Origin of the sequence: Staphylococcus sp. MI 10-1553, assembly GCF_010365305.1 — a bacterium.
Taxonomy (GTDB): domain Bacteria; phylum Bacillota; class Bacilli; order Staphylococcales; family Staphylococcaceae; genus Staphylococcus.
The window spans coordinates 576,714-634,384 of sequence record NZ_CP048279.1; the positions used below are offsets into that span (position 1 = coordinate 576,714).

Below are 57,671 nucleotides of genomic sequence, written 5' to 3' on the forward strand. Positions count from 1 at the left end.
AGACGTCAAAGAAAAATTATTACTGTTTAGTAAAGCCGCACTCGCAAAAGGGCTTATGCAAGGTAAATCATACTTATCAATCGGTAGTGTATCGATGGGAATTGCAGGTTCGATGGTAGATGAAAGCTTCTTCCAACAGTATTTAGGCATGCGCAATGAATATGTCGATTCAACTGAATTAATTCGTCGTATGGAATTAGGTATCTATGATCACGAAGAGTATGAGCGCGCACTGACTTGGACGAAAGAAAAATGTCACTTTGGTAAAGATAACAACGCGCTAGAAAATCAAATTAGCGATGAAGAAAAAGCAAAGCAAGTTGAATTTATTGTGAAGATGACATTGATCAGTCGTGACTTAATGGTAGGTAATCCGAAATTAGCTGAGCTCGGTTATGAAGAAGAAACGGAAGGTCATTTTGCGATTGCTGCAGGCTTCCAAGGTCAACGTCAATGGACGGATTTTTATCCGAATGGTGACTTTACTGAAACGATTTTGAACACGTCATTTGACTGGGATGGCACACGCACACCATACATTTTAGCGACTGAAAATGACACGCTCAATGGGGTATCGATGTTATTCAACTATTTATTAACGAATACAGCCCAAATTTTTGCAGACGTGCGTACATATTGGAGTCCTGAAGCGGTTGAGCGCGTAACAGGTAAGCCATTAGAAGGTCGTGCGAAAGACGGTATTTTACATCTGATTAACTCAGGTTCAGCGACTTTAGATGGAACAGGCCAACAACGACGTGATGGTCAACCTGTGATGAAACCATATTGGGAAATTACAAATGAAGAAGTGGAAGCATGTTTGAACGTGACGGAATTCAGACCAGCGACACAAGAATATTTCCGTGGAGGCGGCTTCTCGACAAACTTCTTAACAGAGGGCGATATGCCTTTAACGATGGTCCGTTTGAATCTCGTTGCAGGATTAGGTCCAGTGTTACAAATTGCGGAAGGTTATTCAGTGACATTAGATGAAGACATTCACCGTACTTTAGATGACCGTACGGATCCAACTTGGCCAACGACTTGGTTTGCGCCACGTTTAACAGGTCAAGGTGCTTTTAAATCTGTATATGATGTCATGAATCATTGGGGTGCGAATCACGGTGCCATCAGTTACGGTCATATCGGTTGCGAGTTGATTACATTAGCATCTATGTTAAGAATTCCAGTCAGCATGCATAATGTGGACGAATCAGACATTTTCAGACCACGTGTATGGCAACATTTTGGTACGGAATCATTGGAAAGTGCGGATTATCGTGCTTGTGCAACATATGGCCCAGTATATCGCTAGGTGGTGACTTTATGAGCGAAACAAAGCATATTGCGATTGATTTTGGCGCAAGCTCAGGCAGAGTCATCTTAGGGACGTTTGACGGTCACAAAGTACAATTGGAAGAGGTGTACCGTTTTGCGAATACACCTGTTGAGATGAATGGCGTCTTGTATTGGGACTTTCCGAAGTTGTTTCAAGAAATCAAAAATGGATTAAAAGCGGTCAGTCGTATCACTACAGAAGTGGAAAGTTTAGCGATTGATACGTGGGGTGTCGACTTTGGTTATATTGATCGGAACGGTCATCTCTTGTTATTGCCTAAAAACTATCGCAATGAAACGAAATTAAAGTACCAAGAAGCTATCTACAACCGTTTATCAGAATTTGAATTTTATAAAGAAACAGGCGTATTACCGAGTTCGATTAATTCATACGTGCAACTTTATGCAGACCTTCAAGAACATCCTTGGTTGAAAGATATAGTGGCACATGTACTTTTTATGCCGGACTTGTTCAACTATTTCTTAACTCAACAAACGAATGTGAACTATGCGATTGCAAGTACAAGTGGTTTGTTGTCTACTGAACAGACGTGGTCAACCAAAGTATTGGACACACTTGGCATTCCGCAACAGTGGTTTCAGCAAAGTGACATGACATTGCACACGATACTCGGTCCGTTGACACCCACACTTGTGAAAGAGACGGGGTTAAAAGATTTGCAAGTGATTGCCTCAGCAGGCCATGATACGGCGGCGAGTATTTTAACAGTCGCATCAGATGCCATATTTATTTCGTGTGGGACTTGGTCAGTCATCGGAATTCAACTCGAAAGTCCGATTATTTCTGAAGCGGCGTATGAGCATCGGATAACGAATGAAGGAACGAGCGAAGGCTACATCAAATGCCTAAAAAATTTGAATGCGCTTTGGGTGTTACAAGAGCTACAACGCTACTGGTCAGAACAAGGCCATCAACATAGCTACAATGAAATCGTTAAAAGTGCAGTCACATGTAAAATTGATAGTTATATCGATGTAGAAGATTCCATTTTTCTGAAGCATGAAAATATGCATGAACTCATCCGACAACACTTAATCGCGACAGGTCAACGTATTCCTGACCATGTAGGAGAGTGGACACGCGTCGTGATTCAAAGTATTGCATTAAATTATCAACGAACGATTTCAGCAATTGAGAAATTATCTGGTCGACATTACGACAAAGTACATATGGTCGGTGGCGGTATACAAAACCGATTGTTGTGTCAATTGACGGCTGATTTTACGAATAAAGAAGTGATAACAGGGCCTATAGAAGCAAGTGCCATGGGGAATATTTTAAGTCAGTTGCTCACATTAAAACACATTGACAAATCAGCGGTTCAACAAGTGATTGATACATCAGTTGAATTAACCAGCTATCTACCAAACGAATAAGAAGGGGGAGGTCAGATGACTGAAAAAGAACAACAATTACGAGAGTTAATTTGTGACATAGGAAGAAATCTATTTAACAAAGATTACGTCGCAGCAAATGATGGCAATATTTCAGCACGTTTATCAGAAAATGAAATATTAGCTACACCCACTGCGACAAGTAAGGGTTATTTGCGACCTGAAAATATTGTCAAATTGGATTTAGATGGCAATATTTTGGATAGCAAAGAGGGCGTTAAACCGTCTACAGAAGTGAAAATGCACTTGCGTTGTTATCAAAAAATGCCACAATGCCAAGGTGTTGTCCATGCGCATCCACCTTATGCGACAGCGTTTGCGATTAAAGGAGAAGTATTGAATAAGGCGACGATGCCTGAAGTTGTCATTGCAATGCCAGAAATTCCATTGGCGCATTATGGCTGTCCATCAACTGAAGAAGTACCGGATTCAATTGAGCCATACTTCAATCAGAGAGAAGCGGTGTTACTAGAAAGTCACGGCGCAATTACATGGGGCAAAGATTTAATGTCCGCTTACTTGAATATGGAGCGTTTAGAGTATATCGCAAAATTAACGTACATTACGAGACAGCTTGATGGAGAACGTGAATTATCACAAGAAAGAATTGATGAATTAATTAAGTTGAGATCATTTTATGGTATGGATTAAAGGTTTAAAAAAGTGAGGAGATTAGTATGTCAAAACAATCAGGGGCTAATTACAAAGCGTCAGTGAGGGAAAAACTAGCTTACGGTTCAGGGGACGGTGCAACGGCATTTGCTGCTGTAATGGTAGGAAGTTTCTCTATGTATTATTTCACAGATGTCATTGGGATTTCAGCAGCGTTTTTAGGAAGTGTATTGTTTTTCACACGTATTTTTGATGCGATTACGAACATTTTGATGGGTTATGTGGTAGATAAAACGAGTACAAGATGGGGGAAAGCGCGTCCGTGGGTTTTATGGTCAGCAGTACCTTTAGCGATTTCAACAATACTTGTCTTTAGTATGCCGACCGGATGGAGTGATACTGCTCTCAATTGGTATGTTGTCATTATTTTGAACTTGTATTTCTTGATTTACACAACAAGTAACATTCCTTATGGTACGTTAGGTGCGTTAATTACACAAGATTCTAAAGAACGTAACAACTTGAACTTATTCCGTATGATTTCATTCTTTGTAATGATGTTGATTATTTCAAATGTGACTATCCCTGCAGTTAATGCATTCGGTGGTGATGCTCGTGCATGGCAATATGTTGCTATTATTTATGGTGTCTTACTTGTAGCTATCTTCATGTTTACATTTAAGTTTACGAAAGAACGTGTGACGCAAACGAAAAAAGATAGAGACATTAAGTTAATGAAATCATTCAAATTACTGATCACGAATAAATATTGGATTATGATTTTTGGCATTATGTTAATGTCTTGGATATTGCTCGGTATGATGACAGGTACAAATGTTTACTATGCAGACTATATTTTAAAAGATGCAAGTGTAGTCGGTGCAATGTCACTTTTCTTTACTATTCCAATGTTAGCAGGCTTTTTCTGTATGCCATATCTTTTAAAGTTTTTTGACAGAAGACCATTGATTTTAATTGGTTTATTCTTAGTTGTCGTTGGTAGTGCGATGATGTTGATTAAAACAGATAGTTTACCTTTAGTGTATAGCGCTTCAATCTTAAGAGGTTTAGGTTTTGCGCCAATGATGGGTAGTGCTTATGCAATGTTAGCAGATACGATTGAATATGGTGAATGGAAACAAGGTATCCGTAATGAAGGTATGATTTATAGTGGTGGGACATTTAGTACAACATTAGCGGGTGGTCTTTCAGGTGCGATTACAGGTTGGATTTTAGAATTCGGTGGTCATATTAGTGGTAAAGATCATGCACAACAACCAGAAAGTGTGTACACAGTGATTGAATTTATATTCATCCATTTACCAATTATTTTAGCGGTGATCATTTTTATTATTATGTTGTTCTACAAACTCGATAAAATTTACCCACAAATTGTTAAAGATTTAGAGAGTCGTGTACGTAATTAAAAATATAAAAACTGTGGAGGTACAATAAACATGTATTATACACCGAGTTGGGAATCATTAAAGCAACATCCATTACCGAAATGGTTTGATGATGCGAAGTTTGGTATTTTTATCCATTGGGGTCCTTATTCTGTGCCACATTGGGCGAATACAGAGGGCAAATTTGGAGAAATTGACCGTGATATGCATTTTACATTAAATCCTTATTCCGAATGGTATCAAAACACTTTACGTATTGCGGGAAGTCCAACTGCAGAATATCATGCGAAAACGTATGGTGAAGATTTTGAATATGAGCAATTTGCAGATTTATGGAAAGCAGAAAAATGGAATCCTGAAGCATGGGCAACATTGTTCGAAAAAGCAGGTGCGAAATATGTCGTTTTAACTACAATGCATCACGATGGGTTCAACTTATGGCCTAGTCGCTACAATCAAGATTACAGTGTTGCAACTAAAGGGCCGAAACGTGATTTAGTGGGTGAATTGACTGATGCGGTACGTCAAAAAAACTTAAAAATGGGACACTATTATTCAGGTGGTTTGAACTGGCGCTTTACGTTTGAGCCGATTGTAACATTTGAAGATGTCAAATATGTGCGTCCAATTACGTATGATTTTGCAGATTATGCGTATAAACAATTTGCTGAACTGATTGAAAAATACCAACCTGATATTTTATGGAATGACATCGGTTGGCCTGATAAAGGTTTAGAAGATGTGAAGCATTTATTTGCTTATTATTACAACAAAGTGCCTGAAGGTGTCGTAAATGATCGTTGGCATATTGAGAAAAATGCGCCGAACTGGAATCATCCACCAGAAAAGTTTGAAACATGGGAAGACTTTGATACGAAAGAGTATTCCAATAATCATCAAGCTGCTCAAAAGAAATGGGAATATACGCGTGGTATGGGTTATTCTTTTGCTTTCAATAGTAATGAAGGTGAAGAAGAAACGATTTCAGAAGAAGAACTTGTCAGCCTACTCATTGAAGTGGTAAGTAAAAACGGCAACTTATTATTAAATGTCGGTCCGCGTCCAGATGGTACTATTCCTGAAATTCAAGTGGAACGTCTTCATCAACTTGGTGCATGGTTAGAAATGAATGGCGAAGGGATTTACGAGACACGTCCAAGTGCACAACCTTCTATCAAATTAGACGAAGGCACAACAGTGTTCTTTACACAAAAAGAAGATGTGACATTCGCATTTTTAACAGGAGAAGTGACGCAAGAATCGACACTTGAGTTGGACGAATTACAAGAAGTTCATAAAGTAGAAACTTTAAACCCAGGTGATGATATTGAAACGGAAATCCATGGTACAACAGTTACGATTCGATTCAAGCAACAAGCAGATACAGTAGCACACGGTTTTAAATTGATACATTAAAAATGATGTTTGACTAAAGGGAGGTCATTGTATGGTTGAGGTATTAAAAAACTATGTTAATGGTGAATTTTTAGAAGGTCATGCAGATGAAGTGATTGATGTTGTGAATCCGTCGACTGAAGCAGTGATTGCGCAAGTGCCGACTGGTGATGTGGCTCTAGTACGTGAAGCGATTGAACATGCAGATGTGGCACAACAAACTTGGGCGACGTTGCCTGCTGTTCAACGTGGTGTGTATTTACGTGAAATCGCAAAAGGTATTCGTGAACGTGCTGCAGAAATTACGCAAACGATTATTCAAGAAGGCGGTAAAGTACATGCGTTAGCGGAAACTGAAGTGTATTTTACTGCGGATTACTTAGATTATATGGCAGAGTGGGCACGTCGTTATGAAGGTGAAATTATTCAAAGTGATCGCCAAGATGAACATATTTTCTTATATAAGAAGCCGCTTGGTGTTACGACGGGGATTTTACCATGGAACTTTCCATTTTTCCTTATTGCGCGTAAAATGGCCCCTGCTTTATTAACAGGAAATACGATTGTCATTAAGCCGTCTGTGGAAACGCCGATTAACGCTCAAATTTTTGCTGAAATTGTTCATGCATCTGGTTTACCGAAAGGGGTCTTCAACTTAATTAACGGTTCAGGGCGCGTACTCGGGGAAGAGTTAGCGAACAATGACAAAGTTGCGCTCGTGTCGTTAACAGGAAGTGAGCCTGCTGGTAAACAAGTGATGGCTTCTGCAAGCAAAACGTTAACGAAAGTCAATTTAGAGCTTGGCGGTAAAGCGCCTGCTATTGTATTTGAAGATGCAGATTTAGATGCTGCTGTTGAAAATATCGTCGCATCTCGTATCATCAATACAGGTCAAGTGTGTAACTGTGCGGAACGTGTATATGTGCATGAAAATGTGAAAGCGGCATTTACAGAAAAGCTTGTTGAAAAAATGGCGTCTGTACAATACAGTGATCCGAACGTGCATCAAGACAGTGCAATGGGACCATTAATCAGCAAAAAGGCACAAGTGAATGTACATCGTCTCGTCGAAGGTGCGATTGAAGCGGGAGGCAAACTTTTACTCGGTGGTGAATTACCTACAGAAAAAGGTTATTATTATCCACCGACAGTTATTGATCAATGTACGAACGATATGGAGATTGTCCAAGAAGAAATTTTCGGTCCAGTTTTACCATTAATTTCGTTCAAAACATTTGATGAAGTGATTGAAAAATCGAATGATACGAAATACGGTTTAACATCTTCTGTATATACGAAAGATTTACAAACTGCATTTAAAGCAGTTGACCGTCTTGAATTTGGTGAAACGTATATTAACCGTGAAAACTTCGAAGCGATGCAAGGTTTCCACGCTGGGGTGAAACATTCTGGTATTGGTGGCGCTGATGGCAAACACGGTTTAGAAGAATATTTACGTACACATATCGTCTACATGCAATTATAAAAAAGCGAGGGCTGGGCGCATATGAAATGTCCCAGTCCTCTTCCTACGATTTGTCAAGAGTTCAATAAGTGAAATTGACATTACTGAACTAGACCGTCCAATTTTTACTTTTTTGAATAAGGTGTTATGATGTATATGATTATGTGGTTTCGTTAGTGTGGTGCTTTCTGATAATCATATAATTTATCATTGACTATCAAGTAGTGAATGGTCTTTAATAAGCGATTGATACTCGCTATTACGGCAGTCTTGTGGGGTTTCCCATGAGGCTGCTCTCTTAATTTATAATAATAATCCACAATATGGCTTTGATAATGATTTCTTCCCCTAAGCATGTTCATAGTGATTAAATACAATAAACGCCTTGCTTTTTTATTTCCTCTTTTATTAATCGTATCTCGACTCTTTGAAGTTCCTGATTGGTAACGTTTAATATCAATGCCTACAAATGCATTCAGTTGTTTATTTGTTTTGAATTCTCTAATATCTCCAAGTTCCCCAATAAGCAATGTAGCTGTGAGTTCTCCGATGCCAGGAATTGAAATAATATTTTCAAACTCAGTTGTATTTTTAGCTAAATCAATCATTTCCTGATCAAATGCTTTCATTTCTTCTATCCCAATAAGCAGTTTGTCGCATAAGTATTGGACTTTTTGTAGGAGGAAAGAAGACTTGCGCACATTCGGAAAACTATTATTCTTTATTTCAATTAATTTTTTGGCATACTTGTGCGCTTTTTTAATTGAAATGCCTTTATCAGTTGAATGAAGTACTTTTTCCACCAATTCATCATGAGTCAAAATACTTACATAATCAGGATGAGGAAATGCTTTAGCTATATTTAATGCGATTTTTGAATATCTGTTAGTAAATAACTTTTCTAACCCTGGAAATGTTTGATGTAGTGTTTCGACTAACTCAACTTTGAGACAATTTTGGTTGATCTCCATTTCTAAGTGAAAGCGCGCACGTTCTCTCAGTTCAAAGTAGATCTCTTCAGGATGACGTTGTACCTTTGAATCTTTCATTCTAAAGGCAAGAAGTGCGAGTTTATGTGCGTCTGACTTATCTGTTTTCCATGATCTTAACGAATTTGTTTTAAACTTGGCTTCTAGGGGGTTCATTTCTAAGTAATTTATTTTGTGAATTTCACAAAAGTGTTTCATACCTCTTGAATAAACACCTGTTGATTCAAAGAGGATAAACAGGGAATCAAGATGCTTGATATCATTTTTAAGATAACGATAGCCATTTTGATTATTTTGAATGACCAATTCTTTAACCAAAACTTCATCCTTATAATGTGCGACCACACTTTCTGACTTACTGATATCAATACCAAAACAGTTAATAAAAATCATACCTTTCTCTATTGAATTGAGAAGATTTTAACTTTACTTAGCCTTTTTCATTTCATTTTCCTATACACGGTTTCTAAAACCCAACATACTTCAATCGAATTTCAAAAGGAGAGTAAAGCTGATCAGTTTACATTACGGATTCAAAGATCCAAGGGACTGCGCGATCTACTTCTCTCTACAACTATAAAAAATAGCTGTGAAGAAATCTATCGTCATAAATTTCTTCACAGCTAATCTTAGTATGTTTAATGTTGAAGGGGTTTAAGGTGTGGAGGGTATGACTGTCCGAGAAAGCCGCTCACAATGCTTCTATGTCACTTTTAATCTTAACGTTATCTCGTCGAATTGAGGCATTGGAATTAATCGGCTCATTCGTCTCGTTACTAAGTTGTCATGGTTAAGTCAAGCGATTATACGCCAACTTCTTCCCATGCTGATTCTACTTGGCTCGCTACTTCGTCACCATATAAGTCTAGTGCTGAACGAACTAATGACGCTTTCGCATCTGCAAAGTTTGAAGTAGAAGTTAAGTAAGTTGTTAATGCTCTATAATAAATTTGTTCAGCTTGTTGTTGACCGATTTTATCAACAGTAAGGTAAGCTGCTCTATTCGGGATACCTGAGTTCGTATGTACACCACCATGGTCACTTGATGTGTTGACATAGTCTCTCATATGGCCGGGTTGGTTAAATTGTTCTGGATTTGACATGCTTCGTAATGCATCACCTGGGCGTCCTGGTGTATACACATCTTCACCGATTAAAGTATCGTCTGGATCCATAAAGTAAGCAAATGTGTCAGATATACTTTCGTTCAAAGCACCTGGTTGGCCACGATAAACAAGTCCAGCTGTTTGTTGCGTCACACCGTGTGTAATTTCGTGGGCAACGACGTCATCTGCACCAGATAAAGCTGTAAATGTAGTGCCATCGCCATCACCGTAAATCATTTTGTCACCAATCCAAGCGGCATTGTTACGGTTATCTTCACCTTGAAAGTTATTGACATGCACAATTGACATAATATCACTGTCTCTGTCGTCATAAGAATGGCGATCAAATTTCGATAAGTAGTAGTCATATACTTTTTTAGCGTAATAGTTTGCATCAACACCTGCACGTTGGTAATCATCTGTAAAGTTTGTGTCTCTGTCCGTGATTAAGTCTGCAGAACCCGTTGAAGGTTTATAAGTGTAAGCCGCCATCACTGCAGGACTTGTTACGTCTTCAAGGGAGTAGCCATCATTGATTGAATTGATGTTAATGCTTTTTGTGTCACCAAGTACACCACGACCAGTACCAGTTGCTGCTACATGTTCAACTAAGTCTGTTTTTTCTACAACTTCTCCTGTCTCAGCATCAATTTTAAGATCCCAGTGTGAAACATCTGGTTCCATTGTTACTAATTCAAGATGATAAACGTATTTGTTTTCTTCACCATCGATTTCGACATCATTGACTTTAACGACATCTTCATCTAAGTTTGATGCTTCAGATTGCTTTATATCAACAGCTTTGAAGGCAGTTGAAAGGGCATCTTCTTTAGAAATACTTACGCTGTTTGTTGGATCTACTTTCTCTGATTGAATTGCTCCGTTAATAAGGACGACTTTTCCTTCTTTGTCAACGTGAACTTTCACTTCTTGATCTTTCGCATGGATACCATCGACAACAGGTTGAAGTGTGTAGTGTGTATAACCAAGGTCGTCAGTGAGTGCATTGACTACATCGTAATCTTTATAATTGTCTTTCACATCACTTGGCAATTCTTTTAAGGCTTTGTTTGCATCTGCTTTCGATTTGACTGTGGTTTTAAAGTTTTTCTCTAGTGGCTTGTCCGACGACGATTCAGCATATACATTTGGAGATAAAGATAATACTGATAAACATAAAGTACCAAATAAAACCTTTTTTGACAATTTAAACATTTAAACAACTCCTTAACTTTTAGTATGTTTAAATTTTAATAAATTTATAAATTGTAAAGTATATTTTTGCCTAAGTGTTATCATTTTATTCCTAAGTGTAAAATAACTTCTTTTTAGGCACGATTTTCGACAGTTAGGGTATGTCTTTTCGTTAGAATTTGCAATTAAAAAGAGTGTCATTTAAATAATGATGCTATAAATAAAAAATTGTGTATGTAAAAGGTGTCGAAAAGAGAGGTTTTAAATCTAGGTTTAGACTTTGAATATAAGAGAATGATTAATAGGAAGTGTACGAAATTTTATATGACGTGTTCAAAATGAATGTTTTTTCGAGGGAATAGCGAGAATTTTAACAGTAAACTATTGAAAAGGAGTTTTAAGATGACTCAAGACAATCCGACAAACCGCTTTTACTAGGACATTGTTTAAAATGACATCTTAACTCTTTTTTGATTGAGATGTATAGCGATTTTTTAAGAATGCATACTAGAGAGGGATTAAAATGTGATACATACCTTTTTAAAAGAGGGAATACGACACATCTTTTTACGAAAATAGTTGATTCGTACGTCCAAGTCCTTTATTATAAATCGTAATAATTACTATTTGGAAAGAGTGAATCCTATGACATACGAATGGGTTATTATCGGTGGGGGTGTGCATGCGACGACAATTGCATTACAACTCCGACAACTTGGATTACCCGTGGAACAATTGAGAATGATTGATCCACATCCTCATTTATTAGATCAATTTGATAGACAAACGGAGCGTATCGGGATGACATATTTGCGTTCGCCATTAGTGCATCATTGTCATCCTGAACCTTTTGATTTGAAAAAATTCGCGAGACAAGAAGGCTATACGCAACCAATGATAGGTCCGTATCAACGCCCGAGATTAGATATGTTTTTCGACCATACACGTCATTGGATACGTCATTACGGTTTAGAGACATGTCATATTTGTCAAAAGGCAGTACATATATGTCGTTGCTGTGAAGATTGGGAAATTACGTTAGACAGTCAGCAACAAATTCGAACACAACACGTCGTTTTAGCTATGGGCACGCACCATACGCCTTTCATTCCACCTGCATTTCAAGGTCAACCGCACGTGCAACATATTCATAGTCGTGACCTCGATACAACGATGAAAGGTTCGCATGTTGTCGGAAGTGGAATTTCAGCAGGGCATCTCGTTATTAAATTGTTAACAGAAAGTCAAGATAAAACCGTTCATTTATGGATGAAGAAGCCTTTTGATGTCCATCATTTCGATGCGGATCCAGCGTGGTTAGGTCCGAAAAATATGAAACCATTTGAAGCGATGCCGTTAGCCGAAAGAATTCACGTTAACAAACAAGAACGTCATAAAGGGTCCATGCCGAGAGATATGTACATGACATTGAAAAATTATGAAAAAGCTGGCCGTTTGATTGTGCATCATACGCCTATCGAACGACTGGAAGACCATTGTATCGTTGCCGGAGAGACGCGTGTGGCATACGATGGGATTTATTTGGCGACAGGTTTTGTTCTTGATGTGATGACCCAGCCACTCATTCAAGACATTTTACGCTTACCTGAAGCACAACTGGTCGCAGGTTATCCGAAAATTACAACACAGCTTGAGTGGGTACCTCGTTTATACGTTTCAGGCATGCTAGCTGACTTGGCATTAGGTCCTTTTGCCCGCAATATTATGGGCGGTCGACAAGCGGCGTTACGTATCGGTCAAGCTTATACCGAAAGTACGACAGCTTATCAGAACGCAGTATAATGATAATTTTGTAATCGCGCTATGAAACGATTCGCATATCCTATATAATGCGAGTGATAGGAGCGATAACTATGAAAAAATCTAAAGGCGAAAAATCTCCAAAATATCGGAAAATGAGTCATCATGTGATGCGGGTCATATTTGCATTTGGCATCATATTACTGATTTTATTTATCGGTATGGGCACTGTGATTCCAGAACTCAACCGTCACACGTATGAAGGTGTCGTCGTAGAAAAATATAGAGAGAATCATGGGATGACGACAGGTACAACACAATTTATTGAACTGAAGCAAGGCGATCATACAATTAAGATAGAGAATAGTGATATTTTATTACATGGCAAATGGGACAGTCAGGCGGTACAAAAGGACATTCGTGAAGGTGAGAAGGCAACCGTGTACACGATTGGTTTTGATGTACCAAGTCTCGGCATCCATCCGAACTTGTATCAAATTGAACAATAACTGTATTGACGTCACATGACTGCATACAAATAGTGATGTCGATGAGCAAGGCGACCGTATCGTTCATGGTACTCGTCAAAAAAGGCTGGGATATTCAATTCTCCCGGCCTTTTCCTACGAATTATTCCGAACCTTCGTAAAGCAACTGTGCAATTCTTAATAACACAATTCCATCAATCGTATTCGGATCCCAACCTGTAATTTCATGGATTTTTTTAATGCGATAATTCAATGTATTACGATGGATAAACAAATCATTCGCAGTTTTGACTAATTTTCCGTGGTTTCTAAAATAAGCTTCAATCGTTTCTCCTAAATACTTATCTTCCCCTAAATGAAGCAGTTTCTTATAATTTGCGACCAATGTCGTTTCATTTTCTGGTGTGAATTTTTTAATGTTATTACAAATCGTTGCGAGCTCATGCGATTTATAAGTATGAAGCCCTTCCTGAATTTTTAAATCGTGCAATAGGGACTGCAACGAACGTGCTTCATGATAGGACTGGACTAAACCTTTAATACCCGTTGTAAATGAGCCAAGTGTAATTAATGTACGGTCAAATACTTCATTTTGTACATTTTTATCGAAACCATCAATTAATTCTTCGTGAGATTTACCGCGATTAGGGTTAGATTTGACGATATAAATGTATTCTTGTGGCGAAATTTCGACAATATCATCCCCCGGTAATCTCAATGCTTCTAACGCATCACGTAAAGCTATCGTTTTGGATTTACCCGAACTTTGCATAGAAATAAGCGCAACGGTAAATTCATCATTTAAGCCTAAGCGATCAATCAAACTTTTGCGTTGGTAATTTTGAAAGTAAACGTCAGGATTGAATAAAATATGTGCCAACATTTGCGTGCGTGACAATGTTTCTTGAAAACGAGAGTAGTGTTCTAACTCTTCTTCAACGATAAATTCGGCATGAAGTTTTAATAAATGTGAATAAGCACGTATTTCATCAGGATTGCCACTGACAAGTAGGGCACCGTAAACTCTTCCATGTAGTTCGATAGGAAGAATAACACCGGGATGTTCCACGTTCCAAAAAGACATATCTTCTAATTCAATATCAATGGGCAGGTTACGTTCAATCGAATGACGCGCAGCTTGATGTACTTCTCCTACACGATCAAGGTTGGACGTTGCGATAATTTGACCGCCCCTATTGGCAATCAGTACTTCAGCTTTAATGATGGATGACGCTTTTTTTACGACTTTTTGAGCCCAATGTTGTTTTATCATTTACTCCAGCTCCTATTTTTTATATGTATTCTGAATAAAGGTAAAGCAGTCCCCTTTGTTGAATAGTAGAATGGACATCAGAAGGTGAGTCGGCCTGTTGTATTTGTCACACGAACATTTTTGATTGCATCGTCTCATAACTGGCAAAATATCGCCACTTCCTAGTTTGTAGTGAAAGGGCTGTTGTCATACATATTGAGAAAGGGCAATCGTCATATCATACCGTGTTTTCAAAACGAACAACAAAAAAAATAGAATATAATTTTTTTGTCCTATTACGCTTAATTTTTCACTGAATGATATTAAATGTTTATATCATATCATAAAATGAATTAATTGTAATAGGTTTACCGAAATCTCTTCTTTGAATTTTTTTTGAACTTTGTTAACTCTTATTTACAATGTATAGGTGCAATTCAATCTTTCATATTTTAGTGTTAACTGTACTTTTATAATAAAACACATTTTACTTCTTATGCAAATTTATATCTAATTATCTTAGAAGTTATATATTATTAATTTAACAATATAGTTAAGATGACTAGGAAAAAGTTACATTATTTTATATTATAACAATAAAAATTAAATTTTAAAGTAGGATAGAGAAATTTTTCTTCTTTAAATGGGTTTGTTAAAAAAGTGTGTCTTTTTTAATGTGGAAAAAGAGGATATACCATTAAGAATGGTGTGAGAACAATGTTTGTTGCGTGATGGAGAAGATGAAAAAGGAGGGAGGACCATCGTGCGAATGCACAGTGCGTCTCCCTCTTGTGTAATTTCATAACATGCCGATTACAGCTAAAATGATCAAACTTGTCACAATTAAAGCAGCCCAAGTGATAAATCCTAATAAAATAGGGCGAATACCTGCTTGCTTAAATTGACTGAATTTGACAGATAATCCCACACCCGCAAGTGCAATCGTAATGAAAAAGAGTGCAGCTTGTTTGAAAATCGCAATGACACCATCAGAAAAGTTAAAAACGGTACTGATAAGTGATGCCACAATAAACCAAATAATAAAGTTTGGAATCATCGCCCATATCTTTTGACGTTGTCCACCGTCTTTTGTTGTTTGTTGACGTTTAGCCATCCAAAACGCTAGCCCAATCGTGATAGGAATAATAAATAGTGTACGTGTTAATTTGACAATAGTCGCGACTTCAAGTGCTTTTGAACCGTATAACGCACTTGCTGCTACGACACTCGATGTATCGTTAATCGCTGTCCCACTGAAAAAACCAAATGCTTCTTGACTCATATGAAAGAAGTGGCCTATCGGTGGGAAAATAATGACCGCGATTAAGTTAAATAAAAACACTGTAGAAAGACTAAAAGCGATAATATTGTCTTTAGCTTTAATGACTGGACTTGTTGCGGCTATAGCAGAACCCCCGCAAATAGACGTGCCGACGCCGATTAAAATCCCTGTATGTAAATCAATATGGAATAAATTGACTAACAATGTAACCACAATAAAAGCAACGAGTAGCGTCACAATGAGTATCGGTAGTGACTTGAGGCCCACTGTCCCAATCGATTGAAAACTCAATGTAAAACCGAGCAAAATGATACTGTAATGCAATACTTTTTTACTGCTATATTGAATGCCGGGTTTGAATGATTCTGATAGTTTTAACGTATTATTCAAAATCATGCCGATCACCATCGCAAAAATAGCACTCCCTACAATTGGAAAAAAGTGACCTAAGAAGGTAGCGATGATGGCAATAGTGAGCGTTAGGCATAATCCTTTAACTTTTGACATAGTGATCGATCCTTTCGTAAAATGACATCGCAACATGTGAACATGACGTACACTTTTTTAGCTCTATGTTTAACAAAGCTGCAATTGTACAAGTCATCCTCGTTTGTTCTCAAGTATAGGCGTATCAAAATCGTTTTTCAATAGTCATTTACAGTTATAGGTCAATAATGTTGACTTTGTTACAGTGTGGGTATAAAATGTAAATTGTAATCAATAAAGAGAAAAGGACGGGATGATGATGAAAAAACGTATTGGGCAATATTTGATAGATGAAATCGCAAAACAAGGCGTTGATAAAATTTTTGGCGTACCTGGTGATTTCAACTTAACTTTTTTAGATGATATTGAAGCACATGAGACGTTAGAATGGGTTGGCAATACGAATGAATTGAATGCAAGTTATGCCGCAGACGGTTATGCACGTTTGAACGGACTTGCAGCTATGGTAACGACTTTTGGTGTCGGTGAATTAAGTGCGGTAAACGGCATTGCGGGTTCATACGCAGAAAATGTACCCGTGATACAAATTACAGGTGCACCGACGACAGTGGTTGAACAAGCAGGCAAATACGTTCACCATTCTTTAGGTAACGGCAAATTTGATGACTATCAAAAAATGTATGCACAAATTACTGAAACACAAACAGTATTAACTGTAGACAATGCACTAACAGAAATCCCGCGCATCATTAAAGTAGCGACAGAAGAAAAACGTCCGGTACATGTCCACTTACCGATTGACATCGCAGCAAAAGAAATCGAAGTACCAGATGACGTCGCATATCCTGCAACTCAAAAAGCAGAAAACGTTTCAACTGTAGTAGAAAAATTAACAGAACGATTAAAAGCTGCACAACAAGTGACGTTAATTGTCGGGCATCAAATCAATAGTTACGGTTTACAAAAAGATGTTCAAGCATTAGCAGAAAAATTAAACTTACCTGTAGCACAATTGTCACTCGGTAAAGGCGCATTTAATGAAGAAAGTGCGCAATATATGGGAGTGTACGACGGTTATATCGCAGAAGACAATATCCGTGATTACGTCGATGGTAGCGATTTGGTCATTACTTTAGGTGCTAAATTGACAGACTCAGCAACAGCAGGATTCTCACAAAAATTCTCAAATGATTCGATTGTAACGTTGAATCATCGTGATGTTAAAATAAACGACTATACAACAACTGAACCGTCATTACCTGAAATTGTGGAAGCGTTCAAAAACATTGATTTCAAATTTGAAGGCGACTTCCCACAATATCAATGGCCAGATGCATCCGCTGCAGTGCTTAACGATGAACCATTAACACAAGAAAACTACTTCAAGTTAATGCAAAACTTTTTACGAAAAGGTGACGTTGTATTAGGCGAACAAGGAACATCATTCTTCGGTGCATATCGTTTAGCACTTCAAGAAGGCACAACATTTATCGGTCAACCTTTATGGGGCTCAATCGGTTATACGCTCCCATCAACATTAGGTACATTACTTGCAGCACCAGAACGTCGTCATGTGTTACTCATTGGTGACGGCTCATTACAACTAACGGCACAAGAAATGTCTACAATGGTACGTCAAAACTTAAATCCAGTCATCTTTATTATTAACAATGACGGCTATACAGTTGAGAAAAAAATTCATGGTGAAAATGCCAAATATAACGACATTCAAATGTGGGACTACAAATTATTACCAGCATTATTCGGCAACCAAGACATCCCAACATATGATGTCAAAACATCAAATGACTTAAAAGTTGCAATGGATCAAATCGATCAAAACCCTGATACGATGCATGTTGTAGAAGTTCATATGGATGTATTAGATGCACCAGCGAACCTAAACGAAATATCTAAAGCCTTTGCTGCACAAAATAAATAATCTGTTGTAGAGGGCAAAATTTTATCAAATGTTGACATGAAATTGAAATGCATGTATAGTATTGGATAACTTCATAAAACGTATGATTGATAAGTAGTTTTTACGGATGTAGCACGCAGAAAGCTAACGGTTGATGCAAGTTAGCACAAACGTAGAGATGAATTGGGCAATCGAAATATACGACCAATTAAATTGTAATTAAAAGAGCGAACATGGTATAGAAATTCATGTTAACTAAGGTGGCACCACGGTAACGCGTCCTTACAGAAGAGACGTATACTGTGGTGTCTTTTTGTTTATGTTACAGTAGCAATAAGCGTCACGTTTCTGATTGAAGCATGTCCGCGTCTAATTGAAGAAAACGATGGAATTTTTCACCACAATGATGTTATGTTTAATTGAAACGCCAAAGATTGCTGAAACGATACTATAATTCTTAGTTTTAAAAGTCTCATAGATTGTAAACCCGAACGAGACTCTTGAGGGATAAAGTTAAAAGCAAAATGACGTCTTTTAACTTTGATAGTGGCTACTGTTTGACGCAGTCGCTGTCTGACTTCTCAATGCTTGTGCTTTTGAGAAGTCTAGTCAATCTTGCGGGGGCAGTACTACGAAATCTTTGTTGTACATGAGATTTCTGTACTACTCCCAAAGTCCACCAACGCTACTACAAATGTAACAGCCCAATCAAAGCGTTGGTTAGTGGAGACAAGGCCCCTAGGAAACGCGAGTTCGAGGTGTCAATCATTTGAGACTTCTACAAATGTACCATCGTTCAGCAATCTATGACATGACTCAAATGTAAAACAAACCAACAACAACAATTGTGAGGTAAGAATAAGTAATTTGAACAATCGGTAGTTCCAGAAAATAGACGGGTGATGCGAGTCTATACCGACCTCAAATGAATTGGGTCTTACTTGAAGCAACCAACTGAATCATATATTAAAGCGAACAGTCACAATACTGTTAACAAAGGTGGTACCGCGTGTGAGCGTCCTTTTCCGAGGACAATCATGTGCGTTTTTTTTATTACCAAAATTGAAGGAGGAGCCTCATGAACATTGCTTATCGCGTTTTAGATGCACCGATTAATCCAGAAACTTTAGCACGACATCGTCAACATAAAATTGTGTTAGAAAGTGCCACAACATCACAAACGAAAGGACGATATTCTGTTGTCGCTTTTGATGCTTATGGTGAAGTCATTTTAACAGAATCACAATTAAACATTTGGACCCCTCATCAAACGATTCAAGAAACGACTGCACCGTTTGACCAATTGAAAGCTTTTGTAGGACAGTATCACGCACATATTTCTGAACCAGAGCTTGAGGCATTACCATTCATTTCGGGTTTTGTCGGATATTGTAGCTTTGATTTAGTCCGACACGCGTTTCCAGTGCTCCAACAATACCCGGCAGCAGGCACAACGCATGATGTCCATTTTTACATGATTGAATCAGTTTATGTATTTGATCACTATAAAGAGCAAATTTATGTGATTGCGACTAATCTTTTTTCTAAAGCGTCGGAAAATGCATTATATGAACGTCTAGATAAGATGATTGCCGAGTTCGATCAAATAGAGTTATTTGAAACGACTCAAGTACCTGATTTGCCAGAAAAAGTGATTGAGCCAAACATAGAGGAAGCAACGTTTATTAAACAAGTACAGCAATTTAAACGACGCATTCAACAAGGTGATATGTTCCAAGTCGTCCCGTCACGTATTTATCGTTATGCGCATCATTTTGGCGAACAGATGTATCCATTGACGTATCAGTTGTATCAAAAATTGAAACGGAACAATCCAAGTCCGTATATGTTTTATTTTAATATGGGTGGGCCTATTTTAGTAGGTAGTTCTCCTGAAAGCTTTGTGAAAGTGAAAGAAGGCAAAGTGATGACAAATCCTATTGCAGGAACAATTAAACGAGGCGCCACAGATGAAGAAGATCGACAATTGGCAGAGACATTATTAAGTGATGAAAAAGAGTTGAGTGAACATCGGATGCTCGTTGACTTAGGACGCAACGATATTTTACGTATTGCACGACCGGGAAGTTTAGAATTAACGAAATTGATGACGATTGAACGTTATGAACATGTGATGCATATTGTCAGTGAAGTGATTGGCGATGTAGACCCAACACTTTCACCTATTGATGTCATTGCGAGTTTATTGCCGACTGGAACAGTATCAGGTGCGCCGAAATTACGTGCGATTCAACGTATTTATGAAACGCAACCATTGAAGCGTGGTGTTTATAGTGGTGGTGTCGGTTATATTAATTGCGATCATACGTTAGATTTAGCGCTCGCGATTCGTACGATGGTGATTGATGAGACCCATGTGCATGCCGAAGCGGGTTGTGGTGTCGTGTACGATTCAATTCCAGAGAAAGAATTAGCAGAAACACAATTGAAAGCAAAAAGTTTATTGGAGGTTACGCTATGATTTTAGTCATTGATAATTATGATTCGTTTACGTATAACCTTGTCGATATGTTTCGGTTAAAGGAAGCCGTTGTGGTGAAGTATCCGGATGACGACACATTGTATGACCTTCAACCAGATGCACTCGTCATTTCGCCAGGTCCAGGACATCCCGATGATACGACGCGGCTCCATGAGATTATTGATTATTTTAAAGATATACCGATTTTAGGGATTTGTCTCGGTGCACAAGCATTGTATCGGTATTATGGTGGCCAAGTCGTCGTCGCAGAAAAAGTCATGCATGGCAAAATTGATACGTTACAATTTGAAAAACCGACATTGTTATACGAAGGGGTTTCAGAACATTCTGATATTATGCGCTATCACTCGCTTATTTGTGAAGAAAAGTCGTTACCACAAGATATCCATATTACAGGTAGAACAAGCGACAGTATTCAATCGTTTGAGCATCAAGTACGACCGCATTACGGCATTCAATATCATCCGGAATCATTCGCAAGTATCGCTGTAGCAGGAATTGTAGAAAACTTTTTAGCAATCGTAAAGAAAGGTGTGTTGACACATGACGTTACTGAATAAAATGATGAATTTTGAAGCACTCAATCATGAAGAAATGGGCGCGTTTATAGCGACGTTATTAGCTGAAACGACGCCATTAGAAGATAAAGTCGCATTACTTGTCGCTTATACGATGAAAGGTGAAACATCTGACGAATTGTATGCGTTATGTGAAAACTTGATTCATACGATGTACCCAGAACAACCGCAATATCCAGGTAGTATGTGTGTCTGTGGGACGGGAGGTGATGGATCGAACAGTTTCAATATCTCAACGACCGTATCATTTGTTGCGGCAAGTGGCGGTATTGAAGTTGTTAAACACGGTAATAAAAGCGTCACTTCACAATCAGGTGGCATGGATATTTTACAAGCGATGGGTATAGCGACGACCCCCGTACAATCCGTGATGCAACAGTTAAAAGACACACATTTGGCTTTTGTCAGTGCGACAGAATCCTACCCTGTGATGAAAAACATGCAGCCGGTCCGTGTGAAAGTGGGACGTCCTACGATTTTAAACCTTGTCGGTCCCATTATTAATCCGTTTGCATTAGATTATCAGTCGATGGGGGTGTTTGATCCGACGAGAATGACGAAAATTGCTGAAGTGTTACAGCGATTAGGACGTAAAAGAGCTATCGTCATTCATGGGGCGAACGGCATGGATGAAGCGACGCTATCGGGTGACAATCAAATCGTTGAAATGGACCAAACGACAGGCATTCGTGAATATACAGTCAATGCGACAGATTATGGATTGCGTTATGCACCGGATGCAGCACTTCAAGGCGGGACACCAGAAGAAAATAAAGCAATCACGCTCAACATTTTAAATGGAACGGATCAATCTGTAAGGAGAGACGTCGTGTTACTCAATGCAGGACTTGCGTTTTACACAGCAGAAATTGTGGACACGATTGAAGCGGGTATTGCACACGCAGCATCATGCATTGATTCAGGTGCTGCATTCAAACAATATGAACAAGCAAGGGGTGTAGCTGTATGACGATTTTAGATGACATTGTCGAATATAAAAAGCAGTTACTCGCTGAAGGTTACTATGAAGAGTTATTAGTTAAGTTAGAAGAAGTGGATATCTCGTATAAATCGACTATAGCGGAACAATTTGAAAATGACCGTACAATTGGTGTGATAGCGGAAATTAAGTCAAAAAGCCCGACCGTTTCAGATATACCGGAACGAAATTTAGAGGAACAATTACGACTGTATACGACTGGAGGGGCGTCGGCAATATCGATTTTAACGGATGAACATTATTTTGGTGGCAGTTATGAACGGATGGCAACATTGACAAAACAGACGAATGTACCGGTGCTATGTAAAGACTTTATGATTGATGAACGACAAATCGATGTGGCGAAAAAAGCAGGGGCGTCCATGATTTTATTAATCGTCAACATTTTAACGGATGAAGCATTGGCGCGATTACATGATTATGCGACAGGTCTCGGTTTAGAAGTACTCGTGGAAGTGCACGACCCACAAGAACTTGCACGAGCACACCGTATTCATCCGCAATTTGTTGGTGTAAATAATCGCGATTTGAGAAGTTTTAAGACTGATGTGCGCCATACCGGACAAATTTTAACTTCACGACAACAAGGTATTCATTACATTTCAGAAAGTGGGATTAAGACGGTGGCGGATATCGAAACACTTGTGCCAACTGGGATTGTGGGAGTGCTTGTCGGTGAAACATTGATGAAAGCGGATGATCCTAAAGCACAACTCCAAAGCTTTAAATTGCGTAAAGAGGTGTAACATGTATTTGAAATTTTGTGGCTTTACACAAGAAGCGGACATCCAAGAAGCTGTACAGCACAATATTCAAGCAGTCGGATTTATTACGTATCCGAAAAGTGCACGCTACGTTGATTTAGCGCAACTTCAAAAACTGTCTGCGCACGTTCCTGAAACGATTGATCGCGTGGCAGTGACTGTGAACGCAACGATGGCACAACTCGAAGCCATCATCGAACAAACAGCAATTAATACGATACAATTTCATGGCACCGAATCCATAGACATGATTGCTACAGTGAAGGCGCGCCATCCTGACATGCAACTTTTTAAAGCGATTCCTGCTGATGAAAAACTGCAGGACAACATCAGACAATATAAAGGTGTTGTTGATCGACTGTTAATTGATACACCATCAAGCGCATTTGGGGGCACAGGGGAAGTATTTGATTGGCGTGTTTTAGATGGGTTGTCGACATCGAATTATTTGGTGGCAGGTGGCGTCAACAGTGAGAATGTACGGCAGTTAGTCCAAAATCACCCGAATATTGCAGGAATTGACATTGCAAGTGGAATTGAAAAGGCAAAAGGGCAAAAAGATTATGACAAAATGGCATATATTGCAAAAGTTTTGAAAGGAGAATGACAATGAAAAACATTCAATTAGAAGCAGATGAACATGGATTTTTCGGAGAGTACGGGGGCAAATACGTACCCGAAACGCTCATGCCCGCCATTGAAGAATTGAAAAAGGCCTATGATGCGGCGAAACAGGATCCTGAATTTCAACGCGAATATCATCATTATTTAAAACATTATGTCGGACGCGAAACACCGCTCACGTATGCCGATTCTTATACGAAAGCATTAGGTGGCGCGAAAATCTACTTAAAGCGTGAAGATTTGAATCACACTGGCGCGCATAAAATCAATAATGCGATCGGTCAAGCTTTACTCGCGAAACGAATGGGTAAGAAGAAGCTTGTCGCTGAAACAGGTGCGGGCCAACATGGTGTCGCAAGTGCAACGATTGCCGCATTATTTGATATGGAACTCGTTGTATTTATGGGGGAAGAAGATATCCGTCGTCAACAACTCAATGTCTTTCGGATGGAGTTGCTCGGGGCGAAAGTGGTATCGGTGACAGATGGACAAGGAACGTTGTCGGATGCGGTAAATAAAGCACTTCAATATTGGGTCGCACATGTCGATGATACACACTACTTACTCGGTTCAGCGCTTGGACCGGATCCATTTCCGACGATGGTGCGCGACTTCCAACGTGTCATTGGGGATGAAATTAAAGCGCAACTTCAAGAAAAAGAAGGGCGTTTACCGGATGCTGTTGTCGCGTGCGTCGGTGGTGGTTCTAATTCAATCGGTACGTTCTATCCATTTATTGAAGATGCGACAGTGAATTTGTACGGCGTGGAAGCGGCAGGTGAAGGTGTCGATTCAGAACGACATGCGTTAGCGATTAATAAAGGGAAAAAAGGTGTGCTCCATGGAACGAAAATGTATTTAATTCAAGATGACAACCATCAAATTAAATTGGCACATTCTATTTCAGCAGGTCTCGATTACCCGGGTGTCGGCCCCGAGCATAGTTATTACCATGATATTGGGCGCGTCGATTATGTGACTGCTGACGACAGAGAAGCGATGGAAGCTCTCGTACGTTTCACTAAAGCGGAAGGGATTATTCCAGCGATTGAAAGTGCCCATGCTTTAAGTTATGTTGAAAAGCTCGCACCACAAATGGACAAAGATGACATTCTCGTCGTGACAGTGTCAGGCCGTGGTGATAAAGATATGGAAACGATTAAAAATTATATGGAAGGAAAGGAGGCGTAAACATGCATGCAAAACAATTTGTAGCCTACATTATGGGTGGCCCAGAGTTTATGGAACAATTGAAAGCATTAGATGACGTTGGTGCAGATTATGTTGAAATCGGTATTCCATTTTCTGACCCTGTCGCGGATGGCCCGATCATTATGGAAGCAGGGCAAGCGGCGATTCGAGCAGGGATGACCGCCCAGAAAATTTTTGATCAGCTGAAAACAATGAAAGACCAGCTCAACACACGCTATTTGCTCATGACGTATTATCATACGATTGAAACTTATGGAGAAGCGGCATTTATGGCTGAAGCAGAAGCGGCCGGTGTAGAAGGACTCATCATTCCGGACATGCCGTTTGAATATATCGAACAATTGAAAGTCCGATATCCAGAGCGTCAGTTGAAATTCATCTCACTTATCGCGATGACTGCTGCACCTAAACGACGTCAACGTATTGCCCAATCAGCAGAAGGATTTATTTATACGATCACAATGAATCAAATTACGGGTCAAAACGGCAATTTCCATCCTGAATTGAAACAAAATATTTTAGACATCAAACAACATAGTAAAGTACCGGTGATGGCAGGATTTGGTATTCGCACACCAGAACATGTGAAAGAGATTATCGAAGTGGCGGATGGTGTCATTATTGGAAGTGAAATCGTTCGTCGTTTTAACGAAGAAGGCATTGAAGCGACGGAAACATATTTAACGACGATTCGCGAAGCACTTAATAATGGTAGTCCAAATGTGCAGTAATTCGTCATATAAGCACTGAAGTTCAAACGCTATTCATTCAGACACATCCGTTATATCATAAGTGTCAGTATAAAAATGATAATTGCAGGGGTAAGTTTTAAAATAAAGAGGTGCTGAATAATGAATAAAGTGATGATTTTTGATTTAGACGATACGTTATATGATCAACTTTCGGGTTTTGAATATGCTTATTACCGTCATTTTGGTGATACTGATATAGGTGTAGAAAGACTTTATCGTCATTTTCGTTTATATAGTGAAGAATTATTCGAAGCCACACAAACAGGAGAATTGTCGGTGTCTGACATGCATGTCGTCCGTATCACGCGTGCAGTGGCGGACTTTGACATCGAGTTACCTGAAGACAAAGCACGTGCCTTTCAACGGGATTACGAATATGCACAACAACATATCGAATTGTCAGCTACGATTGTTGAAATGTTGCATTATTTAGTTCAAAAAGACGTCCAATTAGGTTTACTGACAAATGGGGAGTCAGACCGTCAACGTGCAAAAATTAAAGCTTTAGGACTCGATCAATACATTCTAGAATCAAACATGTTCGTGTCAGCGGAACTAGGCTTGTCGAAACCAGATCCAGCAATATTTGAAACAGTGGGCAAACAGATGGATGTAGGCGCTAGTATCACATACTTTATCGGTGATCATTTTGACAACGATATTTTAGGTGCCATGCAAGTGGGTTGGAAGACCATCTGGTACAATCGCCGCAATCGCCCGCAAACCGATATGACGAAACAGCCGACAAAAAAAGTGATGACGGAAAAAGCATTGTTTGAAGCAGTTCAAAATATCATAGAAAGTGCATAGTGTTAAAGCATGTGGAAGGATTGATGTTTCTTTCACATGCTTTTTACTTTTTTGGTATGTAGAAAGCCGTTCAATTCATTAAAGTGTGCATTTGATGGAAAATAGATTGGATTTTCGGGTGTATTACATAAATTGTCTAACGTGTTTTAGCGTGTTCTAAAAATATCAAGAAATATAATGTTCTGGAAACTGTAATATTTAAAGATGAATATAGTTGTATTTTTAATGTAATAGGGGTAATTTAAATTTGTGATATCACATTTTGAATAAGAAACCAAGTCGATAGTTTGGCGAAAGAAAAAACAAAGGTGGAATAAAAATGAAAAGGAAAATTTCAATCATACTTTGCTTATGTTTTTGGCTGCCTATGTTAACGTTCAATAACGCCCTTGCTCATAAGTCAGAACCTGGAACACAGACGTTAGTAGATACGATTACAGACCCGAACGGTAGATTAAACGCCAAATACGAGCCGAGCTATACGCTTTATTGTTCAGCAGTTTTGATTACGCCGAACACATGGTTAACTGCTAAACATTGTGCAGGCAACGAGAAAAAAACAGGTTATATTGGCGCAGTATATCCTGGTCAGTCTGGTATCTCAACACCTTTTGGTATGATGGATATTAGCACATATATACCCGATCCTGCAGAGGATATTGCGATTATTAAGGGAACAGATAGAGATAAAACAACAGCTTATAAATATTATATTACAGGTTTTGATACAGCGATTTATGAATATGATTTAAAAGATTTAGAAGAATTAGTTGGTCAAACCATCTATAGTTATGGCTACCCGGGTGATAAAGGTGGCTTTAAGCAATATAAAAGTGTGGGTATTATAACAGCAATTAATCCACGGACATGGGAATTAAGTACTTCAATGCCTGCTGTGGGAGGACAATCTGGATCGGGTGTCTATCTAAACAACGGTCATTTATTAGGTATACTCTATGGTAATGAGAGTAGAGCAGGTTGGTCCATTAAAACTGCGAAAATACATCCTATTGATTATAGGTTAAAAACTTGGATTGAAAAGTACAAAGTGAAAAAGAGTTGAAAAATCATAATAATACGAGACAAGTAAAGCGACAGGGTAAGACTTCTATTTTAAAGAGGCTTTGTTTAATGGCTTAATAAAAATAAAAATGATTATAGGTAATAGGTAAATTGTTCGAAAGTATGTCGATTGTTAAATTCATCAAAATAATATTAATACTTCAAAAAGAATGTTGAATATAATGTGTTGTGTTTTGTGCATTGTATCCAGGCATATTTATAATAAAATTAATAAGTTGTTATACGTAAAAAAATTAAATTTGAAATATTTATTAATGATGAAGTAATACAATTTTAATATAATAAGTATATGATAAAGGTGTCATGACAAGCTTGAGTTAAGTTTTTTAAAGCATATGCTGTATGTTGTTGAAAAATTTTGTAAAGGTGGAATAAAATGAAAAGGAAAATTTCAATCATACTTTGCTTATGTTTTTGGCTGCCTATGTTAACGTTCAGTAATGCCCTCGCTCATGAGCCAGAACCTGGAACACAGACGTTAGTGGATACGATTACAGACCCGAACGGTAGATTGAACGCCAAATACGAGCCGAGCTATACGCTTTATTGTTCAGCAGTTTTGATTACGCCGAACACATGGTTAACCGCTAAACACTGTGCGGGCAACGAGAAAAAAACAGGTTATATTGGCGCAGTGTATCCTGGTCAGTCTGGTATGTCAACACCTTTTGGTATGATGAATATTAGCACATATATACCTGACCCTGGTGTTGATATCGCAATTATCAAAGGAGAAGACAAAGATAAAAGTCATGCTTACAAGTATTATATTAAAGGCTATAAAACAGCAATTGTAGCTTATGATAAAGAAACACTTAAGAAATTAATTGGAACGAAAATATATAGTTATGGTTATCCTGGTGATAAAGGTGGAACAAAGCAATATAAAAGTGAAGGTGTCATCACTAAAGTTAACCCTATTACTAAGGAATTAAGTACTTCAATGCCAGCCTCTCCTGGTCAATCAGGGTCCGGTGTATTTTTAGAGGGAGGCAAATTTTTAGGTATCCTGTATGGTAATGAAAATAGAACAACGTATAAGAGCGCTAAAATACAGCCTATCGATACAAGATTGAAAAAATGGATAGACGACAATAAATCATAAGACCTTTCTGTAATTCAAAAAAACGAGAAAGACCTCCTACTTTATTAAATATTTCTCTTAGCACTTAGACAAAGGTGACTTGAACTGAAAAACGTTACTTCAGTCATCTTTTGTCTTATGGTAAACAATGTTCAAATCATGCTTAAGTTCGATGGTGTAGAGAGCTAGATAATCCCAAATACATCATATGCAAAAATAATAAGACTGACATTTGAGCTTCTGTTACGCTTAAATGCCAGTCTTATTTATCTTGTTAAACTTTTTTATCCCAAGTTTTAAAGCGTACTCACTTTACTGTGCCATAATGTTACGTGTTAATTTAATGCCTTGTTCAGGTGTTTCATACAGCGCAATGGTGTTGAGCGACACGCCTTCTGGCAAATATTCATTAAAGCGTAACCATATCCAATGCGCCATATTTTCGACTGTTGTATTCATATCTGGCAATGTATCATTAATCAACTGGCCGTCTAATAAAGGTTCCATATGTTCGCGGTATACTTTATCAATATCTTTAAAGTCTACAGCCATGCCGTGCTCGTCTGTTTTAGACCATAGCTCGACCTCTAATGTATACGTATGGTTTTCTAAATCGACATGTTCAGTATTTGAAAAGTAAATGCGGTTATCACTCGTAAATTGATAGCGCGTCGTGACGATTAATGTTTTATGATGGCGCGCAAAATGTTTCGGTGGTTGCACATGATCAAACTTTGACATGAATTCTCCTCTTTTCTTCTCTTTTATACTAGCTTAACATACGTTTTCAGCGATGTCGCATGTGCGCTTTGATGCGATCATGTCCCTACTTTGTATCAAACTGTTTTTTTTATTTAGAAATATATTCATCATGTTACATTTTTGGAAGTGTGATAGAATAAGAAAAGACGACTTTATCAAAATATTCCGACATCAAGCGAATGAAATAGGGGGGATTTCAATGCGACAACAACGTCAACTTGAAATTGAACGACGATTGCGCGACATTGTGGGAGATCGTGTGTTTATCGATGTTGCAGAGCGAGTGTCTTACGGCTATGACGGTTCATTTGGACAATATTTGCCTGATTTTGTGACGCAGCCGATAGCGACGAGCGAAGTGCAACAAATTGTAAAACTTGCAAATGTATATGACTTACCGATTTATCCAAGGGGAGCAGGGACGAACTTGTCGGGCGGTTCATTGCCGGTAAATGGTGGGATTGTTCTTGATTTTTCACAATGGAATGACGAGGTGACGATTTACCCTGATGATTTAATCATTAAGACTAGACCAGGTGTGAAAACGGCGGATATTCATGCGTTGGCAGAACAACATCAACTCATGTACCCACCCGATCCGTCATCTTCTTCTGTATGTACGATTGGTGGGAATCTAGCTGAAAATGCAGGCGGACCACATGGCGTGAAATATGGCGTTACAAAAGATTATGTCATTGGTTTGGAGGTTGTGACGGCACAAGGGGACATTATACGCACGGGTGGTAATACGATCAAAAATGTGACAGGCTACGACTTAACGAAATTATTAATCGGCGCAGAAGGAACGCTCGGCATTATTACTGAAGCGACGTTACGTTTAATACCGAAACCGCAAGCGACGCAAACAGCTTTGATTATTTTTGAAGATCTCGGTTCAGCAGGACGTTCGATTTCACAAATATTAACGTCAGGTGTACGACCGTCTAAAATGGAAATACTCGATCACCATGCGATTAACAAAGTAGTGGACTATGCGGGCATTGATTTGCCTAGAGATGCAGCGGCAGTCTTGTTAGTTGAAGTAGACGGTGATGAAGAGATTTTACCAAAAGAATTAGAAACGATTAAAGCAGCACTTGCCAAAATTGGTGTCACTCAAGTTAAAATTGCTGCGTCCAAAGCAGAAGAAGCCGAGTTATGGCAAGTTCGTAAAGCGGTGTCACCTGCCGTTGTGGAACGTGGCTTTACAAAAATTTCGGAAGATGCGACTGTGCCACTTAGTAAAATTCCGCATATGTTTGAAAAAATTGATGAAATTAAACAAAAATACGATTTGAATTTGGTCGTATTTGGACATGCGGGAGACGGCAATTTGCATCCAACGATTAGTGCGAATATGCGTGATCCTGAAGCGATAAAAAATGTCGAAAGTGCGGTTGAAGAGATTTTTAATTATGCGATTGAACTGGGCGGAACGCTTTCGGGAGAACATGGCATTGGTATGATGAAAAAGCCATTTATGACACGTGAATTTGACCCGGCAAGTTTGGCATTTCAAAAAGCGATTAAAGATGCGTTAGATCCAGATCATCGCCTTAACCCTGGAAAGATTTTTCCGGCAGCAGGTGAAACAAGGTTGGTGTTGAGCCATGACAACTAACTTAAAGGAACGTTTAGACTATGAAGCGACATTTGACTGTGTACAATGTGGGTATTGTTTGCCGGTCTGCCCGACGTATGTGTCATTTAAAAGTGAAAAACATTCGCCACGGGGCCGTATTAATTTAGTCAAAATGGCAGCAGAAGACAAGATTACGTTGGACGATATGGCATCTGGAATTGATTTGTGTTTAGGTTGCCGTGCGTGTGAAACAATTTGTCCGACACATGTGCGCTACGGAGATATTTTAAGTTCAGCCGTTGAAGTGCTCCATGAAGAGCGATCACAATCACGTGTCGAGAAAGTCATTCGAACAGTGGCTTTTGAAGGGGTATTAAAAAGTAAAAAAGCGCTACGTCTTGTGAACAAAGGGTTATATTTTTATCAACGGTCAGGTGTTGAAAAAGCGGTCACAGCGACAAAAATTTTAAAACCACTCCCGAAATACGCACAACTTCAAAAAATATTACCGCCTGTGCAACTCACTCATCCTATTGAGGAAAACGATCATGAAGCACGTCCCCATCAAATGAAAGTGGGCTTCTTTCAAGGGTGTATGATGGATGCGTTTTTCAGTGAAGTGAATGCACTCGCCATGCAGATTATGCGCCAACACGATGTTCATGTGACGAATGTTCCGCAACAAACGTGCTGTGGTGCGCTTCAACATCATGCAGGTGAGACGGCACATACGATTGCACTGGCGAAAGCGAATATTGCTGCGTACGAACAGTATGATTTTGATTATATTGTGAATACGATTGGTGGTTGTGGTGCAGCATTGAAAGAATACCATTTGTTGTTTGAGCAAGGGACAACTTGGCGTCAACGTGCCGAACAGTTTGTCGCAAAAGTTCGTGATATTTCTGAAATAATGGCACAGATTGAGTTGAAAATGACGCATGAAGTGGCGTATCGTGCGGTATATCAGCCGTCATGTCACCTAGAAAATGTTCAAAAAGTATTCGAAGCGCCTGAAAATGTATTAAAACGTGTACCTGGGCTTGCGTTAGTAGAGATGCCGTCACAACAGATGTGCTGTGGTTCGGCAGGCATTTATAACCTTGTTCATTATGATGCGGCGATGCAAATTTTAGATTATAAAATGCAAAATGTGAAACAAGCCCGACCGGAGTTAATTATTACGTCTAATCCAGGTTGTCATTTACAGATGAAGTTAGGCGTGGAACGGGAAGGTTTAGCTCAACGCGTGGCAGTGAAACATATTGTTGAAGTGGTCGCAGAAGCGTGTGGCATACGTGCGTCGTAACTAAAGAGTGAAACATGCACATGATTTTCACTTTCTACAAACAGCAAAATTGCCAAATAGGCGAAATGGATGGTATTTTAAAAGACTTCGATAGTGAAGGATGAGTATTGACACGGAACAACCGAAAGCAGGTGACAGCATGAAAGTTTTTAAACAATTAGGGTGGTTTTTGAAACAAGAGAAATGGCGTTATGTGACCGCATTGATGGCGTTGTTCGTAGCGGCATTATTGAGTTTGATTCCACCGCAAATGATTGGTTTTGTAATCGACCATATTACGGCGAAAACATTAACGCCACAAAATTTGACGATGTACCTCCTGATTATTTTTTCAGTAGGTGTGCTCGTCTATGGATTACGTTACTTTTTACGCACCCGCTTTTTCGGAGCAAGTGCTAAATTAGGACGCATTTTAAGAGAACAATTGTATGAGAAATATACACAAATGAGCCCATCATTTTATCAAAAATATCGAACAGGTGATTTGATGGCGCATGCGACCAATGATATTCGTGCTGTACAAAATACGGCCGGCATTGGTGTGATGACCATTTCAGAGGCAATGATTACAGGTGGTATGACGTTAGTGATGATGTTTGTGACGATTAGTCCAAAGTTAACACTCATCGCAATGATTCCACTGCCGATTTTAGTCATTTCAGCGAGTTATTATGGTCGTTTGCTGCATAAAGGCTTTAAAGAGGCACAAGGGGCGTTTAGTGAGTTGAATGATAAAACGCAAGAAAGTATTGCGGGTGTGAAAGTGACAAAATCATTTGGCTATGAAACAGAAGATGAAAATGACTTTCGCCAATTGAGTGACCGTGTCGTAGCGAAAAACTTAGTCGTTTCGAAAATCGATGCACTGTTTGATCCGACGATTGAGCTGATTATTGGTGCGAGTTATTTACTGAGCGTTGTATTTGGTGCCTATATGGTGATTGACGGTTCAATTACGATTGGACAGTTGATTACGTTCACTACTTATTTAGGCATGCTCGTATGGCCGCTCCTTGCACTAGGCTTTTTCTTTAACATTATTCAAAGAGGGGCAGCATCATATGACCGTATACGAGAGATTGAAAGTGTGCCAAGTGGTATTGTAACGACATACCAATATAGTGACGCACCGACTGGCGATATTGATTTTAATTTAAAGCAATTTCAGTTTGAAGATACAGCGCATGCCAGTTTACATCATATTGACTTTACGATTCAACAAGGGATGACAGTGGGCATTGTCGGGCATACAGGAGCAGGTAAAAGTTTACTCATTCGTCTGTTGTTGCGTGAGTTTGATACTGAGCGACCTGAAGATATTCAATATGGCCATCATCCGCTACGTGACTATGATATTCGAAAGTTGCGCGCACAGTTCGGCTATGTCCCGCAAGAACACTTTTTATTTTCTTCAACTATTCGAGGTAATATTGCGTTTAGTCAACCCGATATTGATGATAAAGCGGTCCATCATGCGAGTGCGATGAGTCATATTCACCAAGATATTTTAACGTTACCACTCGCCTATGATACAGTTGTCGGTGAACGTGGTGTCTCTTTATCAGGTGGACAGAAACAGCGGATTTCTATTGCCCGTGCATTATTGACCAATCCACAAGTGTTGATTTTAGATGATGCATTGTCAGCAGTGGACGCCGAAACTGAAACTGCTATTTTAGGGAACTTGAAAAAAGAACGACAAGGTAAAACAAACATTATTACTGCCCATCGAATGAGTGCGGTGATGCATGCAGATCTCATTATCGTAATGCGTGACGGTACGATTATCGAGCGTGGTACACATGATGAATTGCTTCAACAGCACGGTTGGTATGCTGAAACATTCCAATCTCAAGCGATGCAAAGCCGTTTAATACAAGATTTAGAAAGCGAAGTCAATGGAGGTGCCACGAATGAAACAACAAGAAAGTAATCCCCAATTGACGACGAAAGAACAAGCCCGAACGTTATATCGACTCCTCCGATATACATTTCCGTTTAAAAAACTGATCTTTTTAACGATTACGATGCTGACACTATCGACGGCTGCGAGTATGTCGGTCCCATATTTAGTTAAAATCTTTATCGACCAATATTTAACGCCACGATATTTCCCAGGTAATGATATCGTGATGCTATTAGTTGTGTTCATCGGCATCCAACTGATCGGTGCTGTGACGACATATTTAAGTATTTATTATTTACAATATTTAGCTTTCAAAGTCATTCAACAACTAAGAATTGATGCGTTTAAACGGATTAGTCGCCTAGGTATGAAGTTTTTTGATGCGACACCGAGCGGGAGTATTGTATCGCGGTTAACGAATGATACAGAAGCGATTGTTGAAATGTTCACAGGCGTCTTATCATCATTTTTAATTGCTTTTTTCATGATTTTGGCAAGTTTTACAATGATGTTCGTATTAGACGTCCGCATGGCATTTTTCGCGATATTGTTTACACCATTAGTCTTTATCGTCCTCGCTATTTACCGTAAATATGCATCGATTTACTTTTACGAAGCGAGACGACGCTTATCTGATTTAAACGCTAAACTCGGTGAATCTATTGAGGGTATGAAAATCATTCAAGTGTTCAATCAAGAAGCGCGCTTACGTGACGAATTTGAAACGATTAACACGTCTCATTATCAATACTCCATGAAAACGATTCGCTTAGACGGGATGCTTTTACGTCCAGCCATTACGATGTTATCAACGTTTTCAACAGTGATGATTTTAGCGTATTTCGGTATTTTAAGTTTTTCGACAACGGTGACAGCAGGGGTTGTCTATGCATTTATTCAATACATGCAGCGCTTTTTTGAACCAGTCAATCAAGTAAGTCAGAACTTAAACATTTTCCAACAAGCAATTGTATCGGCTAGCCGTGTATTTAAAATGATGGATAATCCAACACACGCACCGCTACAAGATCCACAAGGTGGCAGTGAAATTACAGAAGGGCGTATCGTGTTTGATGACGTGTCCTTTAGTTATGATGGCGAGCATGATGTGTTAAAACATATTTCGTTTACAGTCGAGCCAGGTCAAACCGTCGCATTAGTCGGTCATACAGGTTCTGGGAAAAGTTCGATTATCAACTTGTTTATGCGTTTTTATGAGTTTAATCGAGGCAACATATTCATTGATGGTCGGTCGATTAAAACATTTCCGCACGAACATTTAAAGCGCAATATTGGCCTCGTGTTACAAGATCCATTTATGTTTTATGGTACCGTCGCTTCTAATATTAAGTTGTATCATCCAACGATGACTGAAGCAGAAGTGAAAGCAGCAGCGGAATTTGTACATGCGCATCTGTTTATTGAGCAGTTGGACGGTGGCTATGATCATAAAGTGATTGAAAAGGGCAGTGCGTTTTCAAGTGGTCAACGTCAATTGATTGCATTTGCGCGTACGATGGCGATTAACCCGAAAATTTTAATCTTGGATGAAGCCACAGCAAATATTGACTCTGAGACCGAAGAAGCGATTCAGCAGTCATTGAATCGGATGCGTGCTGGACGGACGACGATTGCGATTGCGCATCGTTTGTCGACTATTCAAGATGCAGATGAGATTTTGGTGTTGAATCAAGGTGAGATTGTCGAGCGAGGTACGCATGAGGCTTTGATTGCGAAAGGCGGCATTTATTATAAAATGTATCAGTTGCAGCTTAAAGGTGAGTGATGGGGGACAGTATTTGGAGAACAAATTGTGAGGGGAACATCTACCTTCAGATTGCTGAAACGTGCTACGCTTTCCAGGGGCCTTGCTTCAACTCAATTTGGCTTGATTGAAGCGTACACTTGATGGAAGCTAAATTGGATTTCTGTAACGCTCCCGCATGGTTGACTGGACTTCTCAAAAGCATGCGTATTGAGAAGTCAGACAGCTACTGCGTTAAACGGTAGCCACTTTTAAAGTTAAATGACGTTATTTTGTCTTTAACTCTATCCCTCGGGCGTCTTGCATGTTTTTTACAATCTGTGTTTGATGTTTGATCTGTGAATGTGTACCAATGATGCCAACCACGTTCACATTCAAGTTTGGCTAGTGCATTTGATATTTGAGATATGAGTAAGAGCGGGTTCAGAAATCAATCAATAAAAACACTATTCTCCACTGTGCGCAATTTTTGAAAGCACGTTGTTGTGGGAATAGTGTTTGTTTTTTCATTATTGTTCGATTTGGCGTACTGCGAAATAGTTGTTTTCGTCGTCAGCAAAGTTAAACACGGTGCCTGTCGGTAAAGTCATTTTTTCGCCGACTTGAATCCCTTTTGATTTCAAGTCTTCATACAACGCATCGACGTCGGTTGTACCGAACATGAGCGAAGGGGTCCCTGTATTGACGCCCATACCCATTGCTTCAACTTTTTCTTGGTCTTGGAGTACGATGGCTGTTTGTGCATCTTGCGTTGGTTTTAACGTGATGATACGCATGCCTTGAAATGTTTCATCTGATGCGACTTGGAAATCAAAATGAGATGTCCAAAATTGTTTGGCTTTTTCTTGGTTTTGAACGTATAACATGACTTCTTGTAAGCGTTGAATCATTTTAACACGTCCTTTCTTAGTTACAGTTGGCTCACATCAATTTCAAATGGGGTTGCCGTTTCATCACTATTCAATAATGTGATATGTGATGGAATGATACGTAACACCACTAAATCGGAATCACTTTTAGAGTCGAAAAATGTACGGTTTTGTTCTTGCCACAACCAATCGATTTCTTTCGAGTTGGTGATGATATCGACTTGGCCTTCAATTTCAACATAAGGCTGACCCGAACCTTCTTCATATCCTAATAATACATGTGCATCTGGGTTTTGTGTTAGTTCTTCAAATTTTCGCGTAGAACGACTTGTTTTTGTATTAATTTACAAATTTTATACTTCTTATTCTTAATTCTTCATTCTTAATATTCTTACTAGCATTGATGTCTCTGTCATGTTCTGCACCACATTCACAAGTCCATAATCTAACATCTAATGGCTTTTTACCTGTGTTAATTCCACAGCTTGAACAAATTTGACTAGATGGAAACCATTTATCTATTTTGATGATTTCCCGCCCATACCAATCAGCCTTATACTCTAATTTCGTTACAAAACTAGACCAAGAAACATCAGAAATACTTTTTGCTAATTTATGATTGCGCAACATACCTTTTGTGTTTAAGTTTTCAATACAGATCATATCGTGGTTTTTGATCATTTCTGTACTCATCTTATTTAAAAAATCTTCACGTTGGTTCATAACTTTCTCATATAATCTAGCAACTTTAGTCTTCTGTTTTTATTAATTAATATCTCTTGTTGTGCATTTGGATATATTCTAAATTTATACGCTTTATGTTTAATCATAACTCTCACTCTCCTTGATTTTTCTATATATTTTCTAATTTGTTCTTCTGTATTATTATCCATAGCAATTTGTTTCAATAACTGTTTAACATCAATATCGAAATGACCATACAAAACAAAATATCACGTCGATATTTTACACACCAAACAAGATGATACTGAATAGAGTATACGTATCCACGGTCCATAATGGATTTCTGACATACAAAAAATACCGCTCAATGATTTTAACACACGTTTATGTTAAAAAGCGTATTTATAGGTGTTTAAATATAGATTTAACATATGTCACTTGATTAGTATAGTTAAAGCTATACCTCAAGCGAAACCGATTCATCTGCACGGCTAAAGTCGCGAGTATTCTCGGCTTTTGATAAAACTGAGAATCAATTGTGTCAAGTTCATCTGTTATATAGCTCCTTTTCATCAAATTTGTCGACAAGCTCTTGCAAAAAAAACGATACGACCTGTTATAGCATACAGACCGTATCATTGGCTTATCATGATGTTTTAGAATAGTTTTGCGTATTTGGTTTGAAATATAATTCAGTTTCTCGCTTAATAATTTTATATAAGAATAAAATACCGATTAAGTTTGGAATCATCATCATCGCGTTGGCTGTATCTGCAAACAACCACACTGTTTTAAGGTTTGCAATAGTCCCTACAAACGTAGCGATGACATAAATGACACCGTAAAGCATGACATATTTGACACCGAATAAATATTCGAAACATTTCGCACCGTATACGAACCAAGCGATAATGGTAGAAAATCCGAAGAAAATAACAGAAAGTGACACGACATATTCGCCCAAAGTGCCCAAACTTGCGCCGAATGCCATACTTGTCAGTGCACCAGCTTCTAATTTTGGATCATGTGATACGCCTGACAATAACCCACCTGTTGGATCCCAATAGCCTGTTACAAGTAAGACAAGACCTGTCATTGTACAAACAATAATTGTCACGATAAATGTACCTGTCATAGCAACAAGTGCTTGTGTTGCTGGATGCCCGGCTTTCGCATTACCAGAAATCAATGCGACCGTACCTAAACCGGCTTCGTTTGAAAAGATTCCTTTAGACACACCATTTTGAATCGCTTGCATCACCATAATTCCAGTAAATCCACCTGTAGCAGACACCGGTGTGAACGCATATTTAAAAATTAAACCGAATGCCGGTAAAATTTGATCGTAATTAATAATGAGAACTGTCACAGATGCACCAATGTAAAAAATTGCCATCATTGGAACGAAGAAACCTGCAACGTTACTAATACGTTTCAGCCCACCAAAAATAATGAGTGAGATGAGAATGACTAATACAATCCCAGTGATAAAACCACTCACGTTAAAGCTATTGGTCATGACGTCAGCAATCGTATTGGACTGCACGCTATTCCCGATACCTAATGCAGCAAAGGCACCGAAAATCGCAAAGGCAATTGCTAAAAATTTGAAACGATGACCCAATCCTTTTTCTATGTAATACATCGGACCACTTGAATATTCACCTTTATCATTTTGAACGCGGAACTTCATCGCTAACAACGCCTCGGCATATTTCGTTGTCATACCGAGCAAACCAACGACCCACATCCAAAAAATCGCACCAGGACCACCTAAAGTAACGGCTGTCGCAACACCGGCGATATTCCCGTTACCAATCATACCGGCAAGTGACGTCATCAACGCTTTAAAGTTACTAATGTCACCTTCACTCTCGGCTTCTTTTTTATTAGGAACAAAGGCAAGTTTGAATGCATGAATCAGTTTCGTGAACTGCATGCCCTTCAACACAAAGGTTAAAAACAATCCCGTTCCCGTTAATAAAATCAGACTCGGTGCGCCCCATAATATCGCATTTAATTCTTCTAGGATATTAATCACACTGTACCCCTCCAATATTTGCATCTCTCAAGTAAACGCTTTCACCATTATAATACACATAGATTTAAAATGTAAAATAATACTAAAATCTAATTATTGCTCTTTTAAATTAAGTAGGTATCAACATCGCAATACCATTTCCCATACCATTTCGCATGTGACCACATTACACGTTGTGGATCGCGTGTAAGTGAATTAAAAACGCACTCCCAAATTTTACACCTTTCTTTCAAACATTACCACTTTTATTTGATTTTCCATTTCCAAACAATAGAGAAACCAACATATAGCATACTTTTTACTCGAAAACAAAATGAAAGGAGCAGTAAAGGTGAGGGGATATCTCATATTTGGAGTGTTGAATAATGATTGCAAGAGCCGTAGAAAAATACTGTGGGAAAGTTGAAATCATTATCATATATTTTAACTTTGCTTGAGGTTGTTGTTTATCGCAGTATCTGTCTGTTTCTCAATGTTACCGTTTTTGAGAAGTTTAGTCAGTAACCACTTTTTTACACCCACACAATAAGGAGAAAGTTGAAGATGGATTTAATGAAAATGAGAAGCGCATATGGAAGGTGGTTTTAAATTTTGAAATGTTGAACAAAAATTGCCAGAGTAGCCCGAGACTCTTGAGGGAATGCGTGCATACTGCTGACAGTCGCCTCTTTACTTAAATAGTGGTTACTGTTTATCGCAGTAGCTGTCTGACTTCTCAATGTTTGCACTTTTGAGAAGTCTAGTCAGCCTTGCGGGGGCAGTACGACGAAATCTTTGTTACACATGAGATTTCTGTACCGCTCCCAAAATCCAATTTGGCCTCCACCAAGTGTACGCTTTAATCAAGCCAAATTGAGTTGAGGCAAGTCCCCTAAGAATGTGAGGGCTAGCTCAGCAATTGTTTAAGATTCATTATTCCGAAATGTTAATCAATACAACAAAAACACCCTACAACCAAACCGATTGTAGGGCGCTTGTTCTTATCAAACACTACATCATTTCATATAACGATACGACATCAATGCCTTCAACATATCAATTTCCTTCTGCAACTCGGCCCCATCATTCGTATCTCGAATCAACTTACGCTCCAACTCTTTATCCACAACACGACGAATAGACAACTCATCTTCACCCGTCTCTAACAACTTCTCTTTTGAATTAAAATGTTGGTGCGCCACTAGCTGCATCCCAAACGAGTTATACAGCAACGTGTAGCCCGCAATACCTGTCGTCGATTGATACGCTTTAGAGAAACCACCGTCAATGACAAGCATTTTACCGTTTGCTTTAATAGGATTCTCACCGTCGCGCTCTTTCACAGGTGTATGTCCGTTAATAATACGACCTTGTTCTGGGTTCATGTCGAATTCTTCCAACATTTTTTTCACAACGTCTTCATTTTCACGCAAGCGATAATACGGATTCTTCTCTTCTTTATGCGTGCTCTTGTCTTTAATAAAGTAACGCTCGAATGTCGTCATAGCACGTTTACCGAATAATGATGAATATTTACCTGTCCATAAATACCAGACTAAATCCGTTGAAAGGTCATCTTCCACTTCTTTATGTTCATAGGCATAACGGACGTGCTTTTCAAATTCATCAATAAGTTCACGCCCAGTCACAAAACGACCATCGATTGTCATACCTTCCATTTCACCTTGCTCGTCAATTGGAATACAACCGTGAATGAGTAAATTACCATTGTAACGTAAATACAAGTTACCTTTTTTCATCAAGAAGTCTACATGACGACGCAATTTCTCAGATTCTTGTACAGATGTGAGTAACTTATCCATCACTTCTTGTTCTTCTTCAAGCAATGCAGTAGGTTGGCGACGGTCTACAGTTCTAAAACATGTATTTTCAATCGGATGGACTTTGCCGTTCAGTTCGATTGTACGGTTGCGATAGTCCACACGATTAAGTAATAAACGTTCATTCATTTCAAATTCAGGCCGACGTTTAATAATGGGTCCTTCCAATTTAAATTGAATCATCGCAATGGCTTGATGAATTTTTGTAATCTGTAAAATTTCAGACTCTGATGGATTTTTCTCAGGATGTTTTTTCGGACGAAATGCCTCATTATCATCGTAATACTTTTCGGCTAGCGTTAATAATGGGCGCAAGTTAATACCGTAAGCATCTTCAATAATGTCGAGGTTGTCGTAACGTGCACAAATGCGGAGTAAGTTCGCGAGGCACACTTTTGAACCAGAGTACGCACCCATCCATAAAACGTCATGGTTACCCCATTGAATATCGACAGAATGGTAATCAATGAGTGTATCCATAATTTTGTCTGGATGAGGACCACGGTCGTAAATATCACCGACGACATGTAGATGGTCTACAACTAATCTTTGTGTCGTATTTGCGAGACTAATAATGAGTTTATCAGCTTGGTTCAACTGGATAATTTGTTTCAGAATCGTATCGTAATAATCTTTTTTGTTGTTGAATTGGTTACTTTTATAGAGTAACTCTTCAATAATAAATGTATATTCTGGCGCCAATGATTTACGCAGTTTAGAACGTGTATATTTGGAGGACGTATATTTCACTAACTCAAGTAAGCGATTAATCGTTTTTTTATACCATGTGTGACGTTCAGCTTTTGTGTTAAAACTATTTTTAATGCGCTTAATTTTTTCTTCTGGATAGTAGACTAACGCAATCAATTCATTCATTTCTTGTGGATCTAATCGTGATTGGAAAATGTCATGGATTTTTTGTTGTAAATTACCAGATCCATTTCGCAACACGTGTTGAAATGCGTGATATTCACCGTGCAAGTCACTGACAAAGTGTTCTGTGCCTTTAGGTAAATCTAAAATCGACTCTAAATGGATAATTTCGGTCGCAACTTTTTCTTCTGAATCGAATTTTTCAGCGATTAAATCTAAATACTGCCTTTTTAACTCTTTTTCTGTTTGAGATGACATATGAATTTCTCCTTTACCCCATAAATTGTTCGTTTTTAAATCATTGCAGGGCATGAATGATGCTACTTTTGTTTAAGGTAACTCAAAATGGATGGACTTGTGTGATAGAGGAAGCTCGGCAGTGGGATATGGTGTTCGCGTACTTGATGTAAATTAATCAGGGAAGCACTTGTTCTTGTGTTCAATAGCACGTTCAATGAAAATTGTACGGCCAGCACAATACGAATCTTTCTCACCCGTCTTCAATCACTGTGACAAGCCAAGATGCCCTATATATCAAATATGAAGTTGACCTGTGTCTAACCGTTTCAACTCTATTAAACCATATTATTTATAGAAGTTAAACGAACCTGTTTATATGTAGGTTATCTGCAATGAAGATGCTCAACTTTGTAAATTTTAATGATACACTTTGCATTTTGTATGTCATGCACTTGATTTTATGACTTCGACGCGATATAATATCAAAGTTATTAGTTAGCTTGGCTTACCAAATTGAGAAAGGGGTATCTTAGTGCAAAATCAAGAGCATCAAGCGTTTATAAAAAATTACATCTTCAACTTTTTAGTGAGTTTTTTCGTTTATTTTGCGATGTATTTACTCATTGTTGTCATCGCGCAATATGCCATTCAACGTTATGACGTCTCTACCGGTGTTGCAGGATTGATTACGGGTATTTTTATCGTCGGTGCGTTGATTGGTCGTTTCGTAGGCGGTCGTTATATTCATGAAATTGGTCCTAAACGATTGTTGATGATTGGATTAGTGTTATTCATTATTACGCAATGTTTTTATTTCATTGAAGGCAGTCTGATTTTCTTGTTTATGACACGCTTTTTAAATGGGGTGGCGCTTGCGATTGCGACGACTGCGACGGGTACGATTGTGCCACTTATTGCACCTGTTGAACGTCGAGGTGTAGCGATTAGTTTGTTTAGTTTAAGTCTAGTGATAGGTGCCGCGATTGGTCCGTTTTTAGGATTATATTTAGCAGGGATTTATCCGACATTCGTTTTATTTACTGTCTGTCTCGTTGTTGCGATTTTAGCGTTCGTGTTTGCTTTGTTTTTAAAAGTCAATGTCAAAATGGCTGAACAACAATCTGAGCATCAAGGCTTTCATATTTCGCAATTTATTTCAATACCAGCGATTCCGATTGCACTAGTCGTATTAATCTGTGGTTTAGGTTACGCTTCTGTTTTATCATTTTTACAACTTTATGCTGTAGAAATTGATTTAATGGAAGTTGCGAGCTACTATTTTATCTTCTATGCGATCACTTCAGTTTTAACACGCCCATTTGTCGGTCGTATTTTGGATCGATTCCATGAAAATTGGGTGGCTTATCCTGCATTAGCTATATTTGGTGTAGGTATTTTAATATTAGCGATGGCACATAGTGGATGGACATTGTTATTATCTGGTGCGTTAGTCGGTATCGGTTATGGTAGTATGACGGCTGTCGGTAATGTTGTAGCTGTCAAAGTGTCACGTGCAGATCAGGTCGGCCTTGCAACTTCAACATTTTTCATCGGACTAGACGTTGGAGTTGGTTTTGGTCCAGCGATACTCGGCATGATTTTACCTGCTATCGGTTACCGTATGATGTATGTAGCAATAGGTGTCATTTTATTGTTATGTATCATTTTATACACCTTCATTCATGGGCGTCGTCAGCCAGAAGGGACGCAATAGTTGTGATGCGTAGTAAATAAGTAGTATTTTAAATAATGGCTTAATCTCTCGTGATGATGGAGATTTAAGCCATTTTTGTTTATTAAAGTGTCATTTATTAAAGAATTTTCTAAAAACGTTCAAAAAATGTACAAATTTTTATTGTAACCGCTTTCTTTGTGTGGTATATTCAGATAGCTACATGAAAGGTCATCAGGTGACCTAATGAAAGAGGGGCAAAAATTATGAGTCAAAAGAAAACAAATGTCCGTTGGCTATTTGCAGGTGTGTTTTTCTTAATTGGTGTCATCGCCTATATGGATCGCTCTAATATTTCTTATATTGCGGTACCAATGATGGAAGACTTACATCTTACAAAAGCACAATTTGGATTATTAGGTTCATTTTTCTCTTTAGGTTATGCGCTTATGCAAGTACCATCAGGATTTTTAGCTGAGAAATATGGTCCTAAAAAGATGATTACGATTGCGTTAGTATGGTGGAGTGCTTTTACAATCTTTACAGGAATGGTGAAAAACCATGGATTAATGTTTTTCGTCCGTTTTCTCTTCGGTGTAGGGGAATCACCAATGTTTCCGTCGAACGCTGTATTCAATACATATTGGTTCAGCAAGCATGAAAAAGGGCGTGCGGCAAGTGCGTTATTAGCAGGGTCTTATTTTGGACCTGTACTTGCACCAATTGTAACAGTGACAATTTCTAATGCATTTGGTTGGCAAGCTGTGTTTTACATTTTTGGTGCAGTTGGTTTCTTAATTGCGATTTTATGGGCAATTATTGCGAAAGACTTACCTGAACATCATCAAATGGTAAACGAAGCAGAAAAACATTTCATTATGGAAAACCGTGACGTTGTTAAAACGAAAAAGACGACACCGCCGTGGGGAACGTTTTTCTCACGCTTTAGTTTTTATGCGATTGCATTACAATATTTCGTAGTTCAATTTGTTATTACACTATTTTTATACTGGTATCCAACGTACTTAATGGAACAATTCCACGTTGACCGAGATACAATGAGTAAAATCGCGGGTATTCCTTGGTTAGTGATGTTCGTCTTCATTTTAAGTGGTGGTACGATTTCAGATAAAATTTTGAGCAGTGGTAAATCACGTTTTGCGGCACGTGGTATTATCGCAATTGCAGGCTTTGCGATTTTTGGTATTTCACTTAATTTCGCGGTAACTTCAGATAGCTTAGTGAAAAATATTGTTTGGATGTCACTTTGTTTAAGTAGTATCGGTTTAGCGATGGTGATGAGCTGGGCATCAGCGACAGATTTAGGACGTAACTATTCGGGGACAGTTTCAGGATGGATGAACTTATGGGGCAATGTCGGTGCGGTATTGAGTCCGATCTTTGCGGGTTACCTTGCAGAAATGATCGGCTGGATTCCAACACTACGCTCGATGCTTATTTTAGTCGTCGTTGCAATTGTATTATGGTTCTTTGTTAAACCTGACCAACCTCTGATTAATGACGAAGCGTAATGAATAGAGGAAGTGGGATAAAAATTTTTGATGCTATTGATGCAATATTTTCTTGAACTTGCCCTTATGACTTCCCTTTCCGAGGGGCTGATCCTCCAACTCAATTCGGCTGGATTGAAGTGTACACGAGATGGAAGCCGAATTGGATTTTGGGAGCAGTACAGAAATCTCATGTGTCACAAAGATTTCGTCGTACTGCCCCCCGCAAGGCTGATTAGACTTCTCAAAAGCATGCGTATTGAGAAGTCAGACAGCTACTGCGATAAACAGTAACCACTATTTAAATTAAAGCAGTGACTGTTAGCAGTATGCACTCATTCCCAACCTTTTGGGCAATCTTACATCGAAATATAGTAAACTAAGGGCAAGTTTATGAAATCAAGAAAAGCAATAGCATCAAATTTTTATGTCCAATTCATCCTCAATTTTAGACTATTTTATAATCATTGATGGATAGTAAATCTATGAGTAGGAAAGAGGCTAGGAAACGTAATCTCCAGCCCCTTCCTTTTTTATTTTCAATTTACGCTTGAGGGGATATAATAAGAGGCATAAAATCATCGTGAAAGAGGTCAGTTGATGCAAAAATTAACACGTGGGTTGGTTCCGCTTATCGGTATCGCATTGATTTTAGCAGGCATATATTTAATTTTTAAACCTAAAATTGATGCATATTTGACGAATAAAGAAAATGAACAAAAAATTGAAGCGTATGAAGAAAGTCAACAACAAGCACAATCAAAACGACCCGAAATTCCGAAAGACCCGTCGAAAGTCGTTGGTGTATTAGAAGTGCCGTCAGTTGATATTAAAGAAGCTGTGTACCCTGGTCCAGCGACACCTGAACAATTGGAGCGTGGTGTCAGTTTGGTGGAAAAGGATGAGTCACTCAAAGACCAAAATATCGCTATTGCCGGACATACGAATTATAGTTTGAATTATCAATTTACAGAGTTACACAAAGCGAAAAAGGGCGCAGAAGTGACTTTTAAAGTGGGCAAAGAAACGCGCAAATATCGAATTACGTCGATTAAAGATGTCGACCCGTATCAAGTTGAAGTGTTAGATGAGATGAAGAAAGACAAAGACCAACTTACACTCATTACTTGTGATGATTACGATGAGAAAACAGGTCAGTGGCTTACACGTAAAATTTATGTTGCAGAACGTGTGTAGTCGTCAAATGTATATTTTAACTAAAAGGTGATGTCATATCGCATGTGCGAGGCATGGCCTTTTTTAATTGGACATGTCAGTGATGGTGTTGCATGTGGTTTCGTGTTTTATTGAATTCTCATCTGTAGCGCTGTAATATGAGAAGTACTAAAGTTAAGGGAGGACCACTGATGCATATACTCATTGCACCTGACTCATTTAAAGAATCCATGACCGCCATGCAAGCTGCAGAAGCGATTGAACAAGGTTGGCGTGACGTTACGGGTGATACGACAACGTTTCATAAAATTCCTATGGCAGATGGTGGAGAGGGTACGACCCAATCTCTTCACGATGCACTACGAGGTGAGTGGCGAACGATTCCGGTTCAAGATCCATTAGGTCGTCTTATTTCAGCGACGTACAGCCTTGCGAATGAAGGGCAGACCGCGATCATTGAAATGGCGGAAGCTTCTGGATTAGATTTAGTTACGCCAAATGAACGAAATCCACGCATCACTTCTACTTATGGTACGGGACAATTGTTGTTGGATGCGCTCGACCAAGGCGTTTCACATATCATTTTAGGGATTGGCGGCAGTGCGACGAATGATGGAGGTGTTGGGTTACTCCAAGCGATAGGGGTCCAACTTTTAGATGCAAATGGCCAGCCGATTTCTCGAGGCGGTCAAGGTTTAGCACAATTAAATCAAATCGACATGTCGCAAATAGATGCAAGATTTCAAAATGTGCAACTGGAAATTGCTTGTGATGTCGATAATCCATTGCTCGGTCCGAATGGGGCAACTGCGGTTTATAGTAAGCAAAAGGGTGCAAGTCAAGCGGATCAAGTGATATTAGAAGCCGCTTTGTCACGCTTTCATACTGTGATTGAACGAGATTTAAAGCGACAGGTGGCTGATATTCCAGGTGCGGGTGCTGCGGGTGGATTAGGTGCAGGCTTGTTGGCATGTCTTCCGGTCGACTTAAAACGGGGTATTGACATTGTGTGCTCAGTGACGCATTTTGACCAGCATGTGAAACGCGCAGACCTTGTCATTACTGGGGAAGGTGCTATTGATGGACAAACAGTGTACGGCAAAACACCAGTGGGCGTCGCTAAAGTAGCTAAAAAGTATAGAAAACCTGTCATCGCGGTCGCTGGCAAATTGGGTGCAGGGTATGAAGCGGTTGAAAAACATGGTATTGATGCTGTATACAGTATGTCAACAGGACCGATGTCATTAGAACAAGCGATCAATGAAGGACCTGTGCACTTAAAACAGTGGGCGCGCCATATGGCAAAGTTTTATCAACTGATGAGAGAGAAGAGGTAAACCGATGCAAAAATTTCATTACAAAGAACATTTTTGGGATGTTACGAAAAAAATCATGACTGTATTCAATGACAAAGACGAACCCGTATATCAATTGAAGTTAGGACGTGGTCAACAACGGTTCAAGTTATCATTGCTTTTCAATTACTTTTGGCAAGAGTATGAAATTGAAGATGGCGAAAACCATTTGTATTTAACGCGGGATAAAGGTTGGTTTAGTTGGTTGTTACCGACATGGCAAGTGTATCAAACTGAGCAGTATATGGGGCGTTTCCGTGCAAGTTATCTTTTGCCGACGCGCTTTTACTATGATACAGCGGATGGCAACCGTTTTAAGTTTAAATTCCACTTTTTTACATACAATGCTGAAGTGCGGGATGAATCGGAGCGTGATGTGATGTCTGTCAATGCGTCGATTTTTAAGTTGAAGCCTGAATATCGTATTGAAATTCGTGAAAGTATTACCCATCCAGCGCTGTTTATTTTACTCTTCCAAGCAGGACAAGAATTCATTTCAATCGCAAGAAAAAGTCACTGAAACGATGGATATCTCAGTGACGCGTGATTCAAATAGGTTGATGATGCCTTCATATGTGATTGAGGGGGTCATCAACCTATTATTTTAGGAAAGAGCACGTGGTTTTCTAAGTGGACATGCGCATGTGTTTCTCGTTCTAAATGTGCAATCCGGTCGTAAACCAGTCGCCAAGTGCCACATGCTTCAGCTGGAGGTTGAAAATCATGAGTCAATTCACGCATCTGTTGAAGTAATGCCCCTGCACCATCATGATCATCGACGAGCGATTGAACGACGGCATCTATATCTTCAACAGCTTCACCATTTGCGGCACGAACCAATTTAGGAAAAGCATTTTGGTCTTCTTCATCTGTATGTGTCAACATAGCTGATTTAAATGCATCAAATGTTGACTTTAATGTCACTAAATTCGGATGGTTTGGGCCATGCACGCGTGAGAGTTTTGTGACATAGGGTGTCAGTTGTTTGAACTCTTCTTTTAATGTGTCGTGATAGCGTGCTTGAATATACTGAATTAAAGAAGGAACAGATAAATATTGCGGTTGCATTCCTTCACCTTGTTGTTGACTCGCATTTTCTAATTCCTGAAGAAGTGGTGTAAGCGACAACTTAGGATGGTTTGAAACAGCTTCTTCAAGAGAGATTTGTCCACCACAGCAAAAATCGATGCCATGTTTGCGGAAAACGTCAGCTGTTTTAGGATAGTGTGTGACGATATCAGCAACTTTATCTTGGGTAGCGATCATACTATAACTTCCTTTCGTTTTTGAATACATTCATTATATTGATAATGTGAAAAAATGAACATTAGGGAAAAGGATGAGTTTAATTCGAAAAAAGGATATATTTGACATTATTATCTCCTTAGTTCAAAAATTTTAGAATTACAAATAACGGTAAATTGCATAGACGGACTTTTTACAGACATGTCAGCTAAATGAAAGTTGATATTTGAACGTGCCAAGAGCGATTATTAATGCAATTGGACAAGTCTGTGTGTTTAACTCTATGTATGGAAAACAAGCATCGCTACATAAATTTTGATTTTAAAAATATCTCAAAAAGCAAATATGTAATGATACAAAAATTTTTGAATGTGCTATAATATAGAATTGGAACCGCTTACACCATTATGTTGCATTTGCTAAAGGGGTCAAAAAATAGCAAATATGATATATTGGATAATGTGGGGTGGGACGGATATCTCACTTAATTTAATAGATAAGACGTTCCATTCTGATATTATGTGGTTTCATCGACGGGAAATGTGAAACACAAAGGAGGAATGGCAATGATTTTCGAAAAGATGGCACAAGCTGATTACGAGCAGTTAGTTTTTTGCCACGACGAAACAACAGGTTTAAAAGCAATTATTTGTATTCATGACACAACTTTAGGTCCAGCATTAGGGGGCTGTCGCTTCTGGAATTACGAAAGTGAAGAAGATGCGATTGTCGACGTGATGCGCTTAGCTAAAGGGATGACATATAAAAATGCAGCTGCCGGCCTTAATTTAGGTGGCGCAAAAACTGTTGTATTAGGTGATCCAAAAACAGATAAATCTGAAGCATTCTTTAGAGCACTCGGTCGCTACATTAATAGTTTAGATGGCCGTTATATTACTGCCGAAGATGTAGGAACAACGGTAGAAGATATGGATTTCATTCGTTTAGAAACACCATATGTCACAGGTGTCAGTGAGTCTTACGGTTCAAGTGGTAACCCAAGTCCGATGACGGCATTAGGTGTTTATTATGCGATGAAGCGTACAGCGAAAGAAGCATTTGGCTCAGACAGTTTAGACGGGAAAACTATAGCTGTACAAGGTGTAGGTAACGTAGCATATCATATGTGTAAATACTTACATGAAGAAGGCGCGAAACTGATTGTGACTGACATCAATGAAGAAGCCGTACAACGTGCAGTGAACGACTTTAATGCAGAAGCGGTAGGAATTAACGATATCTATCAAGTTGACGCTGACATTTTTGCACCATGTGCACTGGGTGGTATTTTAAATGATAAAACGATTCCAGAGCTTAAAGTGAAAATGGTTTGCGGTAGTGCCAACAATCAATTGCTAGAAGAAGACAAGCATGGTCAAATGTTAGAAGAACGCGGCATTATTTATGCGCCTGACTTTGTTGCTAACAGTGGCGGTGTCATCAATGTAGCAGACGAGTTGTACGGTCAATATCATCGTGAACGTGCTGAAAAGAAAGTGAAAAACATTTACGAGCAAATGGACAAAATTTTCACGATCGCAAAAGAAGAAGGTATTTTACCATTACAAGCAGCAGAACATCTTGCAGAATCACGAATTGATACGATGATGCGTGTACATAGTAAATATTCAGCAACTCAAAAATAATCATAAAATCATAGGAAGAGGCAGGGGGAACTTTATTGTGTCCTTGCCTCTTCTTTTTGCGTAAACATGAATTATGTATAGGATAAACGACAAATCAAATTGATATAAAGTGGAATGAATTAAGTCGCATTAAATTGCGAATATTTGAAAAAATAGTATTGCTAAATCATCTTCGTTCGGTTACGCTATCACTATTGTGGTACGAAGCGCATTTGAAGGGGACAGAAAAAGTGGAAAAGTAGAATGAACGACGTACCTCTAAAACCATTTGAAGTTCATTGATTCAAATGTAATTCAACAGTGAGGTGGAAAAGGAAATGGAAGCAGCAGAGCAGAGAATGACATTTAAAACATTTATGTTCAAAGTATTAAATGGTTTAGCCATCGCAATTATTGCTGGGCTTATTCCGAATGCAGTGTTAGGTGGATTGTTTAAATATTTAAGTCAATACGCCGATATTTTTGCAACGATGAATCAAGTTGTCTTAGGGGTACAATTTGCGCTACCGATTATGGTCGGTGTCCTCATCGCGTTACAATTCAATTTAAATCCAATGGCAACAGCTTTGGTTGGTGCAGCAGCATTTGTGGGTTCAGGGGCCGCTAAAGTGACGCCAGCAGGTTGGCAATTGGTCGGTATTGGTGATTTAATCAATACGATGATTACGGCATCTATTGCAGTGCTGATTGTATTATGGCTAGGCCATCGCTTAGGAAGTTTGAACGTGATTTTATTACCGATTATCGTAGGCGGTGGCGCTGGGCTGATTGGTTTGTGGACATTACCTTATGTCAGCAAAATTACGTTAGCTATCGGTAGTTTAGTGAATACATTTATGACATTGCAGCCCGTGTTGATGGGGATTTTGATTGCAGTCTTATTTTCATTCATTATTGTTTCTCCGATTTCAACAATCGGCGTCGGTTTAGCGATTGGTATTTCAGGTTTAGCAGCAGGATCAGCAGCTATTGGTGTTGCCGTTGCAGCTATCGTTCTTTTCATCGGTACATTACGTGTGAATAAAATTGGTGTACCTATTGCGATTTTATTAGGTGGAATGAAAATGATGATTCCTAACATGATTCGCCATCCTATTTTACTATTACCAATCGGCATTACAGCAGCCGTGACAGGTGCGGCAGGTGCATTGTTCGATATTTCAGGTGTGAAAGAAACAGCGGGGTTTGGCATTGTTGGTTTAGTCGGTCCAATTAAAGCTTTAGAATTAATGGACGGCAATGGTATGACCAACTTACTGATTGTCCTTGCAGTATTTTTCGTCATTCCTTTAGTTGTCGGCTTTATTGTCGATTACATTTTATGGAAAGTTTTAAAATTGTATGATTCTGAAATTTATCGTTTTACTGCAACAGAAGATAATAAATAAAAGCATTGAAAGTGTCATTTTGTTGAAAGATACAAAGTGGCGCTTTTTAATTTTGCGTCTTTAAATATGGATTCAATCGCAGAAAGCACAGTTATTCACGCCTTTATATTGACCAATCAAGTTATCTAAAAATGTATAAAAATAGTTACGCAATAAAAAAGTTCTTTTTAAAATTTTTATAGATTGTGACAAATTATTATACAAAATAAAGCGAAATCTTGACATTTTATAAAACGCTTCCAATTTTAAGTGATTATATTCACAATTGTTGTTATACTTATTGTGAAATGATGAACAAACCTAATTGGAGGTAAGCGCATGATTAAAGACACTCAAGTAAAACATAATGCATGGGAAGGTTTTAAAACTGGACGTTGGATACGCAATGTAGACGTCCGTGAATTTATACAATTGAACTTTACAGGTTATCAAGGAGACGACAGTTTCTTAGCCGGTTCAACTGAAGCAACAAAGAAATTGTGGGATCAAGTAATGGCATTATCAAAAGAAGAGCGTGAACGTGGTGGTATTTGGGATATGGATACAAAAGTGCCATCAACAATCTTATCCCATGATGCAGGTTACTTGGATGAATCATTAGAACAAATTGTCGGTGTGCAAACAGACAAACCATTCAAACGTTCGATGCAACCATTTGGCGGTATCCGTATGGCAAAAGCAGCATGTGAAGCGTACGGTTATGAATTAGATAAAGAAACAGAACACATTTTTACAGAGTATCGTAAAACACATAACCAAGGTGTATTCGATGCGTATTCAAAAGAAATGTTAGCTTGTCGTAAAGCAGGGATTATTACAGGTTTACCAGATGCTTATGGACGTGGCCGTATTATTGGGGACTATCGGCGTGTCGCATTATACGGTATTGATTTCTTAATGGCAGAAAAGCAAAAAGACTTCAATGACTTATCATCAACAATGACTGAAGACGTGATTCGTTTACGCGAAGAAGTGTCAGAGCAATATCGTTCATTAAACGAATTAAAACAACTCGGTGAACGTTACGGATTTGATTTAAGTCGCCCAGCTGAAAACTTTAAAGAAGCGGTGCAATGGCTCTACCTTGCTTACCTTGCAGCGATTAAAGAACAAAACGGTGCAGCAATGAGTTTAGGACGTACTTCAACTTTCCTTGATATTTATGCTGAACGTGACTTAGAAGCAGGTACGATGACTGAAACTGAAGTACAAGAAATCATTGACCACTTCATCATGAAATTACGTTTAGTGAAATTTGCGCGTACACCTGATTACAATGCATTATTCTCAGGTGATCCGACTTGGGTAACGGAATCTATCGGTGGTGTCGGTATTGACGGCCGCCCAATGGTAACGAAAAACTCATTCCGTTTCTTACATTCACTCGACAACTTAGGACCAGCACCAGAACCAAACTTGACAGTATTATGGTCAACTCGTTTACCTGAAAACTTCAAACGCTACTGTACGAAAATGAGTATTAAAACAAGCTCAATTCAGTACGAAAATGATGATTTAATGCGTGAAAGCTACGGTGACGATTACGGTATTGCATGTTGTGTATCTGCTATGCGTATCGGTAAACAAATGCAATTCTTCGGTGCACGTGCCAATTTAGCGAAGACATTATTGTATGCGATTAATGGTGGTAAAGATGAAAAATCAGGTGCTCAAGTTGCACCAAACTTCGCACCAATTCAATCTGAAATTTTAGATTATGATGAAGTGTACCGCCAATTTGATGAAATGATGGAATGGTTAGCAGGCGTTTACGTCAACTCATTAAATATCATTCACTATATGCATGATAAATACAGCTACGAACGTATCGAAATGGCACTGCATGATACAGATGTGCACCGTACGATGGCGACAGGTATTGCAGGCTTATCAGTTGCAGCGGACTCACTTTCTGCCATTAAATACGGTCAAGTTCGCACAATTCGCGATGAAAATGGTCTCGTAGTTGACTTTGAAACAACAGGCGACTATCCAAAATATGGTAACAACGATCCACGTGTAGATGATATCGCAGTGCAATTAGTTGAAAGCTTTATGAGAAAACTACGCAAACATCAAACATACCGTGACTCTGAACATACGATGAGTGTATTGACAATCACGTCAAATGTTGTTTACGGTAAGAAAACAGGTAACACACCAGATGGACGTAAAGCAGGCGAACCATTTGCGCCAGGTGCGAACCCTATGCACGGCAGAGATGATCATGGTGCACTAGCTTCATTATCATCAGTGTCAAAATTACCTTATGATTGCTGTAAAGACGGTATTTCTAACACATTCAGTATCGTACCTAAATCATTAGGTAAAGAAGAAGCAACACAAGAACAAAACTTAGTGAGCATTTTAGATGGCTACGCATTACAACATGGTCATCACTTGAACATCAATGTCTTTAACAGAGAAACATTACTTGATGCAATGGAACACCCAGAAGAATATCCACAATTAACAGTGCGTGTTTCTGGATATGCTGTAAACTTCATTAAATTAACACGCGAACAACAATTAGACGTTATTTCTCGTACATTCCACGAAACTATGTAACGACTATGCAATAGGTGTCACACTGATTGTGACAGATTTTAAGAGAACGTAAATGGGGGAGTACAATGATTACAGGACACATTCATTCAATAGAAAGCTTAGGTACAGTCGATGGCCCAGGCTTACGCTACATTATCTTTACACAAGGTTGCTTATTACGATGCTTATATTGTCATAATCCAGACACATGGAAGATTAATGAGCCATCTCGATCAGCAACACCAGATGAACTTGTGACTGAAATCACACCGTACCTCCCATACTTTCAGGCATCAGGAGGGGGCGTAACCATCAGTGGTGGCGAGCCTCTCTTGCAAATGCCGTTTATCGAAGCATTGTTTGAAAAGCTTCACGCACAAGGGATTCATACGTGTATCGATACCTCACTTGGCTGTGCAAACGATACGGAAGCTTTTAAGAAACATTTCGATCAAGTGTTAGCACATACAGACTTATTGATGGTCGACATTAAGCATATTGATAATGAAAAGCATCAACAATTAACTGGAAAACCCAATACTCATATACTCAAATATATTCAATATTTATCAGATAAAGGCCAACCGATATGGATTCGTCATGTGCTCGTACCAGGTCTCACCGACGCCCCCGAAGACTTGAAAGCACTTGGCACATTTATCAACCCACTTGGCAATGTTGAGAAATTTGAAATTTTACCTTATCATCAACTCGGTGTGCATAAATGGGAGGCCTTAGGTGTACCGTATGCGTTGAATGATGTTGAACCCCCGACAGATGAAGATGTAGAACGTGCATACGGATATGTGAATTTTACAGGCGTGACTCCTCTTACGCCTGTACGCTAAATATTGGTTTTGTAAGAATGACATGATTTTATTTTGCCTATGAATCAACTTTTTGACTTTAAATGATATTGAAGAGATGGCTGGGATGCAATGTGATGTTGTGTCTCAGCTTCTTTGTGTTCGTTTCTATGTAATCTCCCCTAATATTGATTGCATAACTATCGCTCGCTTTCCGAGTGGCTGATACTTCAACTCAATTCGTCTTGTTTGAAGTCTACATATGATAGAAGTTGAATTGGATTTTCGGGAGCAGTACAGAAATCTCATGTATAACAAAGATTTCGTAGTACTGCTCCATAATCAATGCGCATCACTTTGCATTCTTTTTGTGGATGGGTCGATAGAAAGTGACTAAAGATAGAAACATAAGAAGTTGTGGACATCAATGACATTGCATCGAGTCTTTAAGCAGCGATTCAAAGTGAAAATGGCGGTAGTTAAAGTGTGGCAAACAACTATATGGTGTTTTGAAAGTGGGATAAAGGGAAATACAACTATTAATCACGTATGAAATAGAAAGAGGAGGATGTCGAATGACACGAACATTAATTTTAGGTGCTAACGGTGGCGTAGGACAACATCTTGTGAAACAAATGCATGCACAAGGTGAAGATTTTACTGCGGCTGTGAGAAAAGAGGAACAACAGCAAGCGTTAGCATCACAAGGTATTTCTGCAACATTGATTGATTTAGAAACGGCAACGATTGACGATTTAACAGACGCCTTTCGATCTTATGATCAAGTCATTTTTTCAGTCGGCTCTGGTGGTAGCACAGGTGCAGATCAAACGATTATTGTAGATTTAGATGGTGCAGTCAAAGCGATTAAAGCAAGTGAAGCGGCTAACATTGAGCACTTCATTATGGTGTCTACGTATGACTCTCGTCGCGAAGCATTTGACGCAAGCGGTGACTTAAAGCCATATACGATTGCGAAACATTACGCAGATGACTATTTAAGACATAGCCGATTAACCGCGACTATTGTGCATCCGGGTGCATTGACAAATGATCAAGGAACAGGAAAAGTGAACGTTGCTGAATTGTTTGAACAACCAGATGTACGCCAAATTCCACGCGAAGATGTCGCTGCAGTCTTGTATGAAGTGGCTACAAATGCGGATCATCGTGGTAAAGAATTCCAAGTGCTGACAGGTGACACAGCAATTGCAACAGCACTGTCATCTCTATAAAGTAACGACAGACACATCAATCAATATGACAAGATACGTGCGGAGACTTAAAAAATAAAAGTCTTATCACGTATCTTTTTTTATGTCTTTTACCTTGTCGTCATATCTAAGTGATTTTCCTAATACTGCCAGTTCTTCCTTAAAAAAGATACAAGATGTTCCGACAACAAAAATAAAAAATACACTTGTAATTCTAATTTTATGTAAAACTAAGTTTGTTAGTAAATTTAGTTGTTGACAAAGTATTCGGAAAAATATAATAATTAAGTAAATGAGAATTTAACTGAAGGAGGAACATGAATGAAGAAAACTTGGCGTTATGCATGGATATTATTGTTGTGTGTCACTCTTGTTTTATCGGCATGTGGAAAAAATAACTCACAAACTTCGAGTAATGATAGCAGCAAAACCGAAAAAAGTAATGCGAAAGGCGGTACTTTAAATGTAGGTGTTGCTTCAGCACCAGAAGGGAACTTTCAAGAAATTTTTGCTAGTTCGGTAACAGATTCTGATGTAGTAGGGTATTTTAATGATGGTCTCGTAGAATTGGATGATCACTTGAATCTAAAGCCGAAAATTTTATCTTGGGAAAAAAGTAAAGATGACGACTTAAAGTATACGTTTAAAGTGAAAAAAGGTATTAAATGGCAAGATGGTAATCCGTTCACAATTAATGACTGGATTTTCACTTTAGAAACAATTGCGGACCCTGAATACACTGGTCCACGATATAGTGGTGCAGCAGTCATTAAAGGGG

46 protein-coding genes and 1 pseudogene (2 of these 47 cut by a window edge) are annotated in these 57,671 nt (G+C 38.8%); 34 read left to right on the forward strand and 13 right to left on the reverse strand.

Translation table 11 applies throughout. The features are described 5' to 3' along the window. The 6 genes in view from GZH82_RS02515 to aldA are tightly spaced (at most 31 nt apart) and all read left to right on the forward strand, a layout consistent with a single transcriptional unit that may run on beyond the window. Window positions 1-1,315, forward strand: the 3' portion of a protein-coding gene (locus tag GZH82_RS02515; RefSeq protein WP_162681162.1) for an L-fucose isomerase. It extends 455 nt beyond the left edge of the window; 1,315 of the gene's 1,770 nt are visible here — the last part of the coding sequence; its start codon lies off the left edge, out of view; its stop codon occupies window positions 1,313-1,315. Window positions 1,316-1,326: 11 nt separating this feature from the next. Beyond that, on the forward strand, window positions 1,327-2,736 hold the full coding sequence (locus GZH82_RS02520) for a rhamnulokinase (RefSeq protein ID WP_162681163.1): 1,410 nt from the start codon (window positions 1,327-1,329) through the stop codon (window positions 2,734-2,736). A gap of 15 nt (window positions 2,737-2,751) precedes the next feature. After that, complete coding sequence (locus GZH82_RS02525; RefSeq protein WP_162681164.1) at window positions 2,752-3,405, forward strand: class II aldolase/adducin family protein; 654 nt, start codon at window positions 2,752-2,754, stop codon at window positions 3,403-3,405. A 26-nt stretch (window positions 3,406-3,431) separates the two neighbouring features. Next, entirely contained in the window at window positions 3,432-4,793 is a 1,362-nt protein-coding gene (locus GZH82_RS02530; RefSeq protein WP_162681165.1) for an MFS transporter, read from the forward strand. 30 nt (window positions 4,794-4,823) lie between these two features. Continuing rightward, a complete protein-coding gene (locus GZH82_RS02535; RefSeq protein WP_162681166.1) occupies window positions 4,824-6,188 on the forward strand; it encodes an alpha-L-fucosidase in 1,365 nt (454 codons plus the stop codon). A gap of 31 nt (window positions 6,189-6,219) precedes the next feature. Next, entirely contained in the window at window positions 6,220-7,653 is a 1,434-nt protein-coding gene (aldA, locus tag GZH82_RS02540; protein ID WP_162681167.1) for an aldehyde dehydrogenase, read from the forward strand. 152 nt (window positions 7,654-7,805) lie between these two features. Here the strand turns inward: aldA and GZH82_RS02545 are convergent, their stop codons facing one another. Next, entirely contained in the window at window positions 7,806-9,005 is a 1,200-nt protein-coding gene (locus GZH82_RS02545) for an IS110 family RNA-guided transposase (RefSeq protein ID WP_343236283.1), read from the reverse strand. Between the two features lie 419 nt (window positions 9,006-9,424). Then, complete coding sequence (locus GZH82_RS02550; RefSeq protein WP_162681169.1) at window positions 9,425-10,942, reverse strand: M4 family metallopeptidase; 1,518 nt, start codon at window positions 10,940-10,942, stop codon at window positions 9,425-9,427. A gap of 624 nt (window positions 10,943-11,566) precedes the next feature. Between GZH82_RS02550 and GZH82_RS02555 the strand changes: the two genes are divergently transcribed. Further along, window positions 11,567-12,724: an FAD/NAD(P)-binding protein gene (locus GZH82_RS02555; RefSeq protein WP_162681170.1), complete on the forward strand. Its 1,158-nt coding sequence runs from the start codon at window positions 11,567-11,569 to the stop codon at window positions 12,722-12,724. Between the two features lie 71 nt (window positions 12,725-12,795). Next, window positions 12,796-13,191, forward strand: coding sequence for a hypothetical protein (locus GZH82_RS02560; RefSeq protein WP_162681171.1), 396 nt, complete (start codon window positions 12,796-12,798; stop codon window positions 13,189-13,191). 121 nt (window positions 13,192-13,312) lie between these two features. Here the strand turns inward: GZH82_RS02560 and GZH82_RS02565 are convergent, their stop codons facing one another. Both GZH82_RS02565 and GZH82_RS02570 read right to left on the reverse strand, forming a co-directional pair. Beyond that, on the reverse strand, window positions 13,313-14,443 hold the full coding sequence (locus tag GZH82_RS02565; protein ID WP_162681172.1) for a sugar diacid recognition domain-containing protein: 1,131 nt from the start codon (window positions 14,441-14,443) through the stop codon (window positions 13,313-13,315). A gap of 778 nt (window positions 14,444-15,221) precedes the next feature. Further along, window positions 15,222-16,211 carry a YeiH family protein gene (locus GZH82_RS02570; RefSeq protein WP_162681173.1) on the reverse strand — a complete coding sequence of 330 codons (990 nt, stop codon included), beginning with the start codon at window positions 16,209-16,211 and terminating at the stop codon, window positions 15,222-15,224. Window positions 16,212-16,446: 235 nt separating this feature from the next. Here GZH82_RS02570 and GZH82_RS02575 point away from each other — a divergent pair, with 235 nt between their 5' ends. The 11 genes from GZH82_RS02575 to GZH82_RS02625 all read left to right on the forward strand — a co-directional run bounded on the left by GZH82_RS02575 (window position 16,447) and on the right by GZH82_RS02625 (window position 28,503). Beyond that, window positions 16,447-18,093 carry an alpha-keto acid decarboxylase family protein gene (locus GZH82_RS02575; RefSeq protein ID WP_162681174.1) on the forward strand — a complete coding sequence of 549 codons (1,647 nt, stop codon included), beginning with the start codon at window positions 16,447-16,449 and terminating at the stop codon, window positions 18,091-18,093. 1,057 nt (window positions 18,094-19,150) lie between these two features. Beyond that, window positions 19,151-20,554 carry an anthranilate synthase component I gene (locus GZH82_RS02580; protein WP_162681175.1) on the forward strand — a complete coding sequence of 468 codons (1,404 nt, stop codon included), beginning with the start codon at window positions 19,151-19,153 and terminating at the stop codon, window positions 20,552-20,554. Then, on the forward strand, window positions 20,551-21,135 hold the full coding sequence (locus tag GZH82_RS02585; RefSeq protein WP_162681176.1) for an anthranilate synthase component II: 585 nt from the start codon (window positions 20,551-20,553) through the stop codon (window positions 21,133-21,135). Before GZH82_RS02580 ends, GZH82_RS02585 begins: the two co-directional genes overlap by 4 nt. Further along, the gene (gene trpD, locus GZH82_RS02590; RefSeq protein ID WP_162681177.1) at window positions 21,119-22,123 is read left to right on the forward strand and encodes an anthranilate phosphoribosyltransferase; all 1,005 of its coding nucleotides are present in this window, start codon (window positions 21,119-21,121) and stop codon (window positions 22,121-22,123) included. Before GZH82_RS02585 ends, trpD begins: the two co-directional genes overlap by 17 nt. After that, window positions 22,120-22,899 carry an indole-3-glycerol phosphate synthase TrpC gene (trpC, locus tag GZH82_RS02595; protein WP_162681178.1) on the forward strand — a complete coding sequence of 260 codons (780 nt, stop codon included), beginning with the start codon at window positions 22,120-22,122 and terminating at the stop codon, window positions 22,897-22,899. The genes trpD and trpC overlap by 4 nt, the downstream gene beginning before the upstream one ends. A gap of 1 nt (window position 22,900) precedes the next feature. Beyond that, the gene (locus tag GZH82_RS02600; protein WP_162681179.1) at window positions 22,901-23,524 is read left to right on the forward strand and encodes a phosphoribosylanthranilate isomerase; all 624 of its coding nucleotides are present in this window, start codon (window positions 22,901-22,903) and stop codon (window positions 23,522-23,524) included. Window positions 23,525-23,526: 2 nt separating this feature from the next. Next, a complete protein-coding gene (gene trpB, locus GZH82_RS02605) occupies window positions 23,527-24,732 on the forward strand; it encodes a tryptophan synthase subunit beta (RefSeq protein WP_162681180.1) in 1,206 nt (401 codons plus the stop codon). Window positions 24,733-24,734: 2 nt separating this feature from the next. Continuing rightward, window positions 24,735-25,484: a tryptophan synthase subunit alpha gene (trpA, locus tag GZH82_RS02610; protein WP_162681181.1), complete on the forward strand. Its 750-nt coding sequence runs from the start codon at window positions 24,735-24,737 to the stop codon at window positions 25,482-25,484. 120 nt (window positions 25,485-25,604) lie between these two features. After that, a complete protein-coding gene (locus tag GZH82_RS02615; RefSeq protein WP_162681182.1) occupies window positions 25,605-26,315 on the forward strand; it encodes an HAD family hydrolase in 711 nt (236 codons plus the stop codon). A 367-nt stretch (window positions 26,316-26,682) separates the two neighbouring features. Continuing rightward, entirely contained in the window at window positions 26,683-27,378 is a 696-nt protein-coding gene (locus GZH82_RS02620; protein ID WP_238989623.1) for a trypsin-like serine peptidase, read from the forward strand. Between the two features lie 444 nt (window positions 27,379-27,822). Then, entirely contained in the window at window positions 27,823-28,503 is a 681-nt protein-coding gene (locus GZH82_RS02625; RefSeq protein WP_238989624.1) for a trypsin-like serine peptidase, read from the forward strand. Window positions 28,504-28,794: 291 nt separating this feature from the next. On the opposite strand, the gene GZH82_RS02630 is transcribed toward GZH82_RS02625, so the two are convergent. Beyond that, window positions 28,795-29,223 (reverse strand): 6-pyruvoyl trahydropterin synthase family protein, encoded by a 429-nt coding sequence (locus tag GZH82_RS02630; RefSeq protein WP_162681185.1) that lies wholly within the window; start codon window positions 29,221-29,223, stop codon window positions 28,795-28,797. 220 nt (window positions 29,224-29,443) lie between these two features. On the opposite strand from GZH82_RS02630, the gene GZH82_RS02635 reads away from it, so the two are divergent. The 4 genes from GZH82_RS02635 to GZH82_RS02650 all read left to right on the forward strand — a co-directional run bounded on the left by GZH82_RS02635 (window position 29,444) and on the right by GZH82_RS02650 (window position 35,827). Further along, the gene (locus tag GZH82_RS02635; protein WP_162681186.1) at window positions 29,444-30,865 is read left to right on the forward strand and encodes an FAD-binding oxidoreductase; all 1,422 of its coding nucleotides are present in this window, start codon (window positions 29,444-29,446) and stop codon (window positions 30,863-30,865) included. Further along, on the forward strand, window positions 30,855-32,135 hold the full coding sequence (locus GZH82_RS02640; protein WP_162681187.1) for a (Fe-S)-binding protein: 1,281 nt from the start codon (window positions 30,855-30,857) through the stop codon (window positions 32,133-32,135). Before GZH82_RS02635 ends, GZH82_RS02640 begins: the two co-directional genes overlap by 11 nt. A 139-nt stretch (window positions 32,136-32,274) precedes the next feature. Continuing rightward, window positions 32,275-34,068 carry an ABC transporter ATP-binding protein gene (locus GZH82_RS02645; RefSeq protein WP_162682984.1) on the forward strand — a complete coding sequence of 598 codons (1,794 nt, stop codon included), beginning with the start codon at window positions 32,275-32,277 and terminating at the stop codon, window positions 34,066-34,068. After that, complete coding sequence (locus tag GZH82_RS02650; RefSeq protein ID WP_162681188.1) at window positions 34,049-35,827, forward strand: ABC transporter ATP-binding protein; 1,779 nt, start codon at window positions 34,049-34,051, stop codon at window positions 35,825-35,827. Before GZH82_RS02645 ends, GZH82_RS02650 begins: the two co-directional genes overlap by 20 nt. A 488-nt stretch (window positions 35,828-36,315) precedes the next feature. Here GZH82_RS02650 and GZH82_RS02655 read toward each other — a convergent pair whose 3' ends face one another. From GZH82_RS02655 to GZH82_RS02680, 7 genes and pseudogenes are all read right to left on the reverse strand, one after another. Then, window positions 36,316-36,696, reverse strand: coding sequence for a VOC family protein (locus tag GZH82_RS02655; protein ID WP_162681189.1), 381 nt, complete (start codon window positions 36,694-36,696; stop codon window positions 36,316-36,318). A 20-nt stretch (window positions 36,697-36,716) separates the two neighbouring features. Beyond that, the gene (locus GZH82_RS02660; protein WP_238989686.1) at window positions 36,717-37,019 is read right to left on the reverse strand and encodes a pyridoxamine 5'-phosphate oxidase family protein; all 303 of its coding nucleotides are present in this window, start codon (window positions 37,017-37,019) and stop codon (window positions 36,717-36,719) included. Continuing rightward, window positions 37,015-37,398, reverse strand: a complete 384-nt coding sequence (locus GZH82_RS02665) for an RNA-guided endonuclease TnpB family protein (protein ID WP_343236271.1) — start codon at window positions 37,396-37,398, stop codon at window positions 37,015-37,017. Before GZH82_RS02665 ends, GZH82_RS02660 begins: the two co-directional genes overlap by 5 nt. Continuing rightward, window positions 37,395-37,568, reverse strand: coding sequence for a helix-turn-helix domain-containing protein (locus GZH82_RS14505; protein WP_343236284.1), 174 nt, complete (start codon window positions 37,566-37,568; stop codon window positions 37,395-37,397). Before GZH82_RS14505 ends, GZH82_RS02665 begins: the two co-directional genes overlap by 4 nt. Next, window positions 37,551-37,693 (reverse strand): annotated as a pseudogene (locus tag GZH82_RS14160) (transposase); the annotation flags it as partial. The pseudogene GZH82_RS14160 and the gene GZH82_RS14505, both read right to left, overlap by 18 nt. A 312-nt stretch (window positions 37,694-38,005) precedes the next feature. Next, window positions 38,006-39,400, reverse strand: coding sequence for an alanine/glycine:cation symporter family protein (locus GZH82_RS02675; protein WP_162681190.1), 1,395 nt, complete (start codon window positions 39,398-39,400; stop codon window positions 38,006-38,008). 995 nt (window positions 39,401-40,395) lie between these two features. After that, the gene (locus GZH82_RS02680) at window positions 40,396-42,351 is read right to left on the reverse strand and encodes a fructose-1,6-bisphosphatase (protein WP_162681191.1); all 1,956 of its coding nucleotides are present in this window, start codon (window positions 42,349-42,351) and stop codon (window positions 40,396-40,398) included. Window positions 42,352-42,865: 514 nt separating this feature from the next. On the opposite strand from GZH82_RS02680, the gene GZH82_RS02685 reads away from it, so the two are divergent. The 5 genes from GZH82_RS02685 to GZH82_RS02705 all read left to right on the forward strand — a co-directional run bounded on the left by GZH82_RS02685 (window position 42,866) and on the right by GZH82_RS02705 (window position 48,567). Further along, on the forward strand, window positions 42,866-44,047 hold the full coding sequence (locus GZH82_RS02685) for an MFS transporter (RefSeq protein WP_162681192.1): 1,182 nt from the start codon (window positions 42,866-42,868) through the stop codon (window positions 44,045-44,047). Window positions 44,048-44,271: 224 nt separating this feature from the next. Further along, window positions 44,272-45,537: a pyruvate MFS transporter gene (locus GZH82_RS02690; RefSeq protein WP_162681193.1), complete on the forward strand. Its 1,266-nt coding sequence runs from the start codon at window positions 44,272-44,274 to the stop codon at window positions 45,535-45,537. Window positions 45,538-46,116: 579 nt separating this feature from the next. Next, on the forward strand, window positions 46,117-46,713 hold the full coding sequence (srtA, locus tag GZH82_RS02695) for a class A sortase SrtA (RefSeq protein ID WP_162681194.1): 597 nt from the start codon (window positions 46,117-46,119) through the stop codon (window positions 46,711-46,713). A gap of 170 nt (window positions 46,714-46,883) precedes the next feature. Further along, complete coding sequence (locus GZH82_RS02700; protein WP_162681195.1) at window positions 46,884-48,029, forward strand: glycerate kinase family protein; 1,146 nt, start codon at window positions 46,884-46,886, stop codon at window positions 48,027-48,029. A gap of 4 nt (window positions 48,030-48,033) precedes the next feature. Further along, window positions 48,034-48,567 carry a hypothetical protein gene (locus tag GZH82_RS02705; protein WP_162681196.1) on the forward strand — a complete coding sequence of 178 codons (534 nt, stop codon included), beginning with the start codon at window positions 48,034-48,036 and terminating at the stop codon, window positions 48,565-48,567. 71 nt (window positions 48,568-48,638) lie between these two features. Here GZH82_RS02705 and scdA read toward each other — a convergent pair whose 3' ends face one another. After that, complete coding sequence (gene scdA, locus GZH82_RS02710; protein ID WP_162681197.1) at window positions 48,639-49,313, reverse strand: iron-sulfur cluster repair di-iron protein ScdA; 675 nt, start codon at window positions 49,311-49,313, stop codon at window positions 48,639-48,641. A gap of 545 nt (window positions 49,314-49,858) precedes the next feature. Between scdA and GZH82_RS02715 the strand changes: the two genes are divergently transcribed. From GZH82_RS02715 to opp4A, 6 genes are all read left to right on the forward strand, one after another. After that, window positions 49,859-50,938 carry a Glu/Leu/Phe/Val family dehydrogenase gene (locus GZH82_RS02715; RefSeq protein ID WP_162681198.1) on the forward strand — a complete coding sequence of 360 codons (1,080 nt, stop codon included), beginning with the start codon at window positions 49,859-49,861 and terminating at the stop codon, window positions 50,936-50,938. Between the two features lie 317 nt (window positions 50,939-51,255). Then, window positions 51,256-52,326 (forward strand): PTS sugar transporter subunit IIC, encoded by a 1,071-nt coding sequence (locus GZH82_RS02720; RefSeq protein ID WP_162681199.1) that lies wholly within the window; start codon window positions 51,256-51,258, stop codon window positions 52,324-52,326. Window positions 52,327-52,644: 318 nt separating this feature from the next. Continuing rightward, the gene (pflB, locus tag GZH82_RS02725) at window positions 52,645-54,894 is read left to right on the forward strand and encodes a formate C-acetyltransferase (RefSeq protein ID WP_162681200.1); all 2,250 of its coding nucleotides are present in this window, start codon (window positions 52,645-52,647) and stop codon (window positions 54,892-54,894) included. A 65-nt stretch (window positions 54,895-54,959) separates the two neighbouring features. Next, entirely contained in the window at window positions 54,960-55,721 is a 762-nt protein-coding gene (gene pflA / locus GZH82_RS02730; RefSeq protein ID WP_162681201.1) for a pyruvate formate-lyase-activating protein, read from the forward strand. A 533-nt stretch (window positions 55,722-56,254) separates the two neighbouring features. Further along, on the forward strand, window positions 56,255-56,914 hold the full coding sequence (locus tag GZH82_RS02735) for an SDR family oxidoreductase (protein WP_162681202.1): 660 nt from the start codon (window positions 56,255-56,257) through the stop codon (window positions 56,912-56,914). Between the two features lie 300 nt (window positions 56,915-57,214). Next, window positions 57,215-57,671 carry the 5' portion of an oligopeptide ABC transporter substrate-binding protein gene (gene opp4A / locus GZH82_RS02740; protein ID WP_162681203.1) on the forward strand. The gene runs 1,268 nt beyond the window's last position, so the window shows 457 of its 1,725 coding nt (coding positions 1-457); the start codon lies at window positions 57,215-57,217; the stop codon falls past the right edge of the window.

Bases quoted from the DNA above. Each gene is read 5' to 3' on its own strand.
- GZH82_RS02520 (WP_162681163.1), top strand. From the start codon at position 1,327: ATGAGCGAAACAAAGCATATTGCGATTGATTTTGGCGCAAGCTCAGGC.
- GZH82_RS02525 (WP_162681164.1), top strand. From the start codon at position 2,752: ATGACTGAAAAAGAACAACAATTACGAGAGTTAATTTGTGACATAGGA.
- GZH82_RS02530 (WP_162681165.1), top strand. From the start codon at position 3,432: ATGTCAAAACAATCAGGGGCTAATTACAAAGCGTCAGTGAGGGAAAAA.
- GZH82_RS02535 (WP_162681166.1), top strand. From the start codon at position 4,824: ATGTATTATACACCGAGTTGGGAATCATTAAAGCAACATCCATTACCG.
- aldA (WP_162681167.1), top strand. From the start codon at position 6,220: ATGGTTGAGGTATTAAAAAACTATGTTAATGGTGAATTTTTAGAAGGT.
- GZH82_RS02550 (WP_162681169.1), bottom strand. From the start codon at position 10,942: ATGTTTAAATTGTCAAAAAAGGTTTTATTTGGTACTTTATGTTTATCA.
- GZH82_RS02555 (WP_162681170.1), top strand. From the start codon at position 11,567: ATGACATACGAATGGGTTATTATCGGTGGGGGTGTGCATGCGACGACA.
- GZH82_RS02560 (WP_162681171.1), top strand. From the start codon at position 12,796: ATGAAAAAATCTAAAGGCGAAAAATCTCCAAAATATCGGAAAATGAGT.
- GZH82_RS02565 (WP_162681172.1), bottom strand. From the start codon at position 14,443: ATGATAAAACAACATTGGGCTCAAAAAGTCGTAAAAAAAGCGTCATCC.
- GZH82_RS02570 (WP_162681173.1), bottom strand. From the start codon at position 16,211: ATGTCAAAAGTTAAAGGATTATGCCTAACGCTCACTATTGCCATCATC.
- GZH82_RS02575 (WP_162681174.1), top strand. From the start codon at position 16,447: ATGATGAAAAAACGTATTGGGCAATATTTGATAGATGAAATCGCAAAA.
- GZH82_RS02580 (WP_162681175.1), top strand. From the start codon at position 19,151: ATGAACATTGCTTATCGCGTTTTAGATGCACCGATTAATCCAGAAACT.
- GZH82_RS02585 (WP_162681176.1), top strand. From the start codon at position 20,551: ATGATTTTAGTCATTGATAATTATGATTCGTTTACGTATAACCTTGTC.
- trpD (WP_162681177.1), top strand. From the start codon at position 21,119: ATGACGTTACTGAATAAAATGATGAATTTTGAAGCACTCAATCATGAA.
- trpC (WP_162681178.1), top strand. From the start codon at position 22,120: ATGACGATTTTAGATGACATTGTCGAATATAAAAAGCAGTTACTCGCT.
- GZH82_RS02600 (WP_162681179.1), top strand. From the start codon at position 22,901: ATGTATTTGAAATTTTGTGGCTTTACACAAGAAGCGGACATCCAAGAA.
- trpB (WP_162681180.1), top strand. From the start codon at position 23,527: ATGAAAAACATTCAATTAGAAGCAGATGAACATGGATTTTTCGGAGAG.
- trpA (WP_162681181.1), top strand. From the start codon at position 24,735: ATGCATGCAAAACAATTTGTAGCCTACATTATGGGTGGCCCAGAGTTT.
- GZH82_RS02615 (WP_162681182.1), top strand. From the start codon at position 25,605: ATGAATAAAGTGATGATTTTTGATTTAGACGATACGTTATATGATCAA.
- GZH82_RS02620 (WP_238989623.1), top strand. From the start codon at position 26,683: ATGTTAACGTTCAATAACGCCCTTGCTCATAAGTCAGAACCTGGAACA.
- GZH82_RS02625 (WP_238989624.1), top strand. From the start codon at position 27,823: ATGTTAACGTTCAGTAATGCCCTCGCTCATGAGCCAGAACCTGGAACA.
- GZH82_RS02630 (WP_162681185.1), bottom strand. From the start codon at position 29,223: ATGTCAAAGTTTGATCATGTGCAACCACCGAAACATTTTGCGCGCCAT.
- GZH82_RS02635 (WP_162681186.1), top strand. From the start codon at position 29,444: ATGCGACAACAACGTCAACTTGAAATTGAACGACGATTGCGCGACATT.
- GZH82_RS02640 (WP_162681187.1), top strand. From the start codon at position 30,855: ATGACAACTAACTTAAAGGAACGTTTAGACTATGAAGCGACATTTGAC.
- GZH82_RS02645 (WP_162682984.1), top strand. From the start codon at position 32,275: ATGAAAGTTTTTAAACAATTAGGGTGGTTTTTGAAACAAGAGAAATGG.
- GZH82_RS02650 (WP_162681188.1), top strand. From the start codon at position 34,049: ATGAAACAACAAGAAAGTAATCCCCAATTGACGACGAAAGAACAAGCC.
- GZH82_RS02655 (WP_162681189.1), bottom strand. From the start codon at position 36,696: ATGATTCAACGCTTACAAGAAGTCATGTTATACGTTCAAAACCAAGAA.
- GZH82_RS02665 (WP_343236271.1), bottom strand. From the start codon at position 37,398: ATGAACCAACGTGAAGATTTTTTAAATAAGATGAGTACAGAAATGATC.
- GZH82_RS14505 (WP_343236284.1), bottom strand. From the start codon at position 37,568: ATGGATAATAATACAGAAGAACAAATTAGAAAATATATAGAAAAATCA.
- GZH82_RS02680 (WP_162681191.1), bottom strand. From the start codon at position 42,351: ATGTCATCTCAAACAGAAAAAGAGTTAAAAAGGCAGTATTTAGATTTA.
- GZH82_RS02690 (WP_162681193.1), top strand. From the start codon at position 44,272: ATGAGTCAAAAGAAAACAAATGTCCGTTGGCTATTTGCAGGTGTGTTT.
- srtA (WP_162681194.1), top strand. From the start codon at position 46,117: ATGCAAAAATTAACACGTGGGTTGGTTCCGCTTATCGGTATCGCATTG.
- GZH82_RS02700 (WP_162681195.1), top strand. From the start codon at position 46,884: ATGCATATACTCATTGCACCTGACTCATTTAAAGAATCCATGACCGCC.
- GZH82_RS02705 (WP_162681196.1), top strand. From the start codon at position 48,034: ATGCAAAAATTTCATTACAAAGAACATTTTTGGGATGTTACGAAAAAA.
- scdA (WP_162681197.1), bottom strand. From the start codon at position 49,313: ATGATCGCTACCCAAGATAAAGTTGCTGATATCGTCACACACTATCCT.
- GZH82_RS02715 (WP_162681198.1), top strand. From the start codon at position 49,859: ATGATTTTCGAAAAGATGGCACAAGCTGATTACGAGCAGTTAGTTTTT.
- GZH82_RS02720 (WP_162681199.1), top strand. From the start codon at position 51,256: ATGGAAGCAGCAGAGCAGAGAATGACATTTAAAACATTTATGTTCAAA.
- pflB (WP_162681200.1), top strand. From the start codon at position 52,645: ATGATTAAAGACACTCAAGTAAAACATAATGCATGGGAAGGTTTTAAA.
- pflA (WP_162681201.1), top strand. From the start codon at position 54,960: ATGATTACAGGACACATTCATTCAATAGAAAGCTTAGGTACAGTCGAT.
- GZH82_RS02735 (WP_162681202.1), top strand. From the start codon at position 56,255: ATGACACGAACATTAATTTTAGGTGCTAACGGTGGCGTAGGACAACAT.